45 protein-coding genes and 1 pseudogene (1 of these 46 cut by a window edge) are annotated in these 45,170 nt (G+C 56.3%); 28 read left to right on the top strand and 18 right to left on the bottom strand.

The features are described 5' to 3' along the window. The 3 genes and pseudogenes from AC1V0D_RS15560 to AC1V0D_RS15550 all read left to right on the top strand — a co-directional run. Window positions 1-151 (top strand): annotated as a pseudogene (locus AC1V0D_RS15560) (AzlC family ABC transporter permease); the annotation flags it as partial. Continuing rightward, window positions 148-471 (top strand): AzlD domain-containing protein, encoded by a 324-nt coding sequence (locus AC1V0D_RS15555; RefSeq protein ID WP_009092737.1) that lies wholly within the window; start codon window positions 148-150, stop codon window positions 469-471. The pseudogene AC1V0D_RS15560 and the gene AC1V0D_RS15555, both read left to right, overlap by 4 nt. Before the next feature lie 99 nt (window positions 472-570). Next, window positions 571-1,299 carry a DJ-1/PfpI family protein gene (locus AC1V0D_RS15550; protein ID WP_482907726.1) on the top strand — a complete coding sequence of 243 codons (729 nt, stop codon included), beginning with the start codon at window positions 571-573 and terminating at the stop codon, window positions 1,297-1,299. Here AC1V0D_RS15550 and AC1V0D_RS15545 read toward each other — a convergent pair. The 3 genes from AC1V0D_RS15545 to AC1V0D_RS15535 are packed head-to-tail and all read right to left on the bottom strand — an operon-like array spanning window position 1,249 to window position 6,318. Next, on the bottom strand, window positions 1,249-2,214 hold the full coding sequence (locus tag AC1V0D_RS15545; protein WP_482907725.1) for an acyltransferase family protein: 966 nt from the start codon (window positions 2,212-2,214) through the stop codon (window positions 1,249-1,251). The genes AC1V0D_RS15550 and AC1V0D_RS15545 overlap by 51 nt on opposite strands. Further along, window positions 2,207-5,275, bottom strand: a complete 3,069-nt coding sequence (locus AC1V0D_RS15540; protein WP_482907724.1) for an efflux RND transporter permease subunit — start codon at window positions 5,273-5,275, stop codon at window positions 2,207-2,209. The genes AC1V0D_RS15545 and AC1V0D_RS15540 overlap by 8 nt, the downstream gene beginning before the upstream one ends. Then, window positions 5,275-6,318 (bottom strand): efflux RND transporter periplasmic adaptor subunit, encoded by a 1,044-nt coding sequence (locus tag AC1V0D_RS15535; RefSeq protein ID WP_482907723.1) that lies wholly within the window; start codon window positions 6,316-6,318, stop codon window positions 5,275-5,277. The genes AC1V0D_RS15540 and AC1V0D_RS15535 overlap by 1 nt, the downstream gene beginning before the upstream one ends. On the opposite strand from AC1V0D_RS15535, the gene AC1V0D_RS15530 reads away from it, so the two are divergent. Beyond that, complete coding sequence (locus tag AC1V0D_RS15530) at window positions 6,239-6,646, top strand: hypothetical protein (RefSeq protein WP_261766128.1); 408 nt, start codon at window positions 6,239-6,241, stop codon at window positions 6,644-6,646. The two genes, AC1V0D_RS15535 and AC1V0D_RS15530, sit on opposite strands and share 80 nt — an antisense overlap. A 227-nt stretch (window positions 6,647-6,873) precedes the next feature. Then, on the top strand, window positions 6,874-9,594 hold the full coding sequence (locus AC1V0D_RS15525; RefSeq protein WP_482907722.1) for a cation-transporting P-type ATPase: 2,721 nt from the start codon (window positions 6,874-6,876) through the stop codon (window positions 9,592-9,594). On the opposite strand, the gene AC1V0D_RS15520 is transcribed toward AC1V0D_RS15525, so the two are convergent. Next, window positions 9,583-10,614: an AI-2E family transporter gene (locus AC1V0D_RS15520; RefSeq protein WP_482907721.1), complete on the bottom strand. Its 1,032-nt coding sequence runs from the start codon at window positions 10,612-10,614 to the stop codon at window positions 9,583-9,585. The genes AC1V0D_RS15525 and AC1V0D_RS15520 overlap by 12 nt on opposite strands. Before the next feature lie 170 nt (window positions 10,615-10,784). Here AC1V0D_RS15520 and AC1V0D_RS15515 point away from each other — a divergent pair, with 170 nt between their 5' ends. From AC1V0D_RS15515 to AC1V0D_RS15485, 7 genes are all read left to right on the top strand, one after another. Further along, entirely contained in the window at window positions 10,785-11,399 is a 615-nt protein-coding gene (locus AC1V0D_RS15515; RefSeq protein ID WP_325974118.1) for a TetR/AcrR family transcriptional regulator, read from the top strand. 51 nt (window positions 11,400-11,450) lie between these two features. Further along, entirely contained in the window at window positions 11,451-12,347 is an 897-nt protein-coding gene (locus AC1V0D_RS15510) for an alpha/beta fold hydrolase (protein ID WP_482907720.1), read from the top strand. Between the two features lie 241 nt (window positions 12,348-12,588). Continuing rightward, window positions 12,589-13,779 (top strand): M20 metallopeptidase family protein, encoded by a 1,191-nt coding sequence (locus tag AC1V0D_RS15505; protein WP_482907719.1) that lies wholly within the window; start codon window positions 12,589-12,591, stop codon window positions 13,777-13,779. A 13-nt stretch (window positions 13,780-13,792) separates the two neighbouring features. Then, window positions 13,793-14,641 carry an ABC transporter substrate-binding protein gene (locus tag AC1V0D_RS15500; RefSeq protein WP_009092726.1) on the top strand — a complete coding sequence of 283 codons (849 nt, stop codon included), beginning with the start codon at window positions 13,793-13,795 and terminating at the stop codon, window positions 14,639-14,641. 6 nt (window positions 14,642-14,647) lie between these two features. Next, window positions 14,648-15,373 carry an ABC transporter permease gene (locus tag AC1V0D_RS15495; RefSeq protein WP_009092725.1) on the top strand — a complete coding sequence of 242 codons (726 nt, stop codon included), beginning with the start codon at window positions 14,648-14,650 and terminating at the stop codon, window positions 15,371-15,373. 9 nt (window positions 15,374-15,382) lie between these two features. Then, window positions 15,383-16,069 (top strand): ABC transporter permease, encoded by a 687-nt coding sequence (locus tag AC1V0D_RS15490; RefSeq protein WP_046102848.1) that lies wholly within the window; start codon window positions 15,383-15,385, stop codon window positions 16,067-16,069. Next, complete coding sequence (locus AC1V0D_RS15485; protein ID WP_058957239.1) at window positions 16,066-16,854, top strand: ABC transporter ATP-binding protein; 789 nt, start codon at window positions 16,066-16,068, stop codon at window positions 16,852-16,854. Before AC1V0D_RS15490 ends, AC1V0D_RS15485 begins: the two co-directional genes overlap by 4 nt. 135 nt (window positions 16,855-16,989) lie before the next feature. Here the strand turns inward: AC1V0D_RS15485 and AC1V0D_RS15480 are convergent, their stop codons facing one another. Beyond that, window positions 16,990-17,652: a glutathione S-transferase gene (locus AC1V0D_RS15480; RefSeq protein WP_476640326.1), complete on the bottom strand. Its 663-nt coding sequence runs from the start codon at window positions 17,650-17,652 to the stop codon at window positions 16,990-16,992. Window positions 17,653-17,833: 181 nt separating this feature from the next. On the opposite strand from AC1V0D_RS15480, the gene AC1V0D_RS15475 reads away from it, so the two are divergent. Next, window positions 17,834-18,409 carry a TetR/AcrR family transcriptional regulator gene (locus AC1V0D_RS15475; RefSeq protein ID WP_476640365.1) on the top strand — a complete coding sequence of 192 codons (576 nt, stop codon included), beginning with the start codon at window positions 17,834-17,836 and terminating at the stop codon, window positions 18,407-18,409. A gap of 76 nt (window positions 18,410-18,485) precedes the next feature. Here AC1V0D_RS15475 and AC1V0D_RS15470 read toward each other — a convergent pair whose 3' ends face one another. Further along, window positions 18,486-19,085: a TetR/AcrR family transcriptional regulator gene (locus AC1V0D_RS15470; RefSeq protein WP_009092720.1), complete on the bottom strand. Its 600-nt coding sequence runs from the start codon at window positions 19,083-19,085 to the stop codon at window positions 18,486-18,488. A 141-nt stretch (window positions 19,086-19,226) separates the two neighbouring features. On the opposite strand from AC1V0D_RS15470, the gene AC1V0D_RS15465 reads away from it, so the two are divergent. After that, entirely contained in the window at window positions 19,227-19,619 is a 393-nt protein-coding gene (locus tag AC1V0D_RS15465) for a RidA family protein (RefSeq protein WP_482907718.1), read from the top strand. Window positions 19,620-19,660: 41 nt separating this feature from the next. On the opposite strand, the gene AC1V0D_RS15460 is transcribed toward AC1V0D_RS15465, so the two are convergent. From AC1V0D_RS15460 to AC1V0D_RS15450, 3 genes are all read right to left on the bottom strand, one after another. Beyond that, window positions 19,661-20,974 carry an NAD(P)/FAD-dependent oxidoreductase gene (locus AC1V0D_RS15460; protein WP_482907717.1) on the bottom strand — a complete coding sequence of 438 codons (1,314 nt, stop codon included), beginning with the start codon at window positions 20,972-20,974 and terminating at the stop codon, window positions 19,661-19,663. Window positions 20,975-21,130: 156 nt separating this feature from the next. After that, window positions 21,131-21,739, bottom strand: coding sequence for a dTMP kinase (locus tag AC1V0D_RS15455; RefSeq protein WP_058957232.1), 609 nt, complete (start codon window positions 21,737-21,739; stop codon window positions 21,131-21,133). 95 nt (window positions 21,740-21,834) lie between these two features. Continuing rightward, complete coding sequence (locus AC1V0D_RS15450; protein ID WP_482907716.1) at window positions 21,835-22,518, bottom strand: hypothetical protein; 684 nt, start codon at window positions 22,516-22,518, stop codon at window positions 21,835-21,837. 279 nt (window positions 22,519-22,797) lie between these two features. On the opposite strand from AC1V0D_RS15450, the gene AC1V0D_RS15445 reads away from it, so the two are divergent. After that, window positions 22,798-23,109, top strand: a complete 312-nt coding sequence (locus AC1V0D_RS15445; protein WP_426606963.1) for a cupin domain-containing protein — start codon at window positions 22,798-22,800, stop codon at window positions 23,107-23,109. A 110-nt stretch (window positions 23,110-23,219) separates the two neighbouring features. Here the strand turns inward: AC1V0D_RS15445 and AC1V0D_RS15440 are convergent, their stop codons facing one another. Beyond that, window positions 23,220-24,338 carry an ABC transporter ATP-binding protein gene (locus tag AC1V0D_RS15440; RefSeq protein ID WP_046102858.1) on the bottom strand — a complete coding sequence of 373 codons (1,119 nt, stop codon included), beginning with the start codon at window positions 24,336-24,338 and terminating at the stop codon, window positions 23,220-23,222. Between the two features lie 322 nt (window positions 24,339-24,660). Between AC1V0D_RS15440 and AC1V0D_RS15435 the strand changes: the two genes are divergently transcribed. From AC1V0D_RS15435 to AC1V0D_RS15410, 6 genes are all read left to right on the top strand, one after another. After that, window positions 24,661-25,881 (top strand): extracellular solute-binding protein, encoded by a 1,221-nt coding sequence (locus AC1V0D_RS15435; RefSeq protein ID WP_325954136.1) that lies wholly within the window; start codon window positions 24,661-24,663, stop codon window positions 25,879-25,881. Window positions 25,882-25,922: 41 nt separating this feature from the next. After that, complete coding sequence (locus AC1V0D_RS15430) at window positions 25,923-27,230, top strand: carbohydrate ABC transporter permease (protein WP_111207194.1); 1,308 nt, start codon at window positions 25,923-25,925, stop codon at window positions 27,228-27,230. A gap of 10 nt (window positions 27,231-27,240) precedes the next feature. Further along, the gene (locus tag AC1V0D_RS15425) at window positions 27,241-28,092 is read left to right on the top strand and encodes a sugar ABC transporter permease (protein ID WP_046102861.1); all 852 of its coding nucleotides are present in this window, start codon (window positions 27,241-27,243) and stop codon (window positions 28,090-28,092) included. 3 nt (window positions 28,093-28,095) lie between these two features. Beyond that, window positions 28,096-29,289, top strand: coding sequence for a glycoside hydrolase family 53 protein (locus AC1V0D_RS15420; RefSeq protein ID WP_046102862.1), 1,194 nt, complete (start codon window positions 28,096-28,098; stop codon window positions 29,287-29,289). A 41-nt stretch (window positions 29,290-29,330) separates the two neighbouring features. Next, on the top strand, window positions 29,331-31,391 hold the full coding sequence (locus tag AC1V0D_RS15415) for a beta-galactosidase (RefSeq protein ID WP_111207192.1): 2,061 nt from the start codon (window positions 29,331-29,333) through the stop codon (window positions 31,389-31,391). A 225-nt stretch (window positions 31,392-31,616) separates the two neighbouring features. Further along, on the top strand, window positions 31,617-31,931 hold the full coding sequence (locus tag AC1V0D_RS15410) for a PTS sugar transporter subunit IIB (protein ID WP_046102864.1): 315 nt from the start codon (window positions 31,617-31,619) through the stop codon (window positions 31,929-31,931). Between the two features lie 105 nt (window positions 31,932-32,036). Here the strand turns inward: AC1V0D_RS15410 and AC1V0D_RS15405 are convergent, their stop codons facing one another. After that, window positions 32,037-33,299, bottom strand: a complete 1,263-nt coding sequence (locus AC1V0D_RS15405; protein WP_046102865.1) for a maltoporin — start codon at window positions 33,297-33,299, stop codon at window positions 32,037-32,039. Window positions 33,300-33,564: 265 nt separating this feature from the next. Here AC1V0D_RS15405 and AC1V0D_RS15400 point away from each other — a divergent pair, with 265 nt between their 5' ends. Continuing rightward, window positions 33,565-34,635, top strand: coding sequence for a LacI family DNA-binding transcriptional regulator (locus AC1V0D_RS15400; protein WP_285063791.1), 1,071 nt, complete (start codon window positions 33,565-33,567; stop codon window positions 34,633-34,635). A gap of 113 nt (window positions 34,636-34,748) precedes the next feature. On the opposite strand, the gene AC1V0D_RS15395 is transcribed toward AC1V0D_RS15400, so the two are convergent. Continuing rightward, a complete protein-coding gene (locus AC1V0D_RS15395; protein ID WP_482907715.1) occupies window positions 34,749-35,522 on the bottom strand; it encodes a COG4705 family protein in 774 nt (257 codons plus the stop codon). A gap of 393 nt (window positions 35,523-35,915) precedes the next feature. Between AC1V0D_RS15395 and AC1V0D_RS15390 the strand changes: the two genes are divergently transcribed. Further along, window positions 35,916-37,163: a diguanylate cyclase domain-containing protein gene (locus tag AC1V0D_RS15390; RefSeq protein WP_482907714.1), complete on the top strand. Its 1,248-nt coding sequence runs from the start codon at window positions 35,916-35,918 to the stop codon at window positions 37,161-37,163. 71 nt (window positions 37,164-37,234) lie between these two features. On the opposite strand, the gene AC1V0D_RS15385 is transcribed toward AC1V0D_RS15390, so the two are convergent. After that, window positions 37,235-37,615, bottom strand: a complete 381-nt coding sequence (locus AC1V0D_RS15385) for a winged helix-turn-helix transcriptional regulator (protein ID WP_482907713.1) — start codon at window positions 37,613-37,615, stop codon at window positions 37,235-37,237. A gap of 98 nt (window positions 37,616-37,713) precedes the next feature. Between AC1V0D_RS15385 and AC1V0D_RS15380 the strand changes: the two genes are divergently transcribed. Next, window positions 37,714-38,442 (top strand): SDR family NAD(P)-dependent oxidoreductase, encoded by a 729-nt coding sequence (locus tag AC1V0D_RS15380; RefSeq protein WP_482907712.1) that lies wholly within the window; start codon window positions 37,714-37,716, stop codon window positions 38,440-38,442. A gap of 77 nt (window positions 38,443-38,519) precedes the next feature. On the opposite strand, the gene bla is transcribed toward AC1V0D_RS15380, so the two are convergent. Next, window positions 38,520-39,416, bottom strand: coding sequence for a class A beta-lactamase (gene bla / locus AC1V0D_RS15375; protein WP_471803812.1), 897 nt, complete (start codon window positions 39,414-39,416; stop codon window positions 38,520-38,522). 160 nt (window positions 39,417-39,576) lie between these two features. Between bla and AC1V0D_RS15370 the strand changes: the two genes are divergently transcribed. Continuing rightward, complete coding sequence (locus AC1V0D_RS15370) at window positions 39,577-40,446, top strand: LysR substrate-binding domain-containing protein (RefSeq protein WP_111207188.1); 870 nt, start codon at window positions 39,577-39,579, stop codon at window positions 40,444-40,446. A gap of 70 nt (window positions 40,447-40,516) precedes the next feature. Here the strand turns inward: AC1V0D_RS15370 and AC1V0D_RS15365 are convergent, their stop codons facing one another. Then, on the bottom strand, window positions 40,517-41,002 hold the full coding sequence (locus AC1V0D_RS15365; RefSeq protein WP_111207187.1) for a glutathione peroxidase: 486 nt from the start codon (window positions 41,000-41,002) through the stop codon (window positions 40,517-40,519). Window positions 41,003-41,186: 184 nt separating this feature from the next. After that, the gene (locus AC1V0D_RS15360) at window positions 41,187-41,987 is read right to left on the bottom strand and encodes an SDR family oxidoreductase (RefSeq protein WP_111207186.1); all 801 of its coding nucleotides are present in this window, start codon (window positions 41,985-41,987) and stop codon (window positions 41,187-41,189) included. A gap of 356 nt (window positions 41,988-42,343) precedes the next feature. Between AC1V0D_RS15360 and AC1V0D_RS15355 the strand changes: the two genes are divergently transcribed. Then, the gene (locus tag AC1V0D_RS15355) at window positions 42,344-42,796 is read left to right on the top strand and encodes a GNAT family N-acetyltransferase (protein ID WP_181161947.1); all 453 of its coding nucleotides are present in this window, start codon (window positions 42,344-42,346) and stop codon (window positions 42,794-42,796) included. Here the strand turns inward: AC1V0D_RS15355 and AC1V0D_RS15350 are convergent, their stop codons facing one another. Beyond that, on the bottom strand, window positions 42,797-43,276 hold the full coding sequence (locus tag AC1V0D_RS15350) for an Lrp/AsnC family transcriptional regulator (protein WP_009092704.1): 480 nt from the start codon (window positions 43,274-43,276) through the stop codon (window positions 42,797-42,799). Between the two features lie 437 nt (window positions 43,277-43,713). On the opposite strand from AC1V0D_RS15350, the gene AC1V0D_RS15345 reads away from it, so the two are divergent. Continuing rightward, complete coding sequence (locus AC1V0D_RS15345) at window positions 43,714-44,340, top strand: LysE family translocator (protein ID WP_111207184.1); 627 nt, start codon at window positions 43,714-43,716, stop codon at window positions 44,338-44,340. 156 nt (window positions 44,341-44,496) lie between these two features. Here AC1V0D_RS15345 and AC1V0D_RS15340 read toward each other — a convergent pair whose 3' ends face one another. After that, window positions 44,497-44,739 (bottom strand): DUF2938 family protein, encoded by a 243-nt coding sequence (locus tag AC1V0D_RS15340; protein WP_482907739.1) that lies wholly within the window; start codon window positions 44,737-44,739, stop codon window positions 44,497-44,499. A 279-nt stretch (window positions 44,740-45,018) separates the two neighbouring features. On the opposite strand from AC1V0D_RS15340, the gene AC1V0D_RS15335 reads away from it, so the two are divergent. Then, window positions 45,019-45,170, top strand: the start of a protein-coding gene (locus tag AC1V0D_RS15335; RefSeq protein WP_033736842.1) for an MFS transporter. Its footprint extends 1,189 nt past the window's final position; only the first 152 of its 1,341 coding nucleotides appear in the window; its start codon is at window positions 45,019-45,021; the stop codon falls past the right edge of the window.

Genomic DNA, 45,170 nt, shown 5'->3' with positions numbered 1-45,170 from the left:
TCTGATTTTCCCGGCGCTGCGGCAGCGACGCACCCGGATCCCCGCCACCGTTGGCGCGCTGCTGTCACTGGTGGCGACGCCGCTGGTACCGGCAGGCATGCCGGTGCTGTTTTCGCTGCTGGGCCTGCTGACATGGAGATCGCGCAAATGATGCATCAGGGAACCCTCATCGCAGGCATCGCCCTGCTGGCCGCCGGCACCTGGCTGATGCGGTTTGCCGGTGTCAGGCTGGGCAACCGTCTTCCTATCAGTGAGCGCTCACAGCAGATGCTCTCCGATGCTGCAACCATCCTGCTGCTGGCGGTGGCCGCGACCACGACGCTGTTTGAAGGTCACCATTTTGCCGGGGTGGCCCGGGTAGCCGGAGTCGGCTTTGCCCTGCTGCTGGCCTGGCGTCGGGCACCGCTGATTATGATTATTCTCGGAGCGGCGGCGATGACGGCGCTGCTGCGGTTTCTCGGTGTGCCCTGACGACGCGGGCCTCCTCAGACCGAAAAAAGGGGCGGGACGTTGTATTCGGGGCTGGGATCACGGCATGATGATCCCTTATCTCCTGACAGGAAGTTTTCTATGCCTCGTCCGTTACAGATAGGTCTGCTGCTGTTCCCCGAACTCACCCAGCTTGATTTAACCGGTCCCTGGGAAGTCTTTGCGCGCACGCCCGGCGTGGCGTGCCATCTGATCTGGAAGGATACTCAGCCGGTGCGATCCGATCGTGGCCTGGCGATCGTACCGACCACCACCTTTGAAGCCTGCCCGCCACTGGATGTGATTTTTGTGCCCGGCGGGCCGGGCCAGATTGCGTTGATGTCGGACACGGAAACGCTGGACTTCCTCCGGCAGCGAGCCGGTGAGACGCAGTGGGTCACCTCGGTCTGCACCGGTTCGCTGGTGCTGGGGGCCGCCGGATTGTTACAGGGTTACCGGGCCACCTCACACTGGGGTTCCCTGGATCAGCTGGCTCTGCTGGGTGCGCAGCCGGTGAGTGAGCGGGTGGTTCGGGACCGCAATCGCATCACCGGGGCAGGCGTGACCTCCGGCATCGATTTTGCCCTGACGCTGGTGGCGGAGATTGCAGATGACGCGACAGCCAGAGCGATTCAGCTGCAGATGGAATACGATCCCGCGCCGCCCTATAACAGCGGTTCTCCGCAGAGTGCTCCCCCTCAGGAAGTCGAAGCAGCCCGGACGAAGATGGTGACGTTTATCGCCACGCGCCGTGCGGCCACCGAAGCGGCAGCAGCGCGGCTACAGGCTGATCAGTTTGCGCACGCCGGGGATACGCAGCAGCAGCAGTGACAATGTCATGCTGAATATCAGGGTCAGGGCGATAACCAGCAGCTTATCGCCCAGCGTCTCGATGCGGATCGCTGCGGCCAGCAGTCCAAAAATCAGATAGTGCAGGATGTAAACACCCGTCATGGTCTTTCCCAGCGTGGTCAGCAGCGGCGTCACCCACCGGGCGCGCGCCGGCAGCCGGATGGCGTTGACGCTGATGACGATCAGCACCACCAGCAGATAAACCTGTGAACCGGTCAGCAGCACCTCGTTGCTGGTCGCCAGGAAGCGCGCAATAAAGTAGTACCGCTCGTAGAGCCAGGTAAACAGGTAGACCGCAGGCAGCAGCAGCAGGCTGGTTTTTATCACCCGCGGTGAGGTGAAAAAGGGCATGACGGCGGGCGCGGCCATCAGCCGGCCCGACAGGTAGTAGAGCACCCATGTCCAGATGCGATACTGCGGCGGCAGTGAAAACAACCGCCTCTCCGGAGAGAGACTGGCAAGCAGGTCATAGGTGAACGCGAAAATCAGCAGCAGAAAAATGAGTGATGCCATCACGCCCGGCCGCCGGACCAGCCGGTCGATCAGAGGATGCGACACATAAATCACAATAAGCGCGATGACAAACCACGGCTGAATCAGATACCCCTTGTGATGCATCCCGGCAAGCCAGAAAAAGCTGAACCAGAAGAGAAAGATCAGCAGAATGCGGCGAATCTTGCCGAGCTGCCACGCGGGGGTATGTTGCTCACCCGCATCCATATAGCCGCTGAGCAGAAAATAGAGTGGTGTGGCGATGGTGGAGACGAAGCTCAGCACGTTGAGCGTCAGGCTGACATCGTAGTAGTACCGGTCGTAACTCTGATAAAGCGTAAAAAACGACACCGCCGTGATGCAGGCCAGCGTCTTCAGCATCGCCAGCCCGCTCTTATTCACCCTGCGCCTCCTGCTCCCCACCGTGGAAGCAGCGATACAATACCGGCAGCACCAGCAGCGTTAGCACGGTGGCGAACCCCAGGCCGAAGATAATCACCACCGCCATGCTCTGGAAAAAAACATCGCGCAGCAGCGGCAGCAGACCCAGTACCGTGGTGAAGGCGGTCAGCAGGATAGGGCGCAGGCGTGACGTCGCCGCATCAGTAATCGCCTGCTGCAAGGGTTTCTCCTGGCGGAACAGCCGGATCTCTTCAATCAGCACGATCCCGTTGCGGATCAGCATACCCGACAGACTCAGCAGGCCAATCAGCGCCATAAAGCCAAACGGAATGCCGGTGAGGAGAAAGCCACAGGTCACGCCAATCAATGCCAGCGGCACCGTAATCCAGATAGCCACGGCGTCGCGCAGCGAGTTGAACATCAGCACGGTAATGATGAACATCGCCAGGAAGCCCACCGGCAGCGAACTGAGCAGGCCGCTCTGCGCTTCACGTGAGCTTTCCAGCTCGCCCCCCCATTCCAGGCGGTAACCCGCGGGCAGTCTGAGCTGATCGATCTGCGGCCGTACACGGGCCACCACCTGGGCTGCGGTCAGCCCCGAAGCCGGATCGGGATCGGTCTGTACGGTCAGCACGCGCGTCCGATCGCGACGCATAATCAGCGGATTTTCCCACTCCAGCCGGAAGTCCGCGATCACATTACTCATCGGGACAAAGTGCTGGAGCGCGGCGCTCCAGAGCTGGATATTCTCAATATGATCGACGCTCTGCCGCTCTTCATCGGCAGGATAGAGCATCACCGGCATCAACCGCGAGCCGTCACGGAAAAGGCCCACGGCGTCACCGCTGAAATTCATCCTCAGCGCCTGGTCAATATCCCGCTTATCGATGCCCAGCTCCTGCCCGCGCAGCGCCGAATAGAGCGGACGGAGCACCTTGCTGCGCTCCTGCCAGTCGTTACGCGCCGGGAAGGTTGAGCCATCAGCCAGGAAAATCGCATCCAGCTGGCTGCCGATATGACGCAGGACTTCAGGATCGGGGCCGATAACCCGCAGTGCGATCGTGCTGTCGCTGGCGCTGCCAAACTGAATGCGCTTAATGCGTGGCCTGACCTGGGGATAGTTCTGCTGGATAAACCTCTCGGTTTTTAGCGACAGCGCCTCCAGCTGTTTTGCCTCCTTCACCCGCACCATAATCTGGGCGAAGTTGCTGTACTGGCGTGCGGCGTCATAGGTAAGCGTAAAGCGCAGCGCGCCCTGACCGACCGTTGTCACCGTCGCCGCGACGTCCGGTTGCTGATTGATAAAACGCGCAATATCCGCTGCCGTATCGGCGGTATAGTGGATATCGGTGCCGTAGGGCAGCCAGAGATCGGTAAAAAAGATCGGCGTGCCGGAGGAAGGAAAGAAGTTCTGCTTTACCTGGGTAAAGCCATACAGCGACAGGGCTAACAGTGCCACCATCACCGTCAGCGTCGTCAGGCGAAAACGCAGTAGACCACCCAGCGCCTTGCGATAGAGCCGGAAAACCACTCCCTGGTAAGGCGCTGAGGCGGCGTTCTGCTCAGGCTGAATCGCACCCCGTCGCCGTTCACTCCAGTGGATAAAGACCGGGGTCAGGGTCAGCGCAGTTATCCAGCTCAGCATCAGGGAGATCAGCAGCACCTGAAACAGCGATTTGCAATATTCACCGGTGGAATCCTGCGACAGTCCAATCGGCGCAAAGGCAAGAATCGCGATGACCGTGGCACCCAGCAGCGGCAGGGCACTGCGACGCACCATGCGGGCAATGGCCTGTTGCAGAGGGCGGCCGCGCTGATGATCGATCTTTATCCCTTCCACCACCACGATGGCGTTATCCACCAGCATGCTGAGTGAAATAATCAGCGCACCCAGCGACACCCGTTGCAGCTCCAGGTTAAAAAGAAACATGATCAGAAGCGTACCGAGCACGTTAAGTGCCAGCGAGGCGGCAATCACCATGCCGCTGCGCAGGCCCATAAACAGCAGCAGCGTGCCCACCACGATGGCCAGCGCCATCAGAAAGTTGAGGATAAAGCCGTCGACCGACTGCCTGACTTCGTGCGCCTGGTTATAGAAAACCTTCAGGCTGATCCCCACGGGGGTGTCCTGCTGATCCTGCTCCAGCTTCGCGCTGAGGGCATTGCCGACGTCGATCACATTGACGCCTGGCGCAAACGAAACGCCAATTGCCAGCGCCGCTTCCCCGTCAGCAAAGTAGAGGTTGGCCGGATTATCGGTCACGCCGCGTGTCAGGGTCGCGATATCACGCAGATGGAGATTCTGCGGACTGCCGGCGGGCAGAAGGGGCAGATCAGCCAGATCGTCCAGCGTCACCAGCTCGCCGGTGGGATGAAAGCGGATCGACTCGCTCTCAACCCGCAGCGCACCGGCACTGGCCACGCCATTGTTGCGGCTCAGCAGGTCGGCCACGCGCTGCGGCGTTATGCCGTAAGCGGTCATTTTGCTGGTGGAGAGCGCGATGCGGATCTCCTCCTGCTCAACACCTGCCACCGCCACTTTCGCCACACCGGATACCCGCACCAGATCGCGGCGCAGCTGATCGGCATAGTTGCGCAGCTCACTGTTGGTAAAGTCTTTGCCGTGGATGACGAAGAAGTAGCCGTAGACGTCGCCAAAGTCGTCGTTGACCAGCGGTGCCTGCACGCCAGGGGGAAACTGCCGGGCCGCATCGCCGACCCGGCGGCGCAGCTCATCCCAGATTTGCGGCAGCTGATCGGCCAGATAGCGGGGGTGAATATTCACGGTAATCTGCGACAGGCCGTTGCCTGAAATGGAGGTGACGTTGTCCAGATAAGGCAGGCGTTGCAGCGCATTTTCCAGCGGCAGCGTCACTTCCTCCTCCACCTGCTGCGCGGATGCGCCGGGATAGTGGGTGACAATCACCGCCGACTTAATGGTAAACAGCGGATCTTCGAGCCGGCCGATGTTCAGCAGAGCATAGAGACCGCCCACGCCCAGCAGCAGAATAACCAGCCAGATGCGGACGGGCTTATCAAGAAAATGCGCCTGAATCCCCATTATAACCCCCGCTCACGTTGCCAGATGCGCACCGCTTCACCCTGGCGCAGCTCCCCCACACCGGCGGCGACAATACGGTCGCCCGGCTTCAGCCCGCTCAGGATCTCAATGCCCTGAGCGGTGAGGCGGCCCGTGGTAACCGGCCTGTCAGTGACGCGCAAGCCGTCGCCCGCTTCGTCGACCAGCCAGACGTGCGGTTGATTCGTCGGGCTGCGGTCCGGATTGAACACGGCGGCCACCGGCACCACCAGCCGCGGCTGGGCGACGGCAGTCGGCAGATTATGCAGCCTGACGCGAACCGAGCCGCTGAGGCCGCTGACGCCCGGAAGATCGGCCGGACGCGGCATGGTCAGCACCACCTGCCAGGTCAGCGTCGCGGCGTTGGTCTGGCTGGTGTGCTCTTTGTACTGCGCGGTAAAAACGCGGCCCGGCAGGGCGTGAAACTGCACTTCCGGCTGATAGTGAAGGTTCTGAACGTCCAGCGCGGAGAAGAGGGTTTCCGGCACGGTAAAGATAACGTCCAGCAGATCGGATCGCGTCAGCAGCGCAATGGGTTGCCCGGCGGCCACCACCTGATGATTTCGCGCCTCCACTTTTGCTATCACCCCGTCGAACGGCGCGCGCAGGGTAAGAAACTGCAGCTCTTCCTGCGCGATTTTCAGGGCCGTCGCGGCGGTGTCGCGGTTCGCTCGCTGTACGTCCATCTCTGACTTCGACACGGCGCTGCGCTGCTCCAGCGTGCGGAAACGCTGAAACTGCCGCTCCGCCAGTTGCAGCGCCGTCTGCCGGTCCCGCACCCGCAGCTTCGCATCGGCATCGTTCAGGCTGGCAAGAACCTGTCCCGCTTTCACCGCGGTGCCATCCCGGATATCGAGCTGAATTAACTGGCCCGGCCGTTTAAAGGCGAGATCGGTATTATCTCCGGCCTGAATACGCGCAGGAAAGACCCGGATATTTTGTGCCATGTCCGATTCAAGCGTAAAAACTTTAACGACGCGGGGCGGCGGCGCTTCCGGTTCTTTTTTTTCATCGCACGCTGTCATAAAAAAACAGCAGAGAAAAACAGAGATAACTTTGCGTTTAATCATTGTCTTCGCCTTAGCTGCAGATATTTCACGGCGGCACGATAAACACGAAGGCGTAATTCGCCCTGATGCTTTTCGCAACCGGGATAAAATAAAATTTAATATTCGTTGTCTGCGTCTGCCGCAACGGCAACAGGTTTGTGAATCCGTTTTATGCCGCCAGTTGCCTCACCACCAGCCAGGTCAGGAGGCCTGTCAGCGTCGTGGCGGTGACCGCGAAAATAACGAAACCGCAAAGCATGATAATGCTCTGTTTTTTCATCAGCGTTTCCTTTTTCAAGGCTGAATATAAGCCGAAGCACACTGCCTCAGATGACTTAAACCGTAGTTAAACGAAAAGCATCTTGTCATTCTCATAATATAAGTCAGATTTAATTTTGCCCGTTTATGTTATCCATCGGACGTTTCTTACCTAAATATGATATCGGTCATAACCGACGTGCAAGACTTCCCGCAAAATGCGTGCCTTTAATTGCGCCTTTAATTCATCGCTAAATGGCACGAGGTTTATATATGCTAAATAATGATAAGCAGGATAAAGCATCAGCTTTATCTCAGCGCCCCTGGTATCAGCGCAGTGTGACAGAGATATTTTCTGATGTGAAAAGCTCGCCCGCCGGATTATCGACTGCCGAAGCCCAGGAACGTCTGCGGAAGCAGGGCCCGAACGCGCTGCCGCAAAAGGCTGACCAGTCTGCGCTGCTCAAATTCATCGCCCATTTTAAAGATGTGCTGATCTATATCCTGCTGGCGGCGGCGGTGATCACCGCGATGATGGGGCACTGGGTGGATACCTTTGTCATTATTGGCGTGGCCGTGATTAACGCCCTCATCGGCTTTGTTCAGGAGAACAATGCCGAGAAATCACTGAAAAGCATCCAGAATATGCTCGCCAGCGAAGCGATGCTGATTCGGGATGGCAAACAGGTCACGGTGCCGACGCGCGATATCGTGGTGGGTGACGTGGTCATGCTGCGGCCCGGCGATAAAATTCCGGCCGACCTGAGACTGTATGAAGTGAATAATCTGCGGGTTGAAGAAGCAATTCTCACCGGCGAATCAACCGTGGTCTCAAAAAACAGCGATACGCTCAGCGGCGAAAAATCGCTGGGCGACCGACTGAATCTGGCCTTCTCCGGCACCACCGTCAGTTCCGGTACCGCATCAGGCGTGGTCATTGCCAGCGGCGGCGACACCGAACTGGGCCATATCAACGCGATGATCAGCGGCATCAGAGAAGCGAAAACCCCGCTGCTGGTGCAGATCGATAAACTTGGTAAGGCAATTTTTCTCATCATCCTGGCGATGATGGTGGTGCTGTTTATCTTTGGCTATCTGCTGCGGGATATCCCGCTGGGCGAACTGCTGCTCTCCGTGATCAGCCTGGCCGTCGCTACCGTGCCGGAAGGTCTGCCCGCCATTATCTCGATCATCCTGTCGCTGGGCGTCCAGTCGATGGCGCGATCCAATGCGATTATCCGGAAATTGCCGACCGTGGAAACGCTGGGCGCGATGTCCGTGATCTGCTCCGATAAAACCGGCACGCTGACCATGAATGAGATGACCGTGAAAGCGGTGGTGCTGGCGAAGAGCCGCTGGCGTGTCAGCGGTAACAGCTACGAACCCAAAGGGGAGATCGTGGCGGAGCAGGGCAGTGTGAATGCGGCGCAGGACCCCCTGTTCCAGCACTTCCTGCAGGCGGTCGATATCTGTAACGAGAGCCAGCTGCGTCAGGACAGTCAGGGACACTGGACCATCGTCGGTGGCCCGACCGAAGGGGCGCTCAAGGTGCTGGCGGCCAAAGGCCTGACAACCCCGCAGCCGGTGGAAGTGGTCAGCAAACTGCCGTTTGATTCCCTCTACAAATATATGTCCGTCAGCTGTGTGGTTAATGGCGAATCCTGGGTGCTGCTGACCGGTGCGCCAGATGTCCTGCTGACGTTGTGCCAGCAGCAGCAGACCCCGGACGGCCCGGAACCGATTGATCGGGCATACTGGAATGCGGCCATCACCACCTACGCCAGCGAAGGGCTGCGCACCGTCGCTGCCGCCTGGAAAAAAACCGCCGCTCCCGTGACGTCGCTGGATCACGCCGATCTGAAAAGTGAGATGGTTCTGCTGGGGCTGGCCTGCATGATGGACCCGCCACGTCCGGAAGCCATTGCGGCCATTGATGAGTGCCAGAAAGCAGGCATCCGCGTCAAAATGATCACCGGCGACCATCAGGAAACGGCGATGGCGATTGGTCAGATGCTCGGGATCGGTAACAGCCAGGCCGCCATCACCGGTTATGAGCTGGAGCATATGAACGACGCCGAACTGGCCACGGCCGCGAAAACCTATGACATTTTTGCCCGCACCAGCCCGGAACATAAGCTGCGCCTGGTAAAAGCGCTGGAGGCGAGTGGGGAGATCGTCGGGATGACCGGCGACGGCGTGAACGATGCCCCCGCCCTGAAACAGGCTAACGTGGGCATTGCGATGGGCATCAAAGGCACGGAGGTCACCAAAGAGGCGGCCGATATGATTCTGGCTGACGATAACTTCGCCACCATCGCGGCGGCGATCAAAGAAGGGCGTCGGGTTTATGACAACCTGAAAAAGACCATTCTGTTTGTCATGCCAACCTGTATGGCACAGGGGCTGCTGATCATCATTGCGATTCTGATGGGCAATCTGCTGCCGTTAACGCCGGTTCAGATTCTGTGGATGAACATGGCGACCTCGGCCACGCTGTCATTTGGTCTGGCGTTTGAGCCTGCCGAAGCTAACGTGATGCGCCGGCCGCCGCGCAATGTCAAAGCCCACGTTATGGATGTCTACGCCATCTGGCGCGTGGTCTTTGTCAGCCTGCTGATCGCGGTCAGTGCCTTTGTGCTGGAAGCCTGGCTGCAGCCGCGCGGCTATAGCCCGGAGTTTATCCGCACCGTGCTGCTGCAGATGCTGGTAACGGCGCAGTGGGTCTATATGCTGAACTGCCGTAACATCGATGGCTTCTCGCTGGATCGCGGTCTGCTGAAAAACCGGGGCCTCTGGCTCGTCACGCTGGTGCTGATTATCCTGCAGGCGATCATCATTTATGTGCCCCTGATGAACACGCTGTTTGGTACCCGCCCGTTGCCGATTAACTACTGGCTGATTTCGCTGCTGGTCGGCATCGCCATCTTTGCCGTGGTAGAGATTGAAAAACGTCTCACCCGCAGCTGGCGGGTGAAAACGCCGTCACTGCGTTAACTCAGAAATCGGGTCCTGCCGGGGATAACTCGCCAGCAGGACTTTTTTGATCAGAAAGGTCAACGGAATGGCCAGTATCCCGCCGATAATCCCCAGCAGCGACTGCCAGAACAGAAAGGCCAGCAGCTGCGTGGTCAGTGCCAGATTCAGTCGCTTGCCAATCAGCAGCGGTTCAATCACCGAACTCAGACAGAGATTCAGCACCACAAAGAAGAGGGCTACCGCCAGCGCGACCTGCAGATCGAACAGGAGATAGCTCTGGATCACGGGCGGAATGGCCGCCAGAAACGAACCCAGCACCGGCACGTAGTTAAAAATGAACATCAGCACGCCCCAGAAAAAGGCAAACTTCAGCCCGATCAGATGTGCGCCGGCGCCCACGATCACCCCACCCAGAATGCTGGTCAGGGTTTTCACCCGGGCATAAACAATGACGCTCTGAATCCCCTCATGTAACGCCAGATAAAAGGCCCGCTGTTTTCCCTGCATACGCCGTTGCAGCGCATTTTTCAGCAGCGGCATCTCATAGAGCATAAACAGCAGCATCAGGAACACCATAATCCACCAGGAGATCACGCCCGGGATCTGCGTCAGAAAGGCGGTGACGATACGTACTATCGCCCCCGCATCCACAAAGGCCAGTAATCTGTCGGGGGTGACCGCAATATCCAGCCGGGCAAAAGCCAGCGTCAGCTGATCCAGTCGGGCGGCCAGCAGCACCGGCGCCTGACGACTGAGCTGCATCAAATCCGGTGTCAGCACCGAGAGTTTCAGGGTAGTGATGACCATGATAAACAGCATCAGGCTGATCACCAGCAGTGACGAGACGATGCGGGGGATGCGCTTTTTATCCAGCCGGGTAATCAACGGGTCAAGCATGATAGCCAGCAGCATCGCCAGCAGAACCTGGTTGATGAGCGGAGCGGCCAGATAGAGGCCTGTCAGAATAAGGGTCAGGCAGGCGAGCATAAACAGCACGCGTGCCAGCGGTGACCCGGGAGTGAACCAGCGTAGTCCCATGATGGGGCTCCTTCAGCTAACAGAAGCAGCAGTATAGATGAGGCGTCAGCCTGACTGCTTTGCGTCAGGTCAGGGGTGAGAGGCCCTTCGCAGGCGGATGAGAAAGGGTGTTAAAAAAGCTTTGCCCGCCAGGTTAAAACGGCTATCTTAAAGGAAATGATCATTTCCTAATGGAATCGACGATGAATAACAACCCCCATCACGAGCGGGGACGACCCCGGGCGTTCGATACGGATGCCGCACTGGACAGGGCGATGCTGCTGTTCCGGCAGAAGGGGTATCACGCGACGTCAGTCGGCGATCTCGGGCAGGCGATGCAGCTGACCACCGGCAGCATCTATAAGGCCTTTACCGACAAGCGCACGCTGTTTGCAACCGTCTTTGCCCGCTATCTCTCACTGCGCAACAGCAGTCTGGCCGCGCGGCTGGCCGAATGTGAAACGGGCCGGGAGAAGCTGGCGGCGCTGCTGCGTTTTTATGTCGATTCCGTGCGCGACGTTGAAGGTGAACGCGGCTGTCTGGTCGCGGTCAGTGCCGTTGAGCTGCACACCCTGGATGAGGAGCTGGCTGATGCGGTCAGCGCCGCCCTGCTGCGCAATCAGCAAAATCTGCAGCAGCTTATCCGTCTGGGTCAGCAGGATGGCTCAGTCAACCCGTCACTGGAGTGTGACGCCACTGCCTCACTGCTGCTCTGTCTGGTGCTGGGCATGCGGGTGGCGGGCAAAGTGGCGGCCACCCGGCCCGATGCCAGCATCATTCCGCTGGCGCTGAAAATCGTCGACTGAATTTTTTTGCTCATTAAGGAAATAATCGTTTCCTTATTATCAGGAGGTTTTATGCACGCTTTTGCTCCCTATCAGCACCATTTTGTCCGGACAGATTCACAGCGGCTGCACTACCTTAGCGCAGGCCATGCGCAGGCAGAAACCGTGGTGCTGCTCGCCGGATTTCCGCAGAGCAGCTTCGCCTGGCGGGAGGTGATCCCTCGTCTGGCGAGCCGTTTTCAGGTGATTGCACCTGACCTGCCTGGCCAGGGGGATTCAGACTTTCCGCCCGATGGCTATGACACCGACAGCGTGGCGCAGCATATCGTGGCGCTGCTGGATCAGCTGGGTATCCAGCGCTTTCATCTGGTCGGGCATGATATTGGTGCCTGGGTCGCGTGGGCGCTGGCGGCGGGCTTCAGGGAAAGGGTCAGCTCTCTTGCACTGCTGGATGGCGGCATACCCGGTGTTACCCTGCCGGATTCACTGCCTGTTACGGGTGAAAACGCCGCTAAAATCTGGCACTTTGCCTTTCATGGCCTGAACGATCTGCCGGAAGCGCTGATTGCGGGCAGAGAGGCGATCTACCTGGAGTGGTTTTTTAACCGTAAGGCCGCGAATCCGCATCATATTAATGCGGCGGCGCGTCGTGAATATCTGCGCATCTTTCAGCAGCCCGGCGCGCTGCGCGCCGGACTCGCTTTCTACCGTTCGTTTGAGCGCTCTGCAGAGCAGAATCGCCAGCGCGCGCTAAAAGGGAAACTGGAGATACCGCTGCTGGCAGTCAGTGCCGATCAGGGGTCGATACCGGATATGGCCACACCGTTACGCGCGGTGGCGCAGCCGGTGTACAGTGAAAATATTCTCAACTGTGGCCACTTTATTCCGGACGAACAGCCGGAGAAATTAGCGGAAATACTCAAACTCTTTTTTATGCGGCATCCGGATAAGCCGGAACGGATAAATTAACATCAGGGAAAGTAATGTTGCGAAGTGGATTATTAATATTATTACTTATCCATGACTCCCTCATACGGCTTTCCAATAAATAGTTCTATCTTATTGATTTATATTAATTCCTGAAGGCGCATTACGCGTTGCTTTCTGTCACGTGCTGTGAATAAATAAACGGTCATCACCATCCTGTATCAGGATGAAATAAAAATAAGGACCGGCATAGGCATGCCGGTCTGCTATTGCCGGGGCGGCTATGAATCAGGAAAAAGCACGACTGGCCGGGGAAATAAAAGCCAGAGTCAATGAACTTGAATCGCAGTTGGTTGCGATTCGCCGTGATATCCATGCGCATCCGGAATTAGGCTTTGATACGCTGCGCACTGCCCAGGTGGTGACCGACTACCTGCGGGCTCAGGGGCTGGACCCGCAAACCGGCGTCGGCCGCAGCGGCGTTGTTGTGGATATTGTGGGCGCAGAGCCTGGAAAGACGCTGCTGTTGCGCGCCGACATGGATGCGCTGCCCATCCATGAGCAGACGGGTCTGCCGTTTGCCAGCCGCTATCCCGGCAGGATGCACGCCTGTGGTCACGATATTCACACCGCGACGATGCTGGGTGTGGCCACACTCCTGCCGCACTATCGACAGCAACTGAAAGGCCGCGTCCGGCTGATCTTCCAGCCCGCAGAAGAGACGCCTGAGAGCGGTGCCGCAGCGATGATCGCCGATGGTGCGGCAGACGGCGTCGACTGGGCGATAACCCTGCATAACAAGCCTGAACTGACCGCGGGTGAGATTGCGCTGACCCGCGGCGCCAGCACCGCCTCCAGTGACGAGTTTGATGTCACGGTGCAGGGCGTTTCAACCCACGCGGCGCGTCCGCACATGGGCACCGATCCGATCATCGCCACCGTGCATCTCATCAGTCAGTTACAGAGCATCATTTCGCGTGAACGCGATCCGGCGCACTCTGCCGTGTTAACCATCGGACACATTGAGGGCGGCACTACCCACAACATCATTCCTGACAGCTGCCTGTTCCAGGGCACCATCCGGACCAAATCTCCCGAGGTGCGTGCTGCGATGGAAGCCTCGTTTAAACGGATGTGTGAAGGCGTGGCGCTGGCGCAGAATGTGCGGGTTGAGGTGAATTTCCAGCGGGGTGTTCCGCCCCTGATGAATGACGATCGCCTGATTGACGCGCTGGAAGGGATTTTGTCTCATCAGTTCGGTAAAGCCATCATCGCTCAGCCGAGCGCCAGCTTTGGCGCCGAAGATTTTTCACTGTTTACGGAACGGGTACCGGGATGTCAGATCCATATCGGATCGGCAACCCCGGGCCGTGACGATCACCTGCATAACTCCGACTATCAGCCGGATGAACGCAGTATTGCTGCCGGGACGCAGGCGCTGACCCGTCTTGCCATTGATTTACTCTCCGAATAATAAATGAGGTTTTATGATGATGCGTAACCGTCTGTTCACGGCTTCTCTGACCGTGGCCCTGCTTGCCACGTCTGCATTCAGCCAGGCAAAAGATTTTGGCACCCTGAAGTTTGCTACCGAAGCGGCTTATCCGCCGTTTAATCAGACCACCCCGAGCGGAAAGATCGTCGGCTATGAGCCCGATATGGTGGCGGAGCTGGCTAAACGGGCAGGCTTTAAATATGAAATCATTGCCCAGAAATGGTCAGGCATGATCCCGGGCCTGATCGACGGCAAATATGATGCGGTGGTCGATGCGGTGACCGTGACGCCGAAACGGGCTGAGGCGATTGACTTCACCCACCAGTACACCGTCAGCGTCTCCAGCTTTGTTACCGCTAAAAACAGCCCGCTGGCTACGCTGCCAGGCAGTGGCACGGTGGTCACGGCCGATGATGACGCGGGCATGAAAAAAGCGATCGACGATCTGAAAACCACCTTCAAAGGCAAAACCATCGCGGTACAGGTTGCCACCATTCAGGCCGATTTCCTGCAAAAATACCTCGGCGATGTGGCCACCATCCGGACCTATCAGGCCGGTCCTGAAACCTTTGCTGACCTGATGAACGGGCGCGTTGACGCGGTAATGGCATCCCGCACCAACCTCAACGCCTTTGTGAAAAAGCATGCGGATGCGATCAGCAGCAGCGGCTACGGCTTCTCGGGTGGCGTACTGGGCGCGGGCTCGGCGATTGGCCTGCGCAAAGGCAACAGCGAGCTGCAGCAGGTGCTGAATCAGGCGCTGGAGTCGATGATCAAAGATGGCACGCTGAGCAAACTGTCGATCAAATGGTTTGGCGAAGACGTCGCGCCAAAAGCGTAACCGCGGATGCTGATGAACATTGACTGGCAGATGCTGGGTTTTGGGGACGAGGGCTGGGGCGGCGTGCTGCTTAACGCCGCCGCCGTCACCGTCAGCGTTTCACTCTGCGCCTGGCTGCTGGGTGCGCTGCTCGGCAGCGTCCTCTGCTGGATGCAGATCGCCGGTGCGCGCTGGCAGCAGCGGCTGGCAGCCGGTTACATCACGCTGTTTCGTGGCGTACCGGAACTGCTGGTGATCTATCTGTTCTACTTCGGCGGACGCCAGGTGGTTTCCGCCGTCGGCACCGCGCTGGGCCTGCAGGGGCCGTTCGATGTGAACGGTTTTGTGGCGGGAGCGATTGCCATCGGGCTGATCTCGGGTGCCTATCAGAGCGGCGTATTCCGGGGGGCCTTCTACGCTATTCCGGGTGGAACGCTGGAAGCAGCGACCGTCACCGGGATGGGGCGACTGATGATGTTCCGTCGCATCATCGTCCCGCAGGCGCTGCGCACGGCGCTGCCCGGTATGGGCAACCAGTGGCAATCGGTGATCAAAGAGTCGGCACTGGTGTCGGTGACCGGACTGGTTGAAACCATGAATCAGGTCTCAACGGCGGCCAACTCGACCCAGATGTCCTTTTTCTTCTACAGCGTGGGTGCCGTGATCTATCTGATTATCACCACCTGCTCCGATATGGTGTTCCGCTACGTGGAGAAATTTGCGATGCGCGGTCAACAGCGCGTGAAAAGCTAGGGAGTCCACGTGGATATCAACTTTTTACAGCAGACGCTGCTGGCGCTGCTGAAGGGATTGCCGCTGACCATCAACCTGGCGCTGCTGTCGCTGCTGGGAGGGGGCGTACTGGCGCTGCTGCTTAATCTGCTGCGCATGACGCGAGTCGGCAGCCTGTTCTGCCGCTTTTATGTCTGGCTGTTTCGCGGCACGCCGTTGCTGATCCAGATCTTTATGGTCTACTACGGACTCGGCAGTTTACCGGCGGTGCGGGAGAGCCTGTTCTGGCCGCTGCTGCGCGATCCTTACTGGTGCGGCTTGCTGGCGCTGATCCTCAATGATGCCGCCTATACCTCGGAGATCCTGCGCGGCGGGTTGCGGGCTGTCAGCTCGCAGTCACTGGAAGCCGCCAGAGTGTCGGGCATGTCGTCGTACAAAATCTTTACCCGCATCACCCTGCCGATTGCGATCCGTCAGGCGCTTCCGGCTTACAGCAATGAAATCATCTCTATGATCAAAGCGACCTCGCTGGTCAGCACCATCAGCCTGATGGAGATGACCGGCATTGCGGATTCCATCGTCTCTTCCACGTTCCGGGCGCTGGAGGTATTCCTGAGCGCGGCGGTGATCTACCTGATACTGACCATGCTGGTCAGCAAAGGCGTATCAATGCTGGAACGACGCCTGTCACCTTACTACTTTGGAGCACGCTCATGACGGCCCCCACGATTATGCTGAGCCATCTCAGAAAGAGTTATGCGGGACACGAAGTGCTGCACGACATCAGTCTGACTGCCCAGGATGGCGACGTGATTTCGCTGATTGGAGCCAGCGGATCGGGCAAAAGTACGCTGTTGCGCTGCATCCCGTTTCTTGAAGTGCCTCAGGCCGGTGAGATAGCGGTAGGCGAAGTCAGCGTCACGCTGGATAACGCCGATGAAAAACTGAACCGGGAGCAGCGTCGGCGCATTAAGCTGATGCGCATGCAGCTCGGCTTTGTGTTTCAGAGCTTTAATCTGTGGCCGCATAAAACCGTGATGCAGAACATTATTGAAGCCCCGGTTCATGTGCAGAAGCGCAGCCACCGCGAGGCTGTCGAAGAGGCGGAAGCGCTGTTGCACAAGGTCGGGCTGTATGCAAAGCGCGACGCCTGGCCCTCTCAGCTCTCCGGCGGACAGCAGCAGCGTGTGGCCATTGCGCGGGCGCTGGCGCAGCAGCCGAAAGCGATTCTGTTCGATGAGCCGACCTCGGCACTGGATCCGGAGCTGGTGGGCGAAGTCCTGCGGGTGATCCGCGGCCTGGCGGAAGAGGGGCGCACCATGATTATCGTCACGCATGAGATGGGTTTTGCGCGAGACGTGTCGAACAAGGCGGTGTTTCTGCATCAGGGGATCATTGAGGAGTCAGGTTCGCCGGAACAGGTGTTCCTCGATCCCATTTCGCCACGCTGCCGCGCCTTTGTGAACAGTCACTTTGAGCGTAACACCGGCCAGGCAGGCTGAAGCAGGCAGGGCCGCGCAGCGCGAACGACACATTAAGAATGTCAGCAATCCCCGGGCGAACGCCGGGGATTGTTACAGCAGCGAACGGGAAGGTTTCATTCAGACAAACCGCTCCCGCCACGATCTGACCCGGGACTACGCTTTTGCGCCGGGACGGCCTGCGTCTACCATGGCCTGCCACTGCTGATAGCTGGGACGCTGCTGGATCTTCAGGTACCACGCTTTCAGCGCCTCACACTCCTCCGGAATAGCCAGATTCACCAGGGCGGCGAATATCATTCCACCGGTGACGGCGATATCGGCCATTGAGAAAGTGTTGCCCGCCACATAGGGCTGTGAGCGTAAAACGCGGTCAAAGTAGTGCATGCCCCTGAGCGCTTTTTCGCCCATCTTCGCACCCCATTCCGGATTCTGATAAAGCTCAACCTTGGGTCCCAGACCTGCCGTGGCATGATGGAAATAGACGCTTACCGCATCCAGAAATTCAATCTCGGCCCGTTTAGTCATCATATGAATCACCCCCTGTTCCAGCGGGGTCACACCCGTCAGAAGGGGATGCTGATCCTGCCGATCCAGATATTGCGTGATTGCCGTACACTCCGCGATTAGCGTCCCATCACTCAGTTCTAACACCGGCAGTGTGCCTGAGTAGTTGATGGCTAGAAAATCCGCCTTTTTATGTTCCCCTTTCCAGAGATTGACCGGAATAAATTCGACCTGAGAAAGCAGACCTTTTTCCGCCAGGGCTATTCTGACCCGGGCAGGATAGGGGCCGTCATACCAGTCGTAGATTTTCATCGAAGGTTGAGTTGAAACGTGTGATACAGCGTCTGAAGAAGTCATGATTTATTTACCTACCTGTCAAATGGTAGGTGAATTGTGGCCAGGGAAATTCGGCCTGTCAACATCTGTCTACCAGTTGGCAGGTAAAAATTTTTTCCCTATACTTCCTCCTCACGTTTCAGAGGAAAACAGCGTTATGAGCTTGAATGCGCGTGAGGCCATCCTGGCAGCCGCAAAGCGTGCTGCGCAGAATCATGGTTACAACGGGATAAATTTCCGCACCATTGCTGACGAAGTCGGCATCAAAAATGCCAGTATCTATTATCACTTCGCCAGTAAGGCAGACCTTGGCGCGGCTGTGGCAAATCGCTACTGGCAGGATACTGCACAGGTTTTACAGACCATCCGGGAGCAAAGTGCCTCTCCCGCTGAAGCCCTGAAGCACTATCCGCAAATTTTCCGCCGTTCTCTGGCTGACGCCAACAGGCTCTGTTTATCCAGCTTCATGGCGGCCGAATATGATGATTTGCCTGAAGAAGTGAAGCGTGAGGTGCAGTGTTTCGTCGACGCGAACGTGGCATGGTTGCATCAGGTGCTGAATGAAATGACGCCCGATGACGCACAAAAAAATGCGCAGCGTGCGCTGGCCATCTATACCGCGGTTGCCGGTGCGCAGTTAATTGCCCGCACGCGGCAGGACATTACCCTGTTCGATCATCTGATGGCGACCTATGAGGAGAGCGGCCTGATTCCGCTGCCGACGCAAGCCTGAATATCCCCGCCGGAACGCGTTGTTCAGCGACGGGCGGCAGCCGCTGAGCAGGATTCGCGTCACGACGGATAACGCCTCAGGTCTCAACCGCCTGATGGCGCAGGCCGCCTGCCAGTAGCGTGAAGGCTTCTAGCATCTCTGGCAGCGCCTTTTCCGGGTTGCTGCTGGCTGCAACCCAGAGTGCAGCATTGAGGGCGCTGCTGTTAAGCAGATGTGCGGCGGCATCGGCATCGACCGGCTTAACCGCACCGCTTTCAATCAGCCTGACGAGACGTTCCCGTGTGGCCGCCAGGCAGCTGTTCTGGCTGGGCCACTGTGCAGGATCGCCAAGGAAAGCCGGGCCATCCCGCAGAACGATGCGCTGGACTTCGGCATCCATCGCCAGACGAATGTAGGCGATCCCTTCGGCGATCAGCCTTTCCCACTCATCCGTTACCGAAGCGGCCGCCGCCTGAGCCCGCTGCGCCATTTCCCCATCGACCTGCGCCACCACCGCTGCCAGCAACCCTGTTTTGTCGCCAAAATTGTGATAAAGCGCGCCGCGCGTCAGCCCGACGCTCGCCGTCAGTTCATCCATTGAGGCCCCGGCAAAGCCCTTTTCAGCAAAGGCTTTGCGTGCTGCTGCGATCAGTTTTGCACGGTTTGCTTCCATCGTTTCAGCGCGACTGGCTGCCATAAACTCCTCCAGCTTACATACGCCGCGTATATTATTTGACATACGGCGCGTATGTATTATTAATGTGACATACGCGGCGTATATTAAATCATTCCGGTTTGTGCCGCATCCTGCATTCATTCCGTAACCCGAGGAAACACGATGATCACGCGCGAACCCATTTTTCCCGCTCACCGGCACGCACTTTATCAGCAGCATGGCTATTCCGCGGCAATCCGCTCAGGCGATCTGTTGTTTGTCTCCGGTCAGGTCGGCAGCCGGGCAGACGGCACGCCGGAACCTGATTTCGCGGCCCAGGTCGCCCTCGCATTTGACAATCTGGCTTCGACGCTGGCGGCGGCAGGATGCACCTTTGATGATTTGATCGACGTCACCACATTTCACACCGATCCTGAAAATCAGTTTGCGACGATCATGCAGGTCAAAGCGTCCATCTTTCCGCAACCGCCTTATCCCAACTGGACCGCTGTCGGCGTAACCTGGCTGGCGGGGTTCGATTTTGAGATCAAGGTTATTGCCCGCATTCCCGGATAGCGGAAAGTTCTCGTCACACGATCCTGCCAGCGGCACTATGATCAGTTCTCTTTACGTCCCAGGAAACGCTCTTTCATCAGCGAAAGGGCAATGCCGATATCCAGCACGGGCGAGGGCGGCATGAAACTGGCCTGGCCCAGCGACAGCATATCCGCAAGGTGCGGGTTATCCTGCTTCAGCATGAAGTCAGCCATCAGCGAGCCCGCCACGGTCTGTTTCGATACGCCCGCGCCGTTACAGCCGCCCGCCGTGCAGATAAATCTGTTCAGCACCCCCCATTGCGGCGCGCCGTTGCGTGTCACGCTCAGGGTGCCGGACCAGGTGTGAGTGATCTTCACGCTGTTCAGGGTGGGATAGAGTTTGCTGAACAGGCGCTGATGGTGTTGCGTCGCCTGATGGGTTTGTGCCGCAGTGACCTGTCCCCGAAGCGCGGGAATAACATGCTGGCGAATCAGAAAACGGCGGTCGGAGGTGAAACGAAAGGTGGCACCGGCAATGGCATTCACCGGCGTGACGCCCCAGCTCTGCATCGGGGGCAGCGTCGCCAGTTGCGCGTCTGTCAGCGGTTCGGTGATGCTGGCGAAGGTAGCCATAGCGGCCTGACGGGCCAGGCCAGGGCGCAGTTCTGGCGATAACGCGTTGGTCGCCAGCATGACCTGAGCTGTTCTGATTGTGCCAAAAGGGGTCACCACCTCCGCCAGACTGCCGGTACGAATCCCCAGTACGGGTGTATTTTCGAAGCGCTGAACATTTTCCGGTAAATGGTGGTGCAGGCCGGCAATCAGCTGCGCCGGATTAACCAGCACACAGCCCGGCGTGAAGATCCCTTTGCTGTAAAAGCGGGTACCGAGTTTATGGTACAACTCATCGCTGTAAGCCAGCGTCCAGGGTTCATCCATGAGATCGAGATGTCGGCTGTATTCATTTAAAATACGATCGTTGCCCCGTTCCGCCTGACAGTGATATTTGCCCACCTTCTGCCAGTCGCATTGAAGGTTATGCTGCGAAATCTCCTGCTCCAGCTGCCGGATGCCTTCCTGAAGCAGATTCCGGTAAGCATGCGCCTTTTTTAACTCCGCCGTGGAGCTGCCAATATTGTGGGGCAATCCGATAACAAACCCTGAGTTGCGCGCCGATGCGCTCTCCCTTGTGGTACAGGCATCGACGATAACGATTTTCAGCTCGGGTTTAATTTCTGCCAGGCGGCGCGCAAAAGCGACACCGGCGAACCCCGCGCCGACGATAACCCAGTCTGCCGTGATATCGCCTCGCAGAGCCGGCTGCGGCGCATAAGCGTGCCCGCCCGCAGGCCAGCCCGGTTCATTATGATTAAAAGGTAGTGATGCGTAGCGCAATTCCCTGTGCCCTATAGAAAAATAAAGGAATTTTATAAGGGAAAGCAGGATCGCAGTGCCAGCGGTAACCTGACGAAGATTGATTTCAGACAAATTTCGCGGGCAGAGGTCGCTATTCTCTCTACCGCCTTGCCAGCAGGCGATAAGGATTTCAGATTAAATCACCCGGATTATCTCAGCCGTGACCTGCATGGCGGCTTCATCCAGCGTGCCTTCATTACGGCATAAAACCCAGCCGGTGCGGGCAATTTCACGCTCGAACGCCCGCGTGCATTCGGCATGCTCTTCCAGCCTGTGAAGGACCGTGCTTCCCAGCCCGCGGGAGCGTGCTGCCGCCCGTGACCATGAAATCTCAGGCGCGGTGACCACGCCGACATGCAGGTCCGGTATGCGCACGTCCTGCGCGTGGTTCATCTGCAAAATCTCTGCAAACGGGATCCGCCGGCGAAAGGCCGCGTCGGAGGGATACCAGCGATCCATCAGGATAATGCTGTCGGGCGGCTGGCGGGTCAGCACGTTGCGGGAAATCCACGCCCGGCTGGCCGCTAAGCGCTCACAAACTTCCCGTTCCAGATCCAGAGAGGGATCTCTGGCGAGCCGGTTGACCAGCGCCATGGTCTGCGCTCTGTCAGGATCGCTTTTTTTCTCGCAAAGCCGGACCACCTTTCGGTTGTCTGCCCTTAACCGTGCCGTGATCGCTTCCAGCAGGGTCGTTTTACCGGCACCTTTGGGGCCATCCAGAGAAACAAACAGCTGACGATTCATGGTCTGACTGACGGATGAGAGGGGATGTGGGTGAAATCTTTCTTTGCCAGAGACATCTTCTTTCCTGATTGAATGAGCTGATTCTGATCGCGCGATTAATCCTGCAAAGGATAACAGGTTGTCCAGTTGTAGTTGACCTCTGCCAGCATCAGTTCGCCTTCCACCTTCCCGTAATTGAGGGTCTGGCGTGCCAGAAAGAACTGCCGCAGCGGCGCGGGTACATAAGCCGCGCCATAGCGCAGCAGGGTCGAGTGCCAGAAGGCGGCCGGCAGGGCGCTGCCGGTGTGACGCATCAGCAACTCTTCTTTCCAGCGGGAGTTGAGAACCTTTTCGCAGAAGGCGTGACGCAGGTCTGTTGCCGGCGTGTCGGGGATGCCCGCCAGCAACAGCTGTCCCGGCAACGCGACTAAACGAAGATCTCTGATAACAATTTTTTGCCCGTGAAAACCGGACCAGATCGCCCTGAGTTCAGCCATTTTTTCCGGCAAAGGTGCGTGCTCAATATAGAGCGGCAGGGTCAGAGGTAAAAAGGTAAAGTGCAGACCCTGCTCCGGCAAGGTATCGGCCAGAGGGTCATCCCGGGTAAGCTGTTTCAGTTCATCCAGCAGCCGTGAAACCGCGGGGGGAACGGCGGGCTGAATGCCGGTTGCCAGGGCCAGCTTCAGCGGATCGTAATAGCTCTCTTTCTTAATCTCCCCAATCCCCGCGTTTTTCGCCCACATCGCGAGCGTTTTCTCACTGGCAGCGTGATAGAGGTTTTGCAGGGTTGCTGAATTCATGACACTCCTTCTGACAGTCGGGGGAAACAGAGACGCATCGTCAATATTATCCCTGCCTTCGCGTCCGGGCCAGGCGATTCATTCAGTGATCATCCCGGAAGCGGTTAAGCCTCACTACTTACCGGGCTTTATCGGGACTACCGGATCTCCTGATAACGCCTTAACCGGACAACATCGGGACAGATCGGGACAAGCGCGGGCATGAGTCTGGAATCCATGTTGTTGCTCTGCTATTCATGAGGCCGATGACGAAAACGTATGTCTGTTACCGGAGATAGAATGAATTTTTACCGCAGCACAGAATTTACCGGTTCGAAGGCCTGGGACGCTCAGCACATCGCGAGCTTCGGCAATACCAGCGTGAAACTTCACTGGACCGATCGGCCCTATAAGTGGCACATCAACGATGGGCAGGAGGTTTTTGCGGTGATGGATGGGTGTGTTGAAATGCAATATAAAGAACAGGGTGAGATTAAAAGCAGGGTTCTGAATGCAGGCGATATTTTCTATGCCAGTGAAGGGACAGAGCATATTGCGCGTCCCCAGGGCGTTGCCCGCGTGCTGGTCATCGAGAAAGAGGGTTCGGTTTAACCGGTAACCTGTTCCGCCGGGTCAGGAGGCGCATCAGACTGACCGGATAGGCCGCTCCGGCAGTAAAGGCCGTTTCCGGCCTTTTTTCCCGGACATATCAGTCAGCGATCTCAGGCTGCGCGCACCTGTGGCATCTCAATATCTGCGCTGATACGTGCTCCGTCAGCATCAAACACCATGCAGTGCTGCGGATGGAAAGTGGGACGCAGGGTCTGGTAGGGATGGAAGTGCACGTCCCCGGGCAGCAGCATTTTGAAACCATCATAACCGTGGCTCTGCCCAAACAGACAGGTGTTGTTGCCCAGACGTTCCACGACCTCGCAGTGAAAGTGGATGCTGAGTGGCGCATCACCGTTGATCTGAAGCTGTTCCGGTCGGATGCCCAGCGTGATTTCATCGCCAGGCTGCAGCTGGCGCAGAGGTAAAGGAAGCTGCAACCGGTGTTCCCCATCATTGATCAACGCGACCAGCCCCGCCGGGCCACACTGTTCCACGCGGGCGGGCAGAAAGTTCATCCTGGGTGAGCCGATGAAACCCGCCACAAAACGGTTAATCGGATTGTAATAGAGTTCCATCGGTGGGCCGACCTGTTCCACCTTGCCATCGTTCAACACCACAATCCTGTCGGCCAGCGTCATCGCTTCGGTCTGATCATGCGTGACATAGACCATCGTGGTTTTCAGCTCCTGATGCAGTTTTGCAATGTGCAGCCGCATATCGATGCGCAGCTCCGCATCCAGATTCGACAAAGGCTCATCAAACATAAATACCCCGGGATTACGCACAATGGCACGACCAATGGCCACGCGCTGACGCTGGCCGCCGGAAAGCTGCCGGGGTTTGCGATCCAGCAGGTGCGCAAGCTGAAGCGTCTTTGCAACGGTTGCGACCTGATGCTCAATCTGTGCCTTTGGCAGCCCATTCACTTTCAGGCCATAGCCAATATTTTCTGCCACCGTCATATGGGGATAGAGCGCGTAGGACTGAAACACCATTGCCACGCCGCGATGTGAGGGGGCGACATCATTCATCACCTCCTCACCGATCAGGATTTCCCCGTCACTGATCTCTTCAAGCCCGGCAATCAGCCGCAGCAGGGTGGATTTACCGCAGCCTGAGGGACCCACGAAGACCGCAAACTCTCCGGCTTCAATATCAAGCGCGATGTTTTTCAGCGTTTCTGTTTTACCAAAGCGTTTGGTCACATTTCTCAATCTGATGCTGGACATGCTGATCCTCATGGTATGGTTCTGGTGGCTTAAATGTAATACGTATACCAGGTGGTCGCTTTACATGTCAGCCGTGATGCTACCTGCCATGACTATAACGTTACGCCAGGAGGCGCCCTACCGCTGTTTTTGATTTCTGTAATAGCGATCACACATTGGCACGAAGGGGCTGGAGCGTTTCTGATGTTCCGCGTAGCGTAAGCGAAATTGCGATACGTTAATCACGTTGAATTTGCCTGATAACTCCCTGCTATCTGCAAAATTGTCAGGTTTAGATCAGCGGAAATAACTTTAAATGTAATACCTTCACATGAGGCCAGTAATGAAAATCAAAACCAGCGTGACGCTACTTCTGTCAGCATTGATGCTGAATCAATCCGTCTGGGCCGCTCAGCAACTCACAGTCTGGGAAGATATTAAGAAAGCGGATGGCATCAAAGCAGCGGTCGCTGATTTCCAGAAGCAGTTTAATGTTGATGTGAAAGTACAGGAGATGCCTTTTGCACAGCAGATTGAAAAGCTGCGCCTGGACGGGCCGGCCGGAATCGGTCCTGATGTTCTGGTCATTCCTAACGATCAGCTTGGCAGCGCGGTCGTGCAGGGATTACTGGCCCCACTGAAGATTGACGCAGCAGAACAGGGCGCTTACACCCCTTCGGCGATGGCGGCCTTCACGCAGAATAAGGTGGTCTATGGCATACCCAAAGCCGTAGAAACGCTGGTGCTGATTTACAACAAAGATCTGCTGCCCGCGCCGCTGAAAACCCTGGATGAGTATCGCGCGTTCTCGCAGAAGCAGCGCGAGGCAAAACAGTATGGCCTGCTGGCGAAGTTCGACCAGATTTACTACAGCTGGGGCGTGATGGCTCCGATGGGCGCTTACATCTTTGGTAAAAATGCACAGGGTGCCATCAACACTCAGGATATCGGACTGAACACGCCGGGCAGTGTGGAGGCCGTGACCTATCTCAGGCGCTTCTTCAGCGAAGGATTGTTGCCTGGCGGCATCATGGGCGACAACGGCCTTAACGCAATCGACTCGCTGTTTACCGAGAAGAAAGCGGCGGCGGTGATCAACGGGCCGTGGGCGTTCCAGCCTTATCAGGCGGCCGGGATCAACTACGGCGTGGCACCACTGCCGCTACTGCCAAACGGCAAGCCGATGAGCTCCTTCCTGGGCGTTAAAGGCTATGTGGTATCGACCTGGAGCAAAGATCAGGCGCTGGCACAGAAGTTCCTCTCCTTTATCAACCAGCCGCAGTACGTGAAAGCGCGCTATCAGAAAACCCAGGAGATCCCGCCGGTGACTGCGCTGATGAACGATCCGATGATTAAAGATGATGAGAAAGCCAACGCGGTCGCGGTGCAGTCAGCGCGCGCGTCAGCCATGCCAGGCGTGCCGGAGATGCAGGAAGTGTGGGGGCCGGCTAATGCGGCGCTGGAACTGAGCGTTTCCGGCAAGCAGGCGCCAAAAGCCGCACTGGATAACGCGGTGAAACAGATCACCATGCAGATTGAAGCGATGCAGGCCAGTAATCAGTAAGGCCGGTTCACGGGATTACCCTACAGGATAAGGATCAGAGAGTGGCTATATCTTCCGAGGAACATCTGGTGACTGCCAGGCGTCCGCGTCGTCATGCGACGACCGGTGCACTGCTGGCACTGCTGCCTGGCTTCGGCCAGTTTTACCACCGCCAGTGGGCGAAAGGCGTCTGCTTTCTGATTCTGCTCAGCAGCTTTGCCGGCATCTTCCATGATTTTCTGCGAGAAGGATTCTGGGGTCTCTACACGCTGGGTGAAGCGGTGCCGCGTGATAACTCCATTTTCCTGCTGGCGGAGGGAATTATCAGTGTGCTGATAGCCGCTTTCGGCGTGGCGATCTGGGGGTTGTCGGTGCGCGACGCCTGGATCAATGGCGCTAAGCGCGACAGGGGAGAGCCACTTAACAGTGTGCGTCAGCAGTATCAGCTGCTGCTGCGTGACGGCTTCCCCTACCTGATGATCTCGCCGGGCTTTATTCTGCTGGTGTTTGTGGTGGTGTTTCCCATTCTGTTTGGATTCGCCATCGCCTTCACCAACTACAACCTCTATCACACGCCACCGGCGAAGCTGGTGGACTGGGTGGGTTTCAAAAACTTCATCAACATTTTTACGCTGTCAATCTGGCGCTCCACCTTCTTCGATGTGCTGCAATGGACCGTGGTCTGGACGCTGCTGGCGACCACGCTGCAGTGCACCGTCGGCGTGATGCTGGCGATTCTGGTCAATCAGAAGGACCTGCGCTTTAAGCCGCTGATCCGCACTCTCTTTATCCTGCCCTGGGCGGTGCCGGGCTTTGTCACCATTCTGGTATTTGCCGGGATGTTTAATGACAGCTTTGGCGTAATCAACAATGCGATTCTCGACTTCTTTGGCATCGCACCTAAAGCCTGGATGACCGACCCGTTCTGGACTAAAACCGCGCTGATCATGATGCAGACCTGGCTCGGCTTCCCGTTTGTGTTTGCGATGACGACCGGAGTGCTGCAGGCGATCCCTGAAGATCTCTATGAGGCGGCAATCATGGATGGGGCCAGCGCCTGGACACGACTGAAAACCATCACGCTGCCGCTGGTGCTCTACGCCATTGCGCCGATCATCATCACGCAATACACCTTCAACTTTAATAATTTCAACATCATCTACCTGTTTAACAATGGTGGTCCGGCGGTGGCGGGATCGAATGCCGGCGGCACCGATATCCTGGTGTCTTGGATCTACAAGCTCACCATGTCGTCGTCGCAATATGCCATCGCCGCCACGATCACCATTCTGCTGTCGATTTTCGTGGTAGGTCTGGCGCTCTGGCAGTTCCGCGCGACCCGGTCGTTTAAACAAGATGAGATGGTGTAAGGGAGCAGTTATGGCGAAGTCCGGCAGTATTAAACGCGAAAGGTGGATACGCCTGTCGCTGACCTGGCTGGTGGTGCTGGCCGTCTCGACCATCATTATCTATCCGCTGGTCTGGACGGTAGGCGCATCACTGAATGCGGGCAACAGTCTGCTCAGCAGCGCGATCATTCCGGAGAATGCGTCGCTGCAGCACTACCGCGACCTGTTCAACGGCACGGTCCCTTATCTGACCTGGTACTGGAACTCGATGAAAATCAGCTTCCTGACCATGGTACTGACGTTAATCAGCGTCAGCTGTACCGCCTACGCCTTTTCCCGCTTTCGTTTTAAAGGGCGGCAGAATGGCCTGATGCTGTTTCTGCTGCTGCAGATGATCCCGCAGTTTTCGGCGCTTATCGCGATTTTCGTCCTGTCGCAGCTGCTGGGATTAATCAACAGCCATCTGGCGCTGGTGCTGATCTATGTCGGCGGGATGATCCCGATGAACACCTGGCTGATGAAGGGCTATCTCGACTCGATTCCCAAAGATCTGGATGAGTCGGCACGTATGGACGGTGCAGGCAATCTCCGCATCTTTGCAGAGATCATCATGCCGCTGTCGAAGCCGATTCTGGCGGTGGTCGCGCTGTTCTCCTTTACCGGACCGCTGGGCGATTTCATCCTCTCCAGTACCATTCTGCGCACGCCGGAGCAGTACACGCTGCCGATTGGCCTCTACAACCTGGTGTCGCAAAAAATGGGTGCCAGCTACACCACCTATGCGGCCGGTGCCGTACTGATCGCCTTGCCGGTCGCGGTGTTCTATCTGGCCCTGCAGAAATACTTTGTCTCCGGCCTCGCCTCAGGCAGTACAAAAGGATAAATCATGTCACCAAAACGATTATTTCTCGCCCTGGCGCTGGCCTGGGCGACGCCGCTGCTCGCCGCCGGACAGCCAGACATCGCCTCTGCCGGACCGTGGCCTGCCGATTTTATCAGAGGGGCGGACATCTCTTCGCTGGCAGAACTGGAGAAGCAGGGCGCGAAATTCTATAACGCTGCGAATCAACAGCAGGATGCTATCGCCATTCTGAAAGCCAGCGGTATCAACACTATCCGGCTGCGGTTGTGGGTCGATCCTACCGATGACAACGGTCACACCTATGGCGGTGGCGGTAACGATCTGCCGACCACGCTGGCGCTGGCGAAGCGTGTCAAAGCGGCAGGTCTGAAGCTGTTACTCGACATACATTACAGCGACTTCTGGACCGACCCCGGCAAGCAGTTCAAGCCTAAAGCCTGGCAGTCGCTGACCTTTCCCCAGCTGGAAGTAAAGGTGCATGACTACACGCGCGACACCCTCGCCCGCTTCAAAGCAGAAGGCGTGATGCCGGATATTGTGCAGATTGGCAATGAGCTTAATGGCGGCATGCTCTGGCCGGAAGGCAAAAGCTGGGGCCAGAACGGCGGTGAGTTTGATCGGCTGGCGGGCCTGCTCAAGGCAGGCATCAGCGGGCTGCGTGAAAACCTCAGCGATCCGCATCAGGTGAAGATCATGCTGCATCTGGCTGAGGGCACCAAAAACGATATGTTCCGCTGGTGGTTCGACGAAATTGTTAAGCGCGATGTGCCGTTCGATGTGATCGGACTGTCGATGTACACCTACTGGAACGGCCCCATCAGTGCACTGAAAGCAAACATGGATGACATCTCCCGGCGCTACGACAAAGACGTGATGGTGGTGGAAGCCGCCTATGGCTACACGCTGGAAAACTGCGATAGCGCTGAGAACAGTTTCCAGGCCAGAGAGGCGCAGGCAGGCGGTTATCCGGGCACGGTCGCAGGGCAGGCGGCTTATCTGCATGACCTGATCACAGCGGTACTGGCGGTGCCGGATCATCGCGGTAAGGGCGTGGTGTACTGGGAACCGGCGTGGATCCCCGCGCCGGGTAATACCTGGGCCACGCCCGCAGGCATGAAATATATCCACGACGAATGGAAACAGGGTAACGCCCGCGAGAACCAGGCGCTGTTTGACTGTCACGGCAAGGCCCTGCCTTCGCTACAGGTTTTCAATTAACTATCAGCGTTGACGCTGATCTCTTCCTCTGAGGAACAGGTATGAATAAATTTCCCCCGCTCAGCGCCCGGGTTAACCGGCTGCTGCATGGTGCTGACTACAATCCGGAGCAGTGGATGCACCAGCCGGGCATTATTGATGACGATGTCGCGATGATGAAGCAGGCGAACTGTAACGTCATGTCGGTGGGTATCTTCAGCTGGGCTAAGCTGGAGCCGGAAGAGGGACGCTATGAATTTGGCTGGCTGGATGAAGTGATCGATTCGCTCTGGCTGGAGGGAATATCTGTGTTTCTTGCCACGCCCAGCGGAGCGCGCCCGGCCTGGATGTCGCAGGCTTATCCGGAGGTACTGCGTGTGGGGCGCGATCGCATACCCGCCCTGCATGGCGGCCGTCATAACCACTGTATGACCTCACCGGTGTATCGTCAGAAGGTGCAGGCGATAAACAGCAGACTGGCGGCGCGCTATGCGCATCATCCTGCGGTGATCGGCTGGCATGTCTCTAACGAGTATGGCGGGGAGTGTCACTGCGACCGCTGTCAGCAGGCCTTTCGCGGCTGGCTGCAGCGCCGCTATGAGACGCTGGATAATCTGAATCTCGCCTGGTGGAGTGATTTCTGGAGTCATACCTACAGTGACTGGTCACAGATTGTGTCGCCAGCGCCGCAGGGTGAAATGTCGATCCACGGTCTGAATCTGGACTGGCGTCGGTTTATGACCGATCAGGTGACGGACTTCTGTCGTGAGGAGATTAAACCGCTCAGACAGGCGAATCCTGACCTGCCCGCGACCACCAATTTCATGGAGTATTTCTACGACTACGATTACTGGAAGCTGGCATCAGCACTCGATTTTATCTCCTGGGATAGCTATCCGATGTGGCACAACGTCAGGGATGAGACCACGCTTGCCTGTTATACCGCGATGTACCACGACTTGATGCGCACCCTGAAACAGGGCAAGCCCTTTGTATTAATGGAGTCGACGCCAGGCGCAACGAACTGGCAGCCGACCAGTAAGCTGAAGAAGCCGGGGATGCATATTCTCTCTTCCCTGCAGGCAGTGGCGCATGGTGCGGACGCGGTGCAGTATTTCCAGTGGCGCAAGAGTCGGGGTTCAGTTGAGAAGTTTCATGGTGCGGTGGTCGATCATGTCGGTCATCTTGATACCCGCACCGGGCGTGAAGTCAGAGAGCTGGGCCGGATGCTGGCAGCGATGACGCCGGTCATGGGCAGTCGGGTTGAGGCGCGCGTCGCGATCATTTTTGACTGGGAGAGTCGCTGGGCGATGGATAACGCGCAGGGACCACGCAATCTGGGCCTGCATTATGAGCGCACGGTGAACGAACACTATCGTGCCTTCTGGGAGCAGGGGGTGGCGGTGGATGTGATTAATGGTGATAGCGAGCTCAGCGGCTACGATCTGGTAATTGCGCCAATGCTCTATATGGTGCGTGATGGTTTTGCAGCACGGGCCAGGCAGCATGTGGAGCGCGGCGGCCATTTTGTCGCCAGTTACTGGAGCGGCATCGTAAATGAGAGCGATCTCTGTTACCTCGGAGGATTCCCGGGTCCGCTGCGGCCATTACTCGGCATCTGGTCAGAAGAGATCGATAGTCTGACGGATGAGGAGTTCAACGGCGTGCGCGGGATACGCGGCAATGAGCTGGGGCTGAGCGGACCTTATCAGGCGCGCGAGCTTTGCGAGCATATTCATCTGGAAGGGGCGACGGCGCTGGCCAGTTACGAGAGTGATTTTTATGCCGGAACGCCAGCGGTGACCGTAAATCGGGTAGGTCAGGGTAAAGCGTGGTATATCGCGTCGCGTAATGATCTGTCGTTCCATCGGGATTTTTATGGTGCACTGATTAAGCAGCTGGAATTACCGCGCGCACTGCCGATTGAGCTGCCACCTGGGGTGGTCGTTCAGCGGCGTACCGATGGTGAACAGGCGTTTCTGTTTGTGCAGAACTTTACTGGCCAGACGCAGCAGGTGTTATTGCCTGCCGGGCTGAGCGATTTGATTGATGGCACACCCATGACAGGATCGCTGATGCTGGCAGCGTGGGGATGCCGTGTGTTGAGCCGACCGCTGGAATAGGGAGAGCACAGGCTCAGGGGGCCTATGCCCCCATCACTTCAAGAGATGGCATTCTCTGCAGGAAGAGCGGGGTTTTTGCTGTTGATGCAGGGCTGGTTTTTTAGAGGCCGAGGGCAGGAAAAGGCTATCTTCTGCGGGCAGTCACGGCATGGCCCGCTCGTTTTCGTGTATCAGTCGTGAGTGGCGGGCAGCAGCCCGCCTTTTTATCCTCTGAAGGAGAACAACATGGTGAGTCTGAAATCGTTTAAGCAATATTTCAGCCGGCAGCCGATTACGGCACAGGAGGTTGAGATAGACAACGCGCTACTGGAACGGCTTGTCGAGTGCTTTGGCGGGCGTGACAATATTCAGCAGGTGGACGCCTGCATAACCCGGCTGCGGGTGAAGGTGACCTCACTGAAGGCGGTGGATACGGCGGGTTTACAGAAGGCAGGGGCAATTGGCGTGGTGATTCTGGGACAGGAAGTCCATGCGATATTTGGCAGGCAGTCCGACCCGTTGCGTCAGTTGCTGGAAGAACGTTTCTTTCAGCCGGAATGAGGCACTGTTCTGAATCCGGGACAAAAAAATGGATAACCGTCGCCGGTTATCCATAAAGCCCCTGCATAAGAGCTTAACAATGACCCCAGGGAGGCGATGGCGCAGTTACCACCAGGCTTCGACCTGTACGCCGAAGTTCCAGGTGTTATTACTGGTGTTGTCTTTAAAGCTGTGTCCATCTTCTGAGTCATTCAGATAAGAGGCAAACAGGCGCAGTTCCGGACGAGACATAAATTCGGGACCGGCTGCCAGACCCAGTGCCAGCGTATATTTCTGTCCTGCTGCTTTGTAGTCGCTGCCCACTTTGTTTTCATCTTTCTGCCAGAAGCTACCCACTTCGCCGATGCCGCGGACATATTGCGTAAACTGATACTGACCGCGACCAACCAGCGACAGCAGGGTACTTTTACTCGTCTGGGCGGTGATATCGTCTGCTGATCCCCAGGTAAAGACCTGGTTCAGAGAAAATTTGTCGGTGACCGGCAGCAGACCGGTATTGATCACGCGGTAGCCGCTGGCGTTGCGGGTATCGTTATACATGTCATACCAGCCGCCGCCCTGCGAAATCATATTCTGCGCCAGACCTTTATTGGCGTACTGGAAGACCAGTTTCTGGTAGCCGCCCCACATGTCCTGGCTGATTTCACTGGTGAGCATGACGCCATTATCCGCGTCATAGAGACCCCCATATTCCTTCTGTTTGTTGGTGGTGTTTGGCATGGCGTAATCAATACCAAACTCGGTCCAGGCTCCACTCCAGGGTTTCCAGCCGGCATAGCGCAGATCCAGGTAGTTAATGTTGACGTCGTTGTCGCCATCGACGCGGTAATCCACATCATTGGCATCGCCGCGAATCCAGGCAAAAGAGACAGCACCCGGACCCAGCGTGTAGTTTTCGATACCGGCACCCGAACCAGAGATATTCCAGTACTTTGTATCAATAATGTGCAGGTCATGACGCTGATAGTAGCGTTTACCGCCCCAGATCACGGCATCTTTGTCACCCGGCACCAGTCCTTTGATCTGCAGATTAAGCTGGCGCAGGCCAAACTGAGCATCGTCACCGAAGGTGGTTTCGTTATCATTTGAGCCGTCGGAGAACATACTGACCATGGTGTCGACATAAAAACTGACATCATCCTTCTTGTAAACCTCACTGCCCAGTTCGACCTCGCCGTAAGTATCCGCTTCGTTGCCGAGACGGCCGACTTTGTTCTTTTGATACTCTTCAATACCGCCATCCTGCGATACGCCCACCCCACCACGGAGATAGCCATGGAAATCAATGTTGTCGATAGCGGCATAGAGCGTCGGGGAAGTCAGGGCCGCAGCAAGCGCCACGGCAGCAGTACGTAACCTTGTTTCCATGTTATCCTCATTTTTATTTGTAATACGTTCACATGACAGCGGCAGTAAACGCTTTTTGTCAGATGAGTGACAAATAAAATCGCGATAATGTGTGAGATACTGCAAATAAAGCGGCGCTATTTGTAACGATTAGTGAATCAGATCACCAAATCTCAATATGTGAAGGTATTACTTTTACTTTTTATTCATGCAATGTGACAGCGGTGGGCTGGCTGACACCACGGCTGTGATACCATTCCGCCATTGGTCATCAGGGATGCGAATTATGAAATCAAAAAATGCCACCTTAGAGGATGTCGCACGCCACGCTGGCGTCTCGTATCAGACGGTTTCGCGGGTTTTGAATAAGTCGGCAAACGTTTCGGAATCAACGCGGCGCAAGGTGGAACACGCTATTGAAACGCTGCGCTATGTACCTAACAGGCTGGCACAGCAACTGGTGGGTAAGCAGAGCACCACGCTGGGTCTGGTGACCACCTCGCTGGCGTTGCATGCCCCCTCGCAGGTGGCCGCTGCGGTTAAACGTTATGCTAATGCTGCTGAATACCAGGTGCTAATCGCCATGATTGATGAGAACGTCAATCAAAGCCTCCAGGATTGCATCAATGAGCTGAAGTCTCAGCGGGTGGACAAGGTGATCATCAACGTCCCGCTGGAGAGCCACGATGCTGAGCAAATCGTGCAGGAGAATGACGATATCCTTTGTCTGTTTCTGGATGTCGATCCTTACAGCGCGGTGTTTAACGTTTCGTTTAACCCGGCTGACGGCACCCGTGCCAGCGTTAAATATCTCTATGAGCAGGGCCATCGCGAGTTCGCCCTGCTGGCCGGCCCCGAGCAGTCGGTTTCAGCAAATCTGCGTCTGAAAAGCTGGCTGGATACGCTGGAGAGTTACCGTCTGAAGCCCGTCAGCATCAGCCACGGTAACTGGGACGCACAGAGTGGTTACAACGGTGTACTGCAGCTGCTGCGGGAAGCGCCCGGATTCAGCGCACTGCTGGTGGGCAACGATCAGATGGCGCTGGGTGTGCTGAGCGCGCTGCATCAGCGCGGTGTGGCGGTGCCGGGCCAGATCTCTGTGATTGGTTATGACGACACCTATGAAAGTGCGTTTTTTCATCCGGCGCTGACTACGGTGTCGCTGGACCTCGATTTGCAGGGCAAAGAGGCGGTTGCAAGGCTGTTGCTGGCCAGCGAACAGGATGAGCAGCGTTCTTCCTCGATTCTGCCGGCTAAACTGGTGGTGCGCAGTTCAACCGGTATGGCCGGACAGCAGCAGCGGGATTTAAAGCAGATAGCAGAACAACTGCGCCTCATCGCCAGCCGGCTTGAGTAGCCAGCCGGCATATTCCAGGTACACCTGTTAACGGCAAATCCTGAAAAGCCGCCGGTGCAGGCGGCTCTGCCAGGGACTGAAGCAGGCGAGCGCCCGTTTTCCCGGTCGTGCGGTTAATGCGCGGTGGCGGTTTTCGCAGCCGGGCGCTGTGGCAGCAGCACCAGCAACGCGATGATGATCAGGCCCAGCGTCAGCGAGGCACCGTAGCGACTCAGCGCGAGCCCGCCCGAGGCAAGCGGTTTATCCAGAAAATCGCCCACCACTGCACCCAGAGGCCGCGTAAGGATAAAGGCCGCCCAGAATAGCGCCGTGCGCGAAAGCGAGGTAAAGCGACTCGCAGCCCAGATAAGCGCCAGCGCACCCGCAAACAGCAGAATACCGCCATCGTAACCCAGCCCTTCACTGTCTGCCGCCCAGTCACCTAATGCCGTGCCCAGCGTCTGGGAAAACATGATGGTCACCCAGTAGAAGGTCTCAGTGACGCCATTGTTCACCGAACTGACCGCCACCGTGCCGCAGGTTATTTTCCAGAGAAACAGAGAGAGGGTCAGCAGCGTGATTAGCAACAGAGTGCCGCCCGGATAGCCAATATTCAGGGAGCGGTCGGCAAAATCTGCCAGCGTGGTGCCCACCGTGGTGGTTGCCACCACGGTGAACCAGTAAATCCATTTATTGAAACCGGGACGGTTAATCTGCACCACCACCGCGACCAGAAAGATAATGGCGAAAATCAGCGTACCGGTCAGATATCCCAGATTCATTGACATAGTTACCGCATCGCCGCCGGTTTCACCCAGGGTTGTCGCCGCGATTTTGGTTAACCAGAATGCCGCGGTTACGGCAGGCACTTTACTCAGAAAAAGCGATGCTGTGTTGTTATTTTGCATAGGGTCACGCTCCGGAAAAAGCCCAATATGAGCTAACAGAGCAGGGATGTTATAAGAGTATTCTTAAGGAAAGATGAAGCGCCGGAAAGTGGGGCAGTTAACGCGACAGGGCTAAAGATTCCGGCCTGATGAGCCGATAAACAGGAGCTGATATCTCAGAGACTGCACCCTGTCATAAACGTTCTGCGCACATCCCTGTAAGCATCCCGGCCTCAGAAACAACGGCCAGCCAGGTCCGGGCGCCCGCCATGCGCGATGGCCGGTTTCGCCTCAGGCTCACCCAGTGACTGTCGCCTCCTGCCGCGTCAGACGGACATTTACGGTTATAATCAGGTCTGTAGCGACGAGTATTGAGCTTGTTTAGTATCGTCAGCAACATCGGAGTCGGCCGCCATGAACTTAATGATTAAACCCTCTTTCACAGCCGTCTGGTCTACAGACGCGCAGGGTATCTGCGTTGCCAGTCAGGAAACACCGGCTGGCCTGATGCCTGCCCTGAAGGGGGTGACGCTGAGTTCCTGGCTGGAACTGGCGCAGGCTGACGATGATGCAAAGATCGCGCTGCAGCTGACCGCGGCGCTGGAATATCTGACCCCTTTCTACTTTGAAGTGCCTATCCACTGTCTGGACGGCGAAACACGCCGCGTCGTGGTTTCCGGCCTGCCGGAGAGTCTGCCTGGCACCTCCCACCAGAAGTACAACGGCTTCATACTGGATGTGACTGCGCAGCGTAAAGCGCTGGAGGATGCGGTGCGCACGGCGGCGGAATATCGCCTGCTGATCGAGAACAGTACCGATCTGATTGCCCATTGTGATGCGAATGGCAGATACGTCTCGATCTCGCCCTCCTACAGCGAAATGATAGGCTGGAGACCTGAAGAGGTGGTTGGTCAGTTGGTGGTCGATTTCCTGCATCCTGACGATCGCGAATCTGCCTCGGCAGCGCTGGCACATATCTTCAGCGGCGGAACGCTGCCGGATGTGGTTGAAGTACGTAAACTGCATCGTGACGGTCACTACCTCACGCTGGGCACCAAAGCCTGTGGCGTCAGCAATCCCTCTTCAGGCAAAAATATCGGTGCGGTGCTGGTTTCGCGTGACATCACGCGTGACAAGGAAAGGATGCGAAATCTCGAAGAGCTGGCGACCCGCGACCCGCTGACCGGGCTGCCTAATCGCGCCTGGATTAACGAGCAGATTGGCCGAATGCTGGCGGAGACAGAGGACCCGGCTTTCACCACGGTGATGTTTATCGATCTCAATGGATTCAAGGCAGTGAATGATCTTATGGGCCATGCGACAGGGGATGCCTTACTGCAGCAGGTCGGTGAACGGCTGCAGCGCTGCATGCGCCCGGGCGACTCGGTGGCCCGGATGGGCGGCGATGAGTTTATTGTGGCCGCAAAGTGCAGTCATCGCGGGGTGGCATCGGCCATCGCCCTGCGCATTATTGACAGCCTGGAGGCCCCCTTCGTCATCGATAACATGGACGTGCGCATCGGTGCAGCGATTGGCATCAGCCTGGCCCGCTTCGGAACGGCAACGGCGAAAATGCTGTTCGAGCGCGCCGACAAAGCGATGTATCAGGCTAAAGCCCGCCGCGATGGCTCCTATCAGTTTTTTGAGCAGGCAGCCCTGTGATCACTGGCTGTACAAATCCTGTCGGCCGCTGCGCTTAGCGCCATCTCACTCCTGTCTCCCGCACTTGAAGATCACGTCTGCTGTCCCGGCTCACGCTCCTCATACCCCTCCTGAGCCTGCTGCATGGTTTCGCCATGTTGCTTCGCCCAGTTGACCAGCGCGACAAACGGGTCCTGCAGGGTTCTGCCCAGAGGCGTGATCGCATACTCCACCGCGACAGGTGATGAGGCGATCACGTGCCGGCTTATCAGTCCGTTTCGCTCCAGACGGCGTAATGCCTCAGTCAGTGATTTGTGGGTAATGGGATCGAGCCTGCGCTTAATGGCATTAAATCGCGACGGCTGTGAGCACAACACGGTCAGGATTAACACCGACCATTTGTTGGCAACCTGTTCCAGGATCGGGCGGGTACTGTTGATCTCTGCCAGCAGAGCGGTGATATCGGTGGCCATGCGGTTTCCTCAAGGATATCTGATGTACATCAGGTGCGTAATTGACACTAAATATACGAAATGTATCATCCATCGTTCAACCTCTTTACGGAGTGGCAATGATGAAACTGAGTGGAAAAGTTGTTCTGGTGACCGGTGGCAGCAGCGGTATTGGTCTTGCCATCGCTCGCCGTTTTGTACAGGAAGGCGCACGGGTTTTTATTACCGCCCGACGCGAAGCTCAGCTGGCAGAGGCGGTTACGCTAACCAGCGGTCAGGCTGAAGCGATAGCGGGTGACCTGACGGATGCCAGCGATCTCGCACGTTTGTTCGGGACGATTCAGGCCAGAGCCGGTCGCCTCGATATCCTGGTTAATGCTTCAGGTGTGGCTGTACCGGCAAACCTGGATGAGACCTCAGCAGAGCATATTGACCTTATTTTTGGTCTGAACGTTCGTGCCATGGTGCTGACGGTACAGCATGCTGTCAGGCTCATGGAGGAGGGAGGGGCCATTCTGCTGATCGGTTCCATCGCGGGGGGAATCGCCAATCCGGGTTATGGAACCTATTCTGCCAGTAAGGCCGCTGTTCGCGCTTATGCCCGTACCTGGAACAGCGAACTGGCACCGCGCGGTATCAGGGTCAACACACTCAGTCCGGGCCCGACGGATACGCCGATGTTCGACCAGGCCAGCGATGAGCTAAGGCAGGCACTGAGCGCGCGAATACCGGCAGGGCGGCTGGGCGATCCGGATGAAGTGGCTGCAGCGGCCCTGTTCCTGGTCTCGGACGAAAGCCGTTACATCTGCGGCAGCGAACTGGTGATTGATGGTGGCATGACGGCCTGACGGCCCTGTGCTGAAACCGGTAAACCGGCCGGCCAGGGCCGGTTTTGCTCACAGAACAGCTCTGAACCTGTCCGTCTTTATTGCTGGACAGCGTCCGCAATCACTCTGGCTGCGCTGGCGAGCACATCTTTACGCGCGGCGGCGCTTTTATCGTGCTGCGTAAAGTAGGTGGTCAGGACGAGGGGGGCGTGATTTTTCGGCCAGATAACAGCGATGTCATTGGTGGTGCCGTAGTCGCCACTGCCGGTTTTATCGGCCACTATCCAGTCTGCCGGAAGGCCCGCTTTAATACTGGCTGCCCCCGTGGTATTGCCCTTCATCCAGGCTGTCAGTGTGGCTTTCTGATCGTCTTTAAGCGCAGAACCTAAAATAAGTTTGTTAAGACTCGCTGCCATCGCTGAAGGGGTAGTGGTATCGCGAGGATCACCCGGAATCGCGGTGTTGAGGCCTGGCTCGTTTCTGTCCAGCCGGAACGTCGTATCACCAAGGGTTCGCGCAAACTGCGTGGCATACTGCGGACCGCCCAGATACGCCAGCAGCTTGTTCATCGCCGCGTTATCGCTGTATTGCAGGGCCGCCGCGCTCAGCTCCGCGAGGCTCATTGCCGAACCGATATGCTTCATGGTGACAGGATTGTAATTCACCATATCATGCTGACTTATATGAATTTTCTTATTAAGTAAAGTATCAGCATTTTTATTTTTTTTTAACCCTTCGCTCTTTTTTAATATCGCAGCAACGGCCATCACCTTACTGGTACTGCATAGTGGAAATCTTTCGTTGCCGCGCCAGGAATATTGCGCACTATCAGACGTATCAATGACGGCCAGGCCGAGCCGGCCTCCGGATTGACGTTCAAGTTTCTCAAACTGATTGTTCAGGGATTGCTGATCGAAAGCCGCATGTGCTGACGCTGAACATCCCGCTGCGGCGAATAACACTATTCCGGCCAGGCGATTTTTGAATTTATTCATTATTAAACGTTCCCTATACAAAAATTAATTAAATCTGAATTGTCACAAGGCCGTGACTGAATATCGTTCCCCTTAATTACGGACTCCAAAATAAATCAGTTTTACGGCGAGTCAAAACGGTATAAATTGATGCCAGTCATAACTTTTTCTGGGGGCTATAGTGAAAGGGGATATTCCGCTTAACGCTCTGCGTGCATTTGAAGCCTCTGCCCGCCACCTCAACTTTACCCGGGCAGGCATGGAACTGTTCGTTTCGCAGGCGGCGGTCAGCCAGCAGGTCAGGCTGCTTGAAGAGAGGTTAGGGATCACATTATTCAGAAGGCTTTCGCGTGGTCTTGAAATGACCGATGAGGCGCGATTGCTGTTTTCTGAGATTTCTGATGCCTTTCATCGGATTGAGAAAGCCTATCGTCAGTTTGAGGGGGGAGAAGTCAGGGAGGCGCTCACGCTCTCCTGTGTCGGCACTTTTGCACTGGGCTGGCTTCTGCCGAAAATTGACGATTTCCGGCAACGCCATCCCGCTATCGAACTGAGTATTCAGACCAATAACAATGTGGTGAGCATCGCCGGAGAAGGTGTCGATTTTGCTATAAGATATGGTTCTGGCAACTGGTCGGCATCACATAATCAACTGTTGTTTGACGCTCCGCTGACGCTATTATGCCGGCCAGATACGGCGAAAAGACTTAACCGGCCTGAGGATATTACGGGCGAAAATTTATTGCGCTCTTATCGTCATGAAGAGTGGGAGAACTGGTTTGCTGCGGCGGGTATTCCCCCCTTCAGAATTAACGGGCCTGTTCTGGATTCATCGCGTCTGATTATTGATGCCGTATTGATTACCGGGGGCGTTGCGCTGGCACCGGAAATCATGTTTGAACCGGAAATAAAAGGCGGACTGCTCGTCAGGCCTTTTGATATTTATTCCGGCAATGACGGATACTGGCTGACCTGGCAAAGAGCCCGGAAAATGACGCCGTCGATGCAAATATTCCGTGAGTGGATTATTCAGACCATTATCAGACAGTAGCGCCTGATATCGCGGCGCTTCAGAACAGGGCAGAAACCTGTCGGCGGGCTTCGATCTTCAGAAGGCACGCTCATCGCCCTGGCAGCGCAGCGACAATGGCCGACTCCATCTTCTCCGGGGCGGTGATGGGGGCGAATCGTTTTAGCGGTGTGCCGTCGGATCCAATCAGGAATTTCGTGAAGTTCCACTTGATTCGGCCACCCGGAATGCCGGGTAACGCCTCTTTCAGATAACGAAACAGCGGGTGTGCCGCGGCTCCGTTGACCTCCACTTTGCCGAACATCGGGAAACTTACGCCGTAATTGATGTGGCAGGTCTGTGCGATATCGTCAGCACTGCCGGGCTCCTGCCTGCCGAACTGATTGCAGGGGAAACCCAGTATCACCAGTCCCTGATCGGCATATCTGCGATAAAGGGTTTCCAGGCCAGCATACTGCGGTGTGAACCCACAACGGCTGGCGGTGTTGACCACCAGCACCGTCCTGCCTGCGTAGTCTGCCATGGAGGCCATCTGACCGTTCAGCAGCGGGGCCGTGAATTGATAAAAGGACGTCATGTCGGAAACCTCAGAACAAAACCGTGTAAGGCGCGATTGTCGCATGGCGCAGCGGGCGGATCACCTGCTGAGCGGCAGTCACCGCAGAGACAAACGCCCGGAGAATGCACTGCTTCGGGCGCCGGTCACTGCCAGGGGGGCGGATAAGACCTGCCGCCCTGATCCTCTGCGCGAGGCAGAGGAATCAGCCGTTGTCGCGGAATCCGGGATAAAGACTCATGCCACCATCTATAAAGAGCGTCGTGCCATGAACGTAATCGGAAAGATCGCTGGCAAGCCAGACCACCGCATTCGCCACATCTTCAGCCGCACCGATGCGGCCATAGGGGATCAGTTTTAACAATGCTTTGCCCGCCTCACCCTGAGTGGTCTCCTCATTGATGGCGGTCGCGATAGCGCCAGGCGCAACCGAGTTAACGCGGATACGCGCCTCACCCACCTCCTGCGCCAGCGTCTTCATCAGCAGGTCTACGCCGCCTTTGGAGGCGGCATAGTTAACGTGTCCGGCCCAGGGAATGAGCTGATGAACCGAACTCATATGAATAATCTTCCCTGCCGCTCTGCTGATCTCCGGACTGTGTCCCTGATCGCGGAACTGGCGCAGCGCAGCCCGCGCACATAAAAACTGCCCGGTCAGGTTTACATCCAGAACGGTATTCCACTCCTCCAGTGTCATATCGATTGAGGGGGCATCTTTCTGCAGGCCTGAGTTAGCCACCAGAATGTCCAGTCTGCCAAACTCAGCAAGGGTCTGCGCAAAGAGATTGTCGACATCTGCCTCTTTCGACACGTCGCCTTTCACCGCGATGGCACGACCGCCACCGGCCCGGATTTTTTCTGCCAGCTCTTCGGCAGGCTCGGCCTGACTGTGATAGTTAATGACCACAGCGGCCTCTTCCCTTGCGAGGGCTTCTGCACAGGCATAGCCGAGGCCTGAACTGGCACCGGTCACCAGCGCAACCTGATTTTTGAGAGATAGATTCATGAGGCTTCCTTATTCAGTAAAGAGTCAATTTATGTTGTGACCGGCCGTTCTGTTCTGTGCGTCACTCAGCGGGAGCTGCGCCGTAAGAGGCTGGGGCACTCAGCTGTTTTTTGCCGCCAGTCTCTGCGTGAGGCGGAACCGCGACCTCTCGCTGCCACGATTAAAAAGGGCGCAGGGTGATGAATTACTGAATTATAGATGCGAAGTAGAGGCTTAGCCGTGAATGCGCGACGAGCCCTCATCCGGGCATTGTGAGACGGGTCCAGTCTTATTAATCCCGTCCATGAGTGCCAGGGGGGATGTCGCTGACCGGATTTCGTTTTATTCTGACGGTTAAAAGAAAAACGGAGGCTGGCATGATTAGGGTAGAAAAAGCCGATCCCTGCGCCCCGGAGTCGCAACGGCTGATAAATGCGCTTTCAGCCGAGCTCGCGGCAATAACCGGCGATGATGGCAGGCGACACTTTGCAATGGCTGCTATGGATGAGGAGAGGGCGCTCTGGGTGGTGGCCAGAAATCATCAGGGTGTGGCTGTAGGCTGCGGCGCTATCCGACCGCTTACAGAGACGGTTGCCGAACTGAAGAGAATGTATTCAGACCGCAGTGACGCCGGGATCGGCAGGGCATTACTGACTTTCCTCGAAGAGTCGGCTCCGGGAATGGGATACACGGAAATCTGGCTCGAAACCCGTGCTGTGAACCATAAGGCTGTCCGTTTTTATCAGAACAGCGGATATAACCGCATCGCAAATTATGGGCCCTACATAAACCGGGAAGACGCGGTGTGCTTTGCTAAGGTGCTATCGTAGTCATCCTTGCACAGACGCTTTATTTACAGGATAAGTAACGAGTGGTTTGATCTCTTTAAGGACAAACATACTCTGCATCTCTTTGATTCCCGGCAATCTGCGCACTACTGACATGGCAAAATCGGCATAGGAATCCAGATCCGATGCGACAACCTGCAGAAGGAAGTCGGCATCCCCACCGATGCTATAACAGGCCACAACGTCCTCAAGCGCCGTGACTTCCTCTTCAAACTTTCTGGCCTGCGCTTCACTGTGGCTGTCAATGACTACCCGAATGAAAACCATCACGCCCAGACCAATCTTTTTGCGATCCAGAACAGCGCGGTAACCCTTGATCACTTCATCTTCTTCAAGCCTGCGCACTTTGCGCCAGCAGGGAGAAGCTGAAACGTTGATCTTCTCCGCCAGTTCCTGATTGGTGACGCGCGCATCGTTCTGCAGAACTTCAAGAATCTTCACATCTGTCGGGCTGAGTGCCATTTAGGGAAATTCCTTTCTTAATGTAATCAATAAGTGGTTATTTCTACCTGAAAACCTGCGCCGGGTAAATGAGATAGGTGACTCTTTCCTCTTTGTTTACGGCATAATTGATTCACCGTTCAGGAGAGATAAGGCAGGATAAGATCCTGTTCAGAGGTCATGCATACTCTTCTCTTTCTCAATCACCTGAATTTATTTTCTGGCTCAAGGCAAAAAAAGAGGGTTTTAAACCTGACTCTTCTCATTATGACCTGCATAAGAGTCTGCTTTACGCTATGCAATTTAAAAGCGGGTGTCAGAGTTTTAATTTCCCTGGCTCCGTTAATTTTCTCTGAAGCGTTCTGGTGGTGTCCAAAACATTAAAGATTATTGCTACATGAATTAGCGGCGCTTTTAATCCGCCGTCCCTCTCTCTTCTATTAAAAACAGGAATGACGATGTCTGGAATCGCTCAGGTAATTTCTTATGTTGCAGCTCTCGGTCTGGCTGCTGCCATCCCCGGCCCCGGAATGACGGCGTTGGTTGCACGTAGTGTCTGTGGGGGTGCTGTTTCCGCTTTTGCTATGCTGGCAGGACTTATTCTGGGGGATTTGATCTATTTAACACTGGCGATATTTGGTCTGGGGGTTATTGGGCAGACTAATGACACTATCTTCACCCTGATTAACTATGCTGCTTCACTCTATTTATGTCTGCTGTCATGGCAGTTCTGGTGCAGTCAGCCGGAGGCGATAAATATTGCACAGAAAACGACAAACAAAGAACTGGCAACAGCCTGGTTTTCAGGGCTGACCATAACACTTGGGAATCCCAAAACTATCGCTTTTTATCTGGCGATACTGCCTCTTGTCATTTCTCTGGATAATGTGTCATTAAAAATGTGGGGAGGAATGCTGGTGCCCGTTACCGTATTGGTCCTTTTAAGCGTTGGCGCGGTTTTTATTCTTGCCGCGCTCAGAATACGCCATCTGCTCGCCAGTGAAAAAGCGCAACGACGCCTTTTTCGACTGGCCGCATCCATTATGATTCTGGCTGCGTCTGGAATGGTAATAAAGAATCTTTAACTTCCGGCTATATATCCGCAACCCGCTCCCCTGAGAATCGTTGAATGAATGGGCGCTCTGTTCTTCCGCAATCTTAAAGAGCCACTTGCCGTTTTCGGTCAGGAGAATGCAGTGGCATCAAATGCAGCGCGTTTCAGGCAGAGCCTCCATCCGACGCTAATAAGTCAGCAAGGTTGTGATTGAGAGTCTGCATCCATACGCTATATGCGTAAGAAGGCTAAGCAGTCGGGCTCGCCAGGGACGGGGCGTTCGCGACGCCGCGAAGCCAAAACCCAGCGCGGGCTGAAGCACGATAAAGGGAGCGGATAGCGTTAGCAGACCAGTCAGCAGAGCCGTCCTGAATGAGGGATCATGAAACCAGGCCGATCCATCCAGAACAAGCGGTATAAAAGCAAAAATTATCCCTGGATGACGGCCTTTGTTCTCATTACTCTCTCCCGTCGCATCAACCCCGCAAAAAATCTGTCCGGTCTTTATCCTGGTAACGACTTGCCCGTCACATAAACCAGATGTGCTGAATACTTTTTTGTGACAAATAACACAACCTGATTACATCTTCCGGCGGAGACGCTTTTTTATCGTGATAATGGTTTTACTGAGTACATTAATGTTTTACAGAGTACAACAATGCGTTTTGCGTATCACGCGCAAAACGATGACAAAAATGTGAGGATCATCATGTCTGAAAAACAGCACATCACGACTTTCTCTGCCGATATCGAGCAGCAGACCGTAAAAAAGGTGGTCTGGCGCATTTTGCCATTTCTGATTGTCTGTTATCTGATTGCCATTATTGACCGCGGCAACATAGGCATGGCTTCGTTGCAGAT

The sequence above is a fragment of the Pantoea sp. PA1 genome, from assembly GCF_056856975.1.
The sequence above is the reverse complement of the archived record's forward strand: the minus strand, read 5'-3'. Positions and strand labels throughout refer to the sequence as shown.

Bases quoted from the DNA above. Each gene is read 5' to 3' on its own strand.
- AC1V0D_RS15555 (WP_009092737.1), top strand. From the start codon at position 148: ATGATGCATCAGGGAACCCTCATCGCAGGCATCGCCCTGCTGGCCGCC.
- AC1V0D_RS15550 (WP_482907726.1), top strand. From the start codon at position 571: ATGCCTCGTCCGTTACAGATAGGTCTGCTGCTGTTCCCCGAACTCACC.
- AC1V0D_RS15540 (WP_482907724.1), bottom strand. From the start codon at position 5,275: ATGGGGATTCAGGCGCATTTTCTTGATAAGCCCGTCCGCATCTGGCTG.
- AC1V0D_RS15530 (WP_261766128.1), top strand. From the start codon at position 6,239: ATGTCCGATTCAAGCGTAAAAACTTTAACGACGCGGGGCGGCGGCGCT.
- AC1V0D_RS15535 (WP_482907723.1), bottom strand. From the start codon at position 6,318: ATGACAGCGTGCGATGAAAAAAAAGAACCGGAAGCGCCGCCGCCCCGC.
- AC1V0D_RS15525 (WP_482907722.1), top strand. From the start codon at position 6,874: ATGCTAAATAATGATAAGCAGGATAAAGCATCAGCTTTATCTCAGCGC.
- AC1V0D_RS15520 (WP_482907721.1), bottom strand. From the start codon at position 10,614: ATGGGACTACGCTGGTTCACTCCCGGGTCACCGCTGGCACGCGTGCTG.
- AC1V0D_RS15515 (WP_325974118.1), top strand. From the start codon at position 10,785: ATGGAATCGACGATGAATAACAACCCCCATCACGAGCGGGGACGACCC.
- AC1V0D_RS15510 (WP_482907720.1), top strand. From the start codon at position 11,451: ATGCACGCTTTTGCTCCCTATCAGCACCATTTTGTCCGGACAGATTCA.
- AC1V0D_RS15505 (WP_482907719.1), top strand. From the start codon at position 12,589: ATGAATCAGGAAAAAGCACGACTGGCCGGGGAAATAAAAGCCAGAGTC.
- AC1V0D_RS15500 (WP_009092726.1), top strand. From the start codon at position 13,793: ATGATGATGCGTAACCGTCTGTTCACGGCTTCTCTGACCGTGGCCCTG.
- AC1V0D_RS15495 (WP_009092725.1), top strand. From the start codon at position 14,648: ATGCTGATGAACATTGACTGGCAGATGCTGGGTTTTGGGGACGAGGGC.
- AC1V0D_RS15485 (WP_058957239.1), top strand. From the start codon at position 16,066: ATGACGGCCCCCACGATTATGCTGAGCCATCTCAGAAAGAGTTATGCG.
- AC1V0D_RS15480 (WP_476640326.1), bottom strand. From the start codon at position 17,652: ATGAAAATCTACGACTGGTATGACGGCCCCTATCCTGCCCGGGTCAGA.
- AC1V0D_RS15475 (WP_476640365.1), top strand. From the start codon at position 17,834: ATGAGCTTGAATGCGCGTGAGGCCATCCTGGCAGCCGCAAAGCGTGCT.
- AC1V0D_RS15470 (WP_009092720.1), bottom strand. From the start codon at position 19,085: ATGGCAGCCAGTCGCGCTGAAACGATGGAAGCAAACCGTGCAAAACTG.
- AC1V0D_RS15465 (WP_482907718.1), top strand. From the start codon at position 19,227: ATGATCACGCGCGAACCCATTTTTCCCGCTCACCGGCACGCACTTTAT.
- AC1V0D_RS15455 (WP_058957232.1), bottom strand. From the start codon at position 21,739: ATGAATCGTCAGCTGTTTGTTTCTCTGGATGGCCCCAAAGGTGCCGGT.
- AC1V0D_RS15450 (WP_482907716.1), bottom strand. From the start codon at position 22,518: ATGAATTCAGCAACCCTGCAAAACCTCTATCACGCTGCCAGTGAGAAA.
- AC1V0D_RS15445 (WP_426606963.1), top strand. From the start codon at position 22,798: ATGAATTTTTACCGCAGCACAGAATTTACCGGTTCGAAGGCCTGGGAC.
- AC1V0D_RS15440 (WP_046102858.1), bottom strand. From the start codon at position 24,338: ATGTCCAGCATCAGATTGAGAAATGTGACCAAACGCTTTGGTAAAACA.
- AC1V0D_RS15435 (WP_325954136.1), top strand. From the start codon at position 24,661: ATGAAAATCAAAACCAGCGTGACGCTACTTCTGTCAGCATTGATGCTG.
- AC1V0D_RS15425 (WP_046102861.1), top strand. From the start codon at position 27,241: ATGGCGAAGTCCGGCAGTATTAAACGCGAAAGGTGGATACGCCTGTCG.
- AC1V0D_RS15420 (WP_046102862.1), top strand. From the start codon at position 28,096: ATGTCACCAAAACGATTATTTCTCGCCCTGGCGCTGGCCTGGGCGACG.
- AC1V0D_RS15415 (WP_111207192.1), top strand. From the start codon at position 29,331: ATGAATAAATTTCCCCCGCTCAGCGCCCGGGTTAACCGGCTGCTGCAT.
- AC1V0D_RS15410 (WP_046102864.1), top strand. From the start codon at position 31,617: ATGGTGAGTCTGAAATCGTTTAAGCAATATTTCAGCCGGCAGCCGATT.
- AC1V0D_RS15405 (WP_046102865.1), bottom strand. From the start codon at position 33,299: ATGGAAACAAGGTTACGTACTGCTGCCGTGGCGCTTGCTGCGGCCCTG.
- AC1V0D_RS15400 (WP_285063791.1), top strand. From the start codon at position 33,565: ATGAAATCAAAAAATGCCACCTTAGAGGATGTCGCACGCCACGCTGGC.
- AC1V0D_RS15395 (WP_482907715.1), bottom strand. From the start codon at position 35,522: ATGCAAAATAACAACACAGCATCGCTTTTTCTGAGTAAAGTGCCTGCC.
- AC1V0D_RS15390 (WP_482907714.1), top strand. From the start codon at position 35,916: ATGAACTTAATGATTAAACCCTCTTTCACAGCCGTCTGGTCTACAGAC.
- AC1V0D_RS15385 (WP_482907713.1), bottom strand. From the start codon at position 37,615: ATGGCCACCGATATCACCGCTCTGCTGGCAGAGATCAACAGTACCCGC.
- AC1V0D_RS15380 (WP_482907712.1), top strand. From the start codon at position 37,714: ATGATGAAACTGAGTGGAAAAGTTGTTCTGGTGACCGGTGGCAGCAGC.
- bla (WP_471803812.1), bottom strand. From the start codon at position 39,416: ATGAATAAATTCAAAAATCGCCTGGCCGGAATAGTGTTATTCGCCGCA.
- AC1V0D_RS15365 (WP_111207187.1), bottom strand. From the start codon at position 41,002: ATGACGTCCTTTTATCAATTCACGGCCCCGCTGCTGAACGGTCAGATG.
- AC1V0D_RS15360 (WP_111207186.1), bottom strand. From the start codon at position 41,987: ATGAATCTATCTCTCAAAAATCAGGTTGCGCTGGTGACCGGTGCCAGT.
- AC1V0D_RS15355 (WP_181161947.1), top strand. From the start codon at position 42,344: ATGATTAGGGTAGAAAAAGCCGATCCCTGCGCCCCGGAGTCGCAACGG.
- AC1V0D_RS15350 (WP_009092704.1), bottom strand. From the start codon at position 43,276: ATGGCACTCAGCCCGACAGATGTGAAGATTCTTGAAGTTCTGCAGAAC.
- AC1V0D_RS15345 (WP_111207184.1), top strand. From the start codon at position 43,714: ATGTCTGGAATCGCTCAGGTAATTTCTTATGTTGCAGCTCTCGGTCTG.